This window comes from Campylobacter sp. CFSAN093238, from assembly GCF_012898015.1.
Classification (GTDB): domain Bacteria; phylum Campylobacterota; class Campylobacteria; order Campylobacterales; family Campylobacteraceae; genus Campylobacter_D; species Campylobacter_D jejuni.
This window is the reverse complement of the sequence record NZ_CP040611.1, coordinates 1667630-1721963: the sequence shown is the minus strand read 5'-3', so window position 1 is coordinate 1721963 and position 54334 is coordinate 1667630. Positions and strand designations below refer to the sequence as shown.

At 30.6% G+C, this 54334-nt stretch carries 70 protein-coding genes, 5 tRNA genes and 1 pseudogene (2 of these 76 cut by a window edge); 52 read left to right on the top strand and 24 right to left on the bottom strand.

The window, feature by feature from the left end; genetic code table 11:
- The 14 genes from rpsC to secY all read left to right on the top strand — a co-directional run.
- Positions 1-662: the 3' portion of a 30S ribosomal protein S3 gene (rpsC, locus tag FBF21_RS08895; protein WP_002851138.1), read on the top strand. It extends 40 nt beyond the left edge of the window; the window shows 662 of its 702 coding nt (coding positions 41-702); its start codon lies off the left edge, out of view; its stop codon occupies positions 660-662.
- Between the two features lie 2 nt (positions 663-664).
- Complete coding sequence (gene rplP, locus FBF21_RS08890; RefSeq protein ID WP_002779441.1) at positions 665-1090, top strand: 50S ribosomal protein L16; 426 nt, start codon at positions 665-667, stop codon at positions 1088-1090.
- Positions 1077-1262: a 50S ribosomal protein L29 gene (gene rpmC / locus FBF21_RS08885; RefSeq protein ID WP_002851566.1), complete on the top strand. Its 186-nt coding sequence runs from the start codon at positions 1077-1079 to the stop codon at positions 1260-1262. Before rplP ends, rpmC begins: the two co-directional genes overlap by 14 nt.
- A 9-nt stretch (positions 1263-1271) precedes the next feature.
- Complete coding sequence (gene rpsQ, locus FBF21_RS08880) at positions 1272-1523, top strand: 30S ribosomal protein S17 (protein ID WP_002851549.1); 252 nt, start codon at positions 1272-1274, stop codon at positions 1521-1523.
- Positions 1523-1891, top strand: coding sequence for a 50S ribosomal protein L14 (gene rplN / locus FBF21_RS08875; protein WP_002779438.1), 369 nt, complete (start codon positions 1523-1525; stop codon positions 1889-1891). Before rpsQ ends, rplN begins: the two co-directional genes overlap by 1 nt.
- Entirely contained in the window at positions 1891-2124 is a 234-nt protein-coding gene (rplX, locus tag FBF21_RS08870) for a 50S ribosomal protein L24 (RefSeq protein ID WP_002779437.1), read from the top strand. Before rplN ends, rplX begins: the two co-directional genes overlap by 1 nt.
- Before the next feature lie 3 nt (positions 2125-2127).
- A complete protein-coding gene (gene rplE / locus FBF21_RS08865) occupies positions 2128-2673 on the top strand; it encodes a 50S ribosomal protein L5 (protein ID WP_002851453.1) in 546 nt (181 codons plus the stop codon).
- A 1-nt stretch (position 2674) separates the two neighbouring features.
- Positions 2675-2860, top strand: coding sequence for a type Z 30S ribosomal protein S14 (locus tag FBF21_RS08860; protein WP_002851478.1), 186 nt, complete (start codon positions 2675-2677; stop codon positions 2858-2860).
- 9 nt (positions 2861-2869) lie between these two features.
- Complete coding sequence (rpsH, locus tag FBF21_RS08855; RefSeq protein WP_002851353.1) at positions 2870-3265, top strand: 30S ribosomal protein S8; 396 nt, start codon at positions 2870-2872, stop codon at positions 3263-3265.
- A gap of 78 nt (positions 3266-3343) precedes the next feature.
- Positions 3344-3880, top strand: a complete 537-nt coding sequence (rplF, locus tag FBF21_RS08850) for a 50S ribosomal protein L6 (protein WP_002851302.1) — start codon at positions 3344-3346, stop codon at positions 3878-3880.
- A gap of 9 nt (positions 3881-3889) precedes the next feature.
- Positions 3890-4246 carry a 50S ribosomal protein L18 gene (rplR, locus tag FBF21_RS08845; RefSeq protein WP_002869684.1) on the top strand — a complete coding sequence of 119 codons (357 nt, stop codon included), beginning with the start codon at positions 3890-3892 and terminating at the stop codon, positions 4244-4246.
- An 11-nt stretch (positions 4247-4257) separates the two neighbouring features.
- Complete coding sequence (rpsE, locus tag FBF21_RS08840; RefSeq protein WP_002779428.1) at positions 4258-4701, top strand: 30S ribosomal protein S5; 444 nt, start codon at positions 4258-4260, stop codon at positions 4699-4701.
- 4 nt (positions 4702-4705) lie between these two features.
- Positions 4706-5098, top strand: a complete 393-nt coding sequence (gene rplO / locus FBF21_RS08835; protein WP_002851292.1) for a 50S ribosomal protein L15 — start codon at positions 4706-4708, stop codon at positions 5096-5098.
- Complete coding sequence (gene secY / locus FBF21_RS08830) at positions 5098-6363, top strand: preprotein translocase subunit SecY (RefSeq protein ID WP_002869685.1); 1266 nt, start codon at positions 5098-5100, stop codon at positions 6361-6363. The genes rplO and secY overlap by 1 nt, the downstream gene beginning before the upstream one ends.
- A 27-nt stretch (positions 6364-6390) precedes the next feature.
- On the opposite strand, the gene FBF21_RS08825 is transcribed toward secY, so the two are convergent.
- Entirely contained in the window at positions 6391-7662 is a 1272-nt protein-coding gene (locus FBF21_RS08825; RefSeq protein ID WP_002869686.1) for an MFS transporter, read from the bottom strand.
- 194 nt (positions 7663-7856) lie between these two features.
- Between FBF21_RS08825 and topA the strand changes: the two genes are divergently transcribed.
- The 6 genes from topA (at position 7857) to FBF21_RS08795 (ending at position 14984) form a co-directional block, all read left to right on the top strand.
- On the top strand, positions 7857-9959 hold the full coding sequence (gene topA / locus FBF21_RS08820) for a type I DNA topoisomerase (RefSeq protein ID WP_002867521.1): 2103 nt from the start codon (positions 7857-7859) through the stop codon (positions 9957-9959).
- Position 9960: 1 nt separating this feature from the next.
- A complete protein-coding gene (locus FBF21_RS08815; protein ID WP_002873256.1) occupies positions 9961-10797 on the top strand; it encodes a biotin synthase in 837 nt (278 codons plus the stop codon).
- A complete protein-coding gene (locus FBF21_RS08810) occupies positions 10778-11953 on the top strand; it encodes a cation:proton antiporter (RefSeq protein WP_002876072.1) in 1176 nt (391 codons plus the stop codon). The genes FBF21_RS08815 and FBF21_RS08810 overlap by 20 nt, the downstream gene beginning before the upstream one ends.
- Positions 11954-12067: 114 nt before the next feature.
- Complete coding sequence (locus FBF21_RS08805; RefSeq protein WP_002851494.1) at positions 12068-13336, top strand: citrate synthase; 1269 nt, start codon at positions 12068-12070, stop codon at positions 13334-13336.
- A gap of 79 nt (positions 13337-13415) precedes the next feature.
- Complete coding sequence (locus FBF21_RS08800; protein WP_002868269.1) at positions 13416-14180, top strand: 3'(2'),5'-bisphosphate nucleotidase CysQ; 765 nt, start codon at positions 13416-13418, stop codon at positions 14178-14180.
- Between the two features lie 39 nt (positions 14181-14219).
- Entirely contained in the window at positions 14220-14984 is a 765-nt protein-coding gene (locus tag FBF21_RS08795; RefSeq protein WP_002860119.1) for a hypothetical protein, read from the top strand.
- A gap of 7 nt (positions 14985-14991) precedes the next feature.
- Here the strand turns inward: FBF21_RS08795 and FBF21_RS08790 are convergent, their stop codons facing one another.
- The 3 genes from FBF21_RS08790 to FBF21_RS08780 are packed head-to-tail and all read right to left on the bottom strand — an operon-like array spanning position 14992 to position 16906.
- Positions 14992-15768: a UDP-N-acetylmuramate dehydrogenase gene (locus tag FBF21_RS08790; protein ID WP_002869690.1), complete on the bottom strand. Its 777-nt coding sequence runs from the start codon at positions 15766-15768 to the stop codon at positions 14992-14994.
- Positions 15765-16034 carry a flagellar biosynthesis protein FliQ gene (gene fliQ / locus FBF21_RS08785; protein WP_002851290.1) on the bottom strand — a complete coding sequence of 90 codons (270 nt, stop codon included), beginning with the start codon at positions 16032-16034 and terminating at the stop codon, positions 15765-15767. The genes FBF21_RS08790 and fliQ overlap by 4 nt, the downstream gene beginning before the upstream one ends.
- A gap of 11 nt (positions 16035-16045) precedes the next feature.
- Positions 16046-16906 (bottom strand): menaquinone biosynthesis family protein, encoded by an 861-nt coding sequence (locus FBF21_RS08780; RefSeq protein WP_002869691.1) that lies wholly within the window; start codon positions 16904-16906, stop codon positions 16046-16048.
- 106 nt (positions 16907-17012) lie between these two features.
- On the opposite strand from FBF21_RS08780, the gene recA reads away from it, so the two are divergent.
- The 21 genes from recA to FBF21_RS08680 all read left to right on the top strand — a co-directional run bounded on the left by recA (position 17013) and on the right by FBF21_RS08680 (position 28468).
- Positions 17013-18044, top strand: coding sequence for a recombinase RecA (gene recA, locus FBF21_RS08775; RefSeq protein WP_002851424.1), 1032 nt, complete (start codon positions 17013-17015; stop codon positions 18042-18044).
- Entirely contained in the window at positions 18044-19288 is a 1245-nt protein-coding gene (gene eno / locus FBF21_RS08770) for a phosphopyruvate hydratase (protein ID WP_002856489.1), read from the top strand. The genes recA and eno overlap by 1 nt, the downstream gene beginning before the upstream one ends.
- A gap of 65 nt (positions 19289-19353) precedes the next feature.
- Positions 19354-19557: a hypothetical protein gene (locus FBF21_RS08765; RefSeq protein WP_002839177.1), complete on the top strand. Its 204-nt coding sequence runs from the start codon at positions 19354-19356 to the stop codon at positions 19555-19557.
- Positions 19547-20209: a glycoprotein CgpA gene (gene cgpA / locus FBF21_RS08760; RefSeq protein WP_002851387.1), complete on the top strand. Its 663-nt coding sequence runs from the start codon at positions 19547-19549 to the stop codon at positions 20207-20209. The genes FBF21_RS08765 and cgpA overlap by 11 nt, the downstream gene beginning before the upstream one ends.
- Positions 20209-21057: a DNA ligase gene (locus tag FBF21_RS08755; RefSeq protein WP_002869692.1), complete on the top strand. Its 849-nt coding sequence runs from the start codon at positions 20209-20211 to the stop codon at positions 21055-21057. Before cgpA ends, FBF21_RS08755 begins: the two co-directional genes overlap by 1 nt.
- A gap of 42 nt (positions 21058-21099) precedes the next feature.
- Positions 21100-21177, top strand: a tRNA-Pro gene (locus FBF21_RS08750).
- Between the two features lie 24 nt (positions 21178-21201).
- Positions 21202-21278 (top strand) — tRNA-His (locus tag FBF21_RS08745).
- Positions 21279-21281: 3 nt separating this feature from the next.
- Positions 21282-21358, top strand: a tRNA-Arg gene (locus FBF21_RS08740).
- Between the two features lie 14 nt (positions 21359-21372).
- Positions 21373-21449, top strand: a tRNA-Arg gene (locus FBF21_RS08735).
- A gap of 4 nt (positions 21450-21453) precedes the next feature.
- Positions 21454-21538, top strand: a tRNA-Leu gene (locus FBF21_RS08730).
- A 297-nt stretch (positions 21539-21835) separates the two neighbouring features.
- Positions 21836-22975, top strand: coding sequence for a site-specific integrase (locus FBF21_RS08725; RefSeq protein ID WP_002869693.1), 1140 nt, complete (start codon positions 21836-21838; stop codon positions 22973-22975).
- A 2-nt stretch (positions 22976-22977) separates the two neighbouring features.
- Positions 22978-23190: a hypothetical protein gene (locus tag FBF21_RS09320; protein ID WP_002869694.1), complete on the top strand. Its 213-nt coding sequence runs from the start codon at positions 22978-22980 to the stop codon at positions 23188-23190.
- Entirely contained in the window at positions 23178-23618 is a 441-nt protein-coding gene (locus FBF21_RS08720) for a hypothetical protein (RefSeq protein WP_002876071.1), read from the top strand. Before FBF21_RS09320 ends, FBF21_RS08720 begins: the two co-directional genes overlap by 13 nt.
- Before the next feature lie 118 nt (positions 23619-23736).
- Entirely contained in the window at positions 23737-23964 is a 228-nt protein-coding gene (locus FBF21_RS08715; protein WP_002869696.1) for a type II toxin-antitoxin system HicA family toxin, read from the top strand.
- Entirely contained in the window at positions 23961-24329 is a 369-nt protein-coding gene (locus FBF21_RS08710; protein WP_002860113.1) for a hypothetical protein, read from the top strand. Before FBF21_RS08715 ends, FBF21_RS08710 begins: the two co-directional genes overlap by 4 nt.
- Before the next feature lie 10 nt (positions 24330-24339).
- On the top strand, positions 24340-24477 hold the full coding sequence (locus FBF21_RS08705) for a hypothetical protein (RefSeq protein WP_002869697.1): 138 nt from the start codon (positions 24340-24342) through the stop codon (positions 24475-24477).
- A 37-nt stretch (positions 24478-24514) separates the two neighbouring features.
- The gene (locus FBF21_RS08700; protein ID WP_002782638.1) at positions 24515-25369 is read left to right on the top strand and encodes a hypothetical protein; all 855 of its coding nucleotides are present in this window, start codon (positions 24515-24517) and stop codon (positions 25367-25369) included.
- A 303-nt stretch (positions 25370-25672) separates the two neighbouring features.
- Complete coding sequence (locus FBF21_RS08695; protein WP_002869698.1) at positions 25673-25855, top strand: helix-turn-helix domain-containing protein; 183 nt, start codon at positions 25673-25675, stop codon at positions 25853-25855.
- A 10-nt stretch (positions 25856-25865) separates the two neighbouring features.
- Positions 25866-26111: a hypothetical protein gene (locus FBF21_RS08690; protein WP_002869699.1), complete on the top strand. Its 246-nt coding sequence runs from the start codon at positions 25866-25868 to the stop codon at positions 26109-26111.
- A gap of 51 nt (positions 26112-26162) precedes the next feature.
- On the top strand, positions 26163-27278 hold the full coding sequence (locus tag FBF21_RS08685) for a hypothetical protein (RefSeq protein ID WP_002869700.1): 1116 nt from the start codon (positions 26163-26165) through the stop codon (positions 27276-27278).
- Positions 27275-28468, top strand: a complete 1194-nt coding sequence (locus tag FBF21_RS08680) for an AAA family ATPase (protein ID WP_165433025.1) — start codon at positions 27275-27277, stop codon at positions 28466-28468. The genes FBF21_RS08685 and FBF21_RS08680 overlap by 4 nt, the downstream gene beginning before the upstream one ends.
- A gap of 254 nt (positions 28469-28722) precedes the next feature.
- Here the strand turns inward: FBF21_RS08680 and FBF21_RS08675 are convergent, their stop codons facing one another.
- Positions 28723-28929 carry a hypothetical protein gene (locus tag FBF21_RS08675; protein WP_002870306.1) on the bottom strand — a complete coding sequence of 69 codons (207 nt, stop codon included), beginning with the start codon at positions 28927-28929 and terminating at the stop codon, positions 28723-28725.
- A 249-nt stretch (positions 28930-29178) separates the two neighbouring features.
- Positions 29179-29406 (bottom strand): hypothetical protein, encoded by a 228-nt coding sequence (locus FBF21_RS08670; protein ID WP_002870305.1) that lies wholly within the window; start codon positions 29404-29406, stop codon positions 29179-29181.
- Between the two features lie 138 nt (positions 29407-29544).
- Between FBF21_RS08670 and FBF21_RS08665 the strand changes: the two genes are divergently transcribed.
- The 5 genes and pseudogenes from FBF21_RS08665 (at position 29545) to FBF21_RS08645 (ending at position 32560) form a co-directional block, all read left to right on the top strand.
- A complete protein-coding gene (locus tag FBF21_RS08665) occupies positions 29545-29913 on the top strand; it encodes a hypothetical protein (protein WP_002860109.1) in 369 nt (122 codons plus the stop codon).
- Between the two features lie 441 nt (positions 29914-30354).
- A complete protein-coding gene (locus FBF21_RS08660) occupies positions 30355-30585 on the top strand; it encodes a hypothetical protein (RefSeq protein WP_002876069.1) in 231 nt (76 codons plus the stop codon).
- Positions 30585-30872, top strand: coding sequence for a type II toxin-antitoxin system RelE/ParE family toxin (locus FBF21_RS08655; RefSeq protein WP_002782344.1), 288 nt, complete (start codon positions 30585-30587; stop codon positions 30870-30872). The genes FBF21_RS08660 and FBF21_RS08655 overlap by 1 nt, the downstream gene beginning before the upstream one ends.
- 535 nt (positions 30873-31407) lie before the next feature.
- Positions 31408-31824 carry a hypothetical protein gene (locus FBF21_RS08650; protein ID WP_002860108.1) on the top strand — a complete coding sequence of 139 codons (417 nt, stop codon included), beginning with the start codon at positions 31408-31410 and terminating at the stop codon, positions 31822-31824.
- Between the two features lie 299 nt (positions 31825-32123).
- A pseudogene (locus FBF21_RS08645) lies at positions 32124-32560 on the top strand (DUF411 domain-containing protein).
- A gap of 8 nt (positions 32561-32568) precedes the next feature.
- Here the strand turns inward: FBF21_RS08645 and traF are convergent.
- From traF to FBF21_RS08600, 9 genes are all read right to left on the bottom strand, one after another.
- The gene (gene traF, locus FBF21_RS08640) at positions 32569-33072 is read right to left on the bottom strand and encodes a conjugal transfer protein TraF (RefSeq protein WP_002860105.1); all 504 of its coding nucleotides are present in this window, start codon (positions 33070-33072) and stop codon (positions 32569-32571) included.
- The gene (locus FBF21_RS08635) at positions 33033-33521 is read right to left on the bottom strand and encodes a TlpA disulfide reductase family protein (protein WP_002860104.1); all 489 of its coding nucleotides are present in this window, start codon (positions 33519-33521) and stop codon (positions 33033-33035) included. The genes traF and FBF21_RS08635 overlap by 40 nt, the downstream gene beginning before the upstream one ends.
- Entirely contained in the window at positions 33518-34171 is a 654-nt protein-coding gene (locus tag FBF21_RS08630; RefSeq protein WP_002860103.1) for an ABC transporter ATP-binding protein, read from the bottom strand. The genes FBF21_RS08635 and FBF21_RS08630 overlap by 4 nt, the downstream gene beginning before the upstream one ends.
- Positions 34168-35286, bottom strand: coding sequence for an FtsX-like permease family protein (locus tag FBF21_RS08625; protein WP_002870101.1), 1119 nt, complete (start codon positions 35284-35286; stop codon positions 34168-34170). Before FBF21_RS08625 ends, FBF21_RS08630 begins: the two co-directional genes overlap by 4 nt.
- Positions 35276-36568, bottom strand: a complete 1293-nt coding sequence (locus FBF21_RS08620) for an ABC transporter permease (RefSeq protein ID WP_079263628.1) — start codon at positions 36566-36568, stop codon at positions 35276-35278. The genes FBF21_RS08625 and FBF21_RS08620 overlap by 11 nt, the downstream gene beginning before the upstream one ends.
- Entirely contained in the window at positions 36555-37958 is a 1404-nt protein-coding gene (locus FBF21_RS08615) for a Fe-S-containing protein (protein ID WP_002870103.1), read from the bottom strand. Before FBF21_RS08615 ends, FBF21_RS08620 begins: the two co-directional genes overlap by 14 nt.
- An 82-nt stretch (positions 37959-38040) precedes the next feature.
- Entirely contained in the window at positions 38041-38580 is a 540-nt protein-coding gene (locus tag FBF21_RS08610; RefSeq protein ID WP_002787577.1) for an iron transporter, read from the bottom strand.
- Positions 38577-40667: an FTR1 family protein gene (locus FBF21_RS08605; protein WP_002870104.1), complete on the bottom strand. Its 2091-nt coding sequence runs from the start codon at positions 40665-40667 to the stop codon at positions 38577-38579. Before FBF21_RS08605 ends, FBF21_RS08610 begins: the two co-directional genes overlap by 4 nt.
- Positions 40668-41018: 351 nt before the next feature.
- A complete protein-coding gene (locus FBF21_RS08600; RefSeq protein ID WP_002787581.1) occupies positions 41019-41222 on the bottom strand; it encodes a hypothetical protein in 204 nt (67 codons plus the stop codon).
- A 322-nt stretch (positions 41223-41544) separates the two neighbouring features.
- Between FBF21_RS08600 and FBF21_RS08595 the strand changes: the two genes are divergently transcribed.
- The 6 genes from FBF21_RS08595 to map all read left to right on the top strand — a co-directional run bounded on the left by FBF21_RS08595 (position 41545) and on the right by map (position 46164).
- Positions 41545-41727, top strand: a complete 183-nt coding sequence (locus tag FBF21_RS08595; protein WP_002787583.1) for a YjfB family protein — start codon at positions 41545-41547, stop codon at positions 41725-41727.
- Positions 41728-41869: 142 nt separating this feature from the next.
- The gene (gene nhaA / locus FBF21_RS08590; protein ID WP_002787585.1) at positions 41870-43018 is read left to right on the top strand and encodes a Na+/H+ antiporter NhaA; all 1149 of its coding nucleotides are present in this window, start codon (positions 41870-41872) and stop codon (positions 43016-43018) included.
- Positions 43015-44184 (top strand): Na+/H+ antiporter NhaA, encoded by a 1170-nt coding sequence (gene nhaA / locus FBF21_RS08585; protein ID WP_002870105.1) that lies wholly within the window; start codon positions 43015-43017, stop codon positions 44182-44184. Before nhaA (FBF21_RS08590) ends, nhaA (FBF21_RS08585) begins: the two co-directional genes overlap by 4 nt.
- Positions 44185-44192: 8 nt before the next feature.
- Positions 44193-44651, top strand: a complete 459-nt coding sequence (locus FBF21_RS08580) for a C40 family peptidase (RefSeq protein WP_002826385.1) — start codon at positions 44193-44195, stop codon at positions 44649-44651.
- Between the two features lies 1 nt (position 44652).
- Positions 44653-45396, top strand: coding sequence for a glutamate racemase (murI, locus tag FBF21_RS08575; protein ID WP_002870107.1), 744 nt, complete (start codon positions 44653-44655; stop codon positions 45394-45396).
- Positions 45397-45405: 9 nt separating this feature from the next.
- The gene (gene map, locus FBF21_RS08570; RefSeq protein ID WP_002870108.1) at positions 45406-46164 is read left to right on the top strand and encodes a type I methionyl aminopeptidase; all 759 of its coding nucleotides are present in this window, start codon (positions 45406-45408) and stop codon (positions 46162-46164) included.
- Positions 46165-46532: 368 nt separating this feature from the next.
- Here the strand turns inward: map and FBF21_RS08565 are convergent, their stop codons facing one another.
- The 9 genes in view from FBF21_RS08565 to FBF21_RS08525 are tightly spaced (at most 55 nt apart) and all read right to left on the bottom strand, a layout consistent with a single transcriptional unit that may run on beyond the window.
- Entirely contained in the window at positions 46533-47033 is a 501-nt protein-coding gene (locus tag FBF21_RS08565; RefSeq protein WP_002858979.1) for a flagellar FLiS export co-chaperone, read from the bottom strand.
- Between the two features lie 55 nt (positions 47034-47088).
- Entirely contained in the window at positions 47089-47688 is a 600-nt protein-coding gene (locus FBF21_RS08560; RefSeq protein ID WP_002870109.1) for an ABC-type transport auxiliary lipoprotein family protein, read from the bottom strand.
- Positions 47688-48578: an MlaD family protein gene (locus tag FBF21_RS08555; protein ID WP_002860094.1), complete on the bottom strand. Its 891-nt coding sequence runs from the start codon at positions 48576-48578 to the stop codon at positions 47688-47690. Before FBF21_RS08555 ends, FBF21_RS08560 begins: the two co-directional genes overlap by 1 nt.
- Positions 48579-48580: 2 nt before the next feature.
- Positions 48581-49303: an ATP-binding cassette domain-containing protein gene (locus FBF21_RS08550; protein WP_002860093.1), complete on the bottom strand. Its 723-nt coding sequence runs from the start codon at positions 49301-49303 to the stop codon at positions 48581-48583.
- Positions 49304-50413: an MlaE family lipid ABC transporter permease subunit gene (locus tag FBF21_RS08545; RefSeq protein ID WP_002867544.1), complete on the bottom strand. Its 1110-nt coding sequence runs from the start codon at positions 50411-50413 to the stop codon at positions 49304-49306. It lies immediately after the preceding gene.
- 1 nt (position 50414) lies between these two features.
- Positions 50415-52313, bottom strand: a complete 1899-nt coding sequence (tkt, locus tag FBF21_RS08540) for a transketolase (RefSeq protein ID WP_002870242.1) — start codon at positions 52311-52313, stop codon at positions 50415-50417.
- A 9-nt stretch (positions 52314-52322) separates the two neighbouring features.
- Positions 52323-53168, bottom strand: a complete 846-nt coding sequence (locus FBF21_RS08535) for a polyprenyl synthetase family protein (protein WP_002851379.1) — start codon at positions 53166-53168, stop codon at positions 52323-52325.
- A complete protein-coding gene (locus tag FBF21_RS08530) occupies positions 53165-54259 on the bottom strand; it encodes a PDZ domain-containing protein (protein ID WP_002870243.1) in 1095 nt (364 codons plus the stop codon). The genes FBF21_RS08535 and FBF21_RS08530 overlap by 4 nt, the downstream gene beginning before the upstream one ends.
- Positions 54256-54334: the 3' end of a YbaB/EbfC family nucleoid-associated protein gene (locus FBF21_RS08525; RefSeq protein WP_002870244.1), read on the bottom strand. 233 nt of this gene lie beyond the right edge of the window; the window shows 79 of its 312 coding nt (coding positions 234-312); the start codon falls outside the window, past its right edge; the stop codon is at positions 54256-54258. The genes FBF21_RS08530 and FBF21_RS08525 overlap by 4 nt, the downstream gene beginning before the upstream one ends.

Sequence of the window (54334 nt, the reverse complement as noted above, 5' to 3'; positions counted from 1 at the left end):
TCAATAGAAACTGGGAATCAAGATGGTTTCCAACTAAAGCAAATTTAGTAGAAAATATCGGTGAAGATTACAAAATCAGAGCTTTCTTAAAAAGAAAACTTTATTACGCAGGAATTAGCCAAATTTTAGTAGAAAGAACTGCTAAAAAACTTCGCGTTACTGTAGTTGCTGCAAGACCAGGTATCATCATCGGTAAAAAAGGTAGTGATGTTGATAATTTAAGAAAAGAATTGCAAGATTTAATCGGTAAAGATGTAAATATCAATATCAAAGAAGAAAGAAAAGCAGGAGCTTCAGCTCAACTTGCTGCTGAAAGTGTTGCAACTCAACTTGAAAAAAGAATTGCTTTTAGAAGAGCAATGAAAAAAGTAATCCAAGGTGCGCAAAAAGCAGGTGCTAAAGGAATTAAAGTTTCAGTTTCCGGTCGTTTAGGCGGTGCTGAAATGGCAAGAACAGAATGGTATCTTGAAGGACGCGTTCCACTTCATACTTTAAGAGCAAAAATCGATTATGGTTTTGCAGAAGCTAGAACTACTTATGGAAACATAGGAGTTAAAGTATGGATCTTTAAAGGTGAAGTATTGCACAAAGGTATGCAACCTGAAAAAACTGAAGAAAGTGCTCCAGCTAAAAAGCCAAGACGCACAAGAAGGGGTAAATAATCATGTTAATGCCAAAAAGAACTAAATATCGCAAAATGATGAAAGGGCGTAACAGAGGTTATGCTAATCGTGGAACAGAATTTACTTTTGGTGAATTTGCATTAAAAGCAACTGAAGCAGGACGCATTAACTCACGCCAAATCGAAGCAGCGCGTATCGCTTTAACTCGTTTTGTTAAAAGACAAGGAAAAACTTGGATTAGAGTTTTTCCAGATAAGCCTTTGACAAAAAAACCTTTAGAAACTCGTATGGGTAAAGGTAAAGGTGCTGTTGAGGAATGGGTAATGAATATCAAGCCAGGTCGTATCATTTATGAAATGGCAGGAGTAAGCGAAGAAATGGCAAGAGAAGCATTGACTTTAGCTATGCATAAACTTCCATTTAAAACTAAGTTTGTTACAAGAGAGAGCCAAAATGAAATATACTGAGATTAAAGATAAAACAGCAGCTGAGCTTGCAACAATGCTAAAAGAAAAAAAGGTGCTTTTATTCACTTTAAAACAAAAGCTAAAAACAATGCAACTTACTAATCCAAAAGAGATTAGCCAAGTAAAAAAAGACATTGCTAGAATAAATACAGCAATTAACGCTTTAAGATAAGGATAGAAAATGGCATTTAAAAGAGAAATTCAAGGCGTTGTTGTTAAAATCGCTGGTGAAAAAACCGCAAGTGTTTTGGTTGAAAGAAAAGTGGTTCATCCAAGATATAGAAAAATTGTTAAACGCTTTAAAAAATATCTAATTCATGATGAGAGAAATGAAGTTAAAGTGGGTGATACTGTTGTTGCAGTAGAATGCAGACCACTTTCAAAAAGAAAATCATTTCGCTTAAAATCTGTATTAGCTACAGGAGTTGAGTAATGATTCAAAGTTTTACAAGACTTGCAGTTGCTGATAATAGCGGTGCAAAAGAATTAATGTGTATCAAGGTTTTAGGGGGTAGCAAAAGAAGATACGCTACCGTAGGTGATGTAATCGTTGCATCTGTTAAAAAAGCTTTACCAAATGGAAAAGTTAAAAAAGGTCAAGTGGTAAAAGCGGTTATCGTTAGAACTAAAAAAGAAATTCATAGAGATAATGGTTCTTTGATTCGTTTTGATGAAAATGCTGCGGTTATTCTTGACAACAAAAGAGAGCCTATCGGAACTCGTATCTTTGGGCCAGTGGGCAGAGAAGTTAGATATGGTGGCTTTATGAAAATCGTTTCACTAGCACCGGAGGTATTATAATGGCGGTTAAATTAAAAATCAAAAAAGGTGATAGCGTTAAGGTTATCACAGGTGATGATAAAGGTAAAACAGGTAAAGTTTTAGCGGTATATCCAAAAACACTTAAAGTGGTAGTTGAAGGATGTAAAATCGCTAAAAAAGCTATTAAGCCGAGTGAGAAAAACCCAAATGGTGGTTTTATCAATAAAGAAATGCCAATGGATATTTCCAATGTGGCAAAAGTTCAGGAGTAAGCGATGATGAGATTAAAAGAAAAATATAATCAAAGCATTAAACCTGCATTGGTTAAAGAATTTGATATTAAAAATCCTATGCTTATCCCTGTGATCGAAAAAGTAGTTATCAGCGTAGGTGCTGGTGAGTTGGCTAAAGATCAAAAAGTATTGCAAAATGTTGCAGATACTATTTCTTTAATTGCAGGACAAAAGGCTGTGATTACTAAAGCTAAAAAATCAGTTGCAGGATTTAAAGTTCGCGAAGGTTTTCCTGTGGGTGTAATGGTAACTTTAAGAAAAGAAAATATGTATGCTTTTCTTGATAAATTAATTTCCATTGCTTTGCCAAGGGTGAAAGACTTTAGAGGTTTAAGTAGAGATGGTTTTGATGGACGCGGAAACTATAACTTCGGTCTTGATGAGCAGTTGATGTTCCCAGAAGTGGAGTATGATAAAATTTTAAGAACTCATGGTATGAACATTTCTATAGTTACAACAGCACAAAATGACAAACAGGCACAAAAGTTATTAGAACTTATCGGTGTGCCATTTACAAAAGGAAAGTAAGATGGCTAAAAAATCAATGATTGCAAAAGCGGCACGCAAGCCTAAATTTAAAGTTAGAGCTTATACAAGATGCCAAATTTGTGGACGTCCGCATTCGGTTTATAGAGATTTTGGAATTTGCAGAGTTTGCTTAAGAAAAATGGGCAACGAAGGTTTGATTCCAGGTCTTAAGAAAGCAAGTTGGTAAGGATAAAATATGATAAATGATATTATTTCAGATTCACTCACTCGTATCAGAAATGCAGGAATGAGAAAGCTTGAAACAACCAAGCTTTTACATTCTAAAGTTGTAGAAGCTTTAGTTGGAATTTTTCAAGCTAAGGGCTATATTGAGAGTTTTAATGTTATTGAAGAAGATAAAAAGAAATTTATCAATGTAGTTTTAAAATACGATGAAAAAGGTAAGAGTGTTATCAATGAGCTTAAAAGAATTTCTAAGCCTGGTCGTCGTGTTTATAAAGGTAAAGATGAAATCAAGCGTTTTAAAAATGGTTATGGTACTATCGTAGTTAGCACAAGTCATGGCGTTTTAGCTAATGATGAAGCTTATAAAGCAGGTGTTGGCGGCGAAATTTTATGTACCATTTGGTAAAAAATCTGCTTTTTATGGCATTGGGTATCCATTCTTTTAAAAAAGTAGAAATATCCTAGACAAATAAAAAGGAAAAATATGTCTCGTATAGGTAAACAACCGATTGCTATTCCAGCAGGAGTAGAAGTAAAATTAGAAGGAAATTTGCTTAAATTTAAAAAAGGAAATTTAGCAAAAGAACTTGATACTAAAGCAAATGTAAATGTTGAGATTAAAGATAATAATATTCTTTTTTCTCCAAAAGGTGAAGACAGACAAAGTAGAGCTTATTGGGGAACTTACAGAGCTTTAGCTTACAATATCGTTGTAGGTTTAACTCAAGGTTTTTCAAAAACTCTTGAAATCAATGGAGTTGGTTATAAAGCAGCTTTAAAAGGTAAAGTTTTAGAACTAAGCCTTGGTTTTTCTCATCCTATTAATTATGATATTCCAGAAGGAATTGAAATTGTAGTGGATAAAAATACTATTGCAGTTAAAGGAAGTGATAAACAAGTTGTAGGTCAAGTTGCTGCTCAAATTCGTGAATTTAGACCACCAGAGCCATATAAAGGAAAAGGCGTTAAGTATTCTGATGAACGCATTATCCGCAAAGCTGGTAAGACATCTAAGAAGTAAGGGTAGAATATGAGAGCAAATGTATTAAAAAGAAAACTAACTTTAAGAATCAAAAGAAAAAAAAGAATTAGAGCGAAAATTTCAGGTTGTGAAAATTTTCCAAGAATTTCTGTATTTAAATCGAACAGAACTCTATATATCCAAGCGATTGATGATGTAAAAGCTGTAACTTTAGCAGCAGTTGATGGACGCAAACTTGGCGTTAAAGCAAATAAAGAAGGTGCTAAAAAAATCGCTGCTGAATTTGCTAAAACTTTAAAAGCTAAAAAGATAGAACAAGCTGTTTTTGATAGAAATGGTTATATATATCATGGTGTTATCGCAGCATTGGCTGAATCTTTAAGAGAAAATGGCATTAGGCTATAAGGGGTAAATCGATGGAAAAATATAATAGAGAAGAATTTGAAGAAGTAATCGTCGATATCGGCAGAGTTACTAAGGTTGTTAAAGGTGGTAGAAGATTTAGATTTACTGCTTTAGTTATTGTTGGAAACCGCAAAGGTTTGGTAGGTGTTGGTTATGGTAAGGCTAAGGAAGTTCCAGATGCCATCCGTAAAGCTGTTGACGATGCGTTTAAAAATATCGTTGAAGTTAAAACTAAAGGCTCAACTATCGCTCACGATGTAGAGGTGAAATACAACGCAAGTAGAATTTTACTTAAACCAGCTAGCGAAGGTACAGGAGTTATCGCAGGTGGTTCTACACGCCCTATCGTGGAACTTGCAGGTATTAAAGACATCTTAACCAAGTCTTTGGGTTCAAATAATTCAGCTAATGTGGTTCGTGCTACAATCAAAGCTTTAACAATGTTAAAAGGATAAGAAGATGAATTTAACAAAAGCAGCGGGTTCAACGCATAAAACTAAAAGAATTGGCCGTGGTCAAGGTTCTGGCATGGGTAAGACTGCTACTAAAGGGGGTAAAGGTCAAACTGCTAGAAAAGGTTATAATGAAAAAAGAGGTTTTGAAGGGGGTCAACAACCACTTCAAAGAAGACTACCAAAAGTAGGTTTTACTTCTAAAATTCAAAAACCTTATGTGATCAATGTTGAAAAAATCACAGCTGTAAAAGAGCTTAGTGAAATTACATTTGAGAGCATTAAAAGTGTTCACAAAATTTCAAAATCTGTGAATAAAATCAAATTAATTGGTGCAAGTGCAAAAGACTTAGTATCAAAAATCAAAGACGAGAATATTAGCGTCACCGGATCAAAATAATGAATAGAGCATTGACGAATAAGATTTTAATCACCTTAGCATTTTTATTTGCTTATAGGGTTCTGGCTTATGTGCCAGTTCCTGGCGTCAATGCTGATGTGATTGCGGAATTTTTTAATAACAATCAAAACAATGCTTTGGGTTTATTTAATGTTTTTAGTGGTGGAGCAGCTGAACGCTTTTCTATCATTTCTTTAGGTATTATGCCTTATATTACTGCTTCTATTATTATGGAGCTTCTTGCAGCAACTTTTCCAAATATTGGTAAGATGAAAAAAGAGCGTGATAGTATGCAAAAATATATGCAAATTATCCGTTATGCGACTATTGTGATTACTTTGGTTCAAAGTATAGGCGTTGCTATAGGTTTGCAAAGCTTGCACGGTCGTGGTGGTGCAGGGGCTATAATGGTAGAAGATTTAAATATGTTTATCGCACTTTGTGCTATTTCTATGCTTGCTGGAACTATGCTTTTAATGTGGCTTGGCGAACAAATCACACAAAGAGGTATAGGAAATGGTATTTCTTTAATCATTTTTGCAGGTATTGTTTCAGGTATTCCAAGAGCGATTTCAGGAACTGTAGGACAAATCAATTCAGGCGAGATGAATTTCTTAACCGCTTTTGCAATTTTTGCTTTGATTTTAATCACCATAGGGGTGATTATTTATATAGAACTTGGAGAAAGAAGAATTCCTATTTCTTATTCTCGTAAAGTTGTAATGCAAAATCAAAACAAACGCATTATGAATTATATTCCTATTAAACTCAATCTTAGTGGGGTTATTCCACCGATTTTTGCTAGTGCGATTTTGATGTTTCCAACAACAATTTTACAAACTAGTACAAATCCTTATCTACAAGCCATTAATGACTTTTTAAATCCAAATAGTTATTTGTTTCATGTTCTAACTTTCTTGTTTGTAATTTTCTTTGCTTATTTTTATGCTTCTATCGTATTTAACGCTAAAGACATAGCAGAAAATTTGAAAAAACAAGGCGGTTTTATCCCTGGAATTCGTCCAGGTGAAGGAACTTCAAGTTATCTTAACGAAGTGGCTTCTCGTTTAACTTTATCAGGTTCTATTTATTTAGGGCTTGTTGCAACCTTACCTTGGGTTTTGGTGAAATTTATGGGTGTGCCTTTTCATTTTGGCGGCACTTCTGTACTTATTGTAGTTCAAGTAGCACTTGATACGATGAGAAAAATTGAAGCTCAAATTTATATGAGTAAATACCAAACTTTAAGTGCGGTAGGTTTGTAATAAATAAAATTAGCAAGATTTTTCTTGCTAATTTATTCTAGGTTTTTGCTTTAAAAATAAAAACACAATGCACACTATAAAAATTACTATTGACCATGTTAAAAAAGCATCTACAAGACCCATTTGTCTAACGATAGGTTGAGAGATAATAGGACTTAAAAATTGTCCTAAAAATATACAACTTGCTAAAATTCCATAAGCCCTAGAGCGAGCATTTTCAGGACAGATTGAAAAAAGATAAGCCGTATTATTTACAAGCATAATACCTCCACCCATTCCAAGCAAAGCTAAGGCGATTAAAACTGTGAAAAAGCTATCTACTAAAAAAAGCAGCAAAAAAGAACAAGATACGATAAAAAGAGTTAAAACATAGATAGTTTTAATACTTAAGAATTTTATAATATATCTATAGCTTAGAGAGAAAAAACCATAACATAGTGCAGATACAGACATCGAAATACCTATATATTTAGGATCCAATCCCAAATGTTCTTCTATATAGTAAGGAAGTTGAGTTGGCGAAATATAATAAACTACCATGATAAAAAAACCTATAAAATAGATAGGGAAAAATTGCCAATAATTTGTTTTTGTTTCTATTTTTGTATGATTATAGAATTTAAATTTTCTAGGTTCAAAAAGATAAATGATAGCCATTAAGGTAATTAAAATTCCAAGTCCATATACCAAAAAAGGATAACGCCAAGAATAACTTGAAACAAATCCCGCAATAGAAATAAAAACAGCACCCCCTATCGCACAAAAAAATCCTTGAAGGCTTAAAGCATTTTCTCTGCGATTAAAGCCACCACGACTATAATAATCCCCAAGCAAAGCCGAAGCGCCTGTCATTATAAAAGCAGTTGCCATACCAAAAATAGCTCTTGAAGTCAGTATAGCATAAATATCATTTAAGAAAAAGCCACTTATCCCAGAAATAGTCCAAACCACCATAGCTGGAAGAATGAATTTTAATTTGCCAAATTTATCCATTAAAATACCAGCAAATGGAGATAAAATGACAACAAAAATAGCAGGGATGGTTAAAACTAAGCGAACAAGTATATCAAGATGAGCTAATGTGAAACTTGAAGCAAGAGTAGCGCCACTTTGGGTTAAAAGTTCTTCAAAATGTCTGTTGATAGCAGGCAGAGCAGATGAAATGACCACGCTTCCTAGCATAGTCATAGCAGCCATAGAAAACACAGCTGCTTTAAATCCGGACTTTTCAGTAATTTGAATTATTTTTTTATCCATTTTTGTGTCATTTGGATGAAATTTATAAGTTTTGTCATTCATAATTTTTACCTTTTTTATTTTATTATACTCCAAAAATTATGGTTTGTATTTAAAATTACTTAAAATTATATTTTATTTATTTTGTTATGATAGTTTTGTTTTTAAAATATTTTAGCTTGATTAAAATATATTTTATAAGTAGAATTTTAAATATTTTTAGCTAAATTCAGCTTTTTATTTAACAAGGGTGCAAAATGAAGAAAAATTTAATCATAGTAGAATCTCCTGCAAAAGCTAAAACCATAGGAAATTTTTTGGGAAAAGATTATGAAGTTATCGCTTCTAAAGGACATATTAGAGATTTGCCTAAATCAAGCTTTGGGATTAAAATAGAAGATGATGAATTTATCCCTGAGTATAGAATCACAAGTGATCATAGCGCCTTAGTTAAAGAACTTAAAAGCAAAGCCAAAGATGCCAAAGAAGTCTATCTTGCAACGGATGAAGATAGGGAAGGAGAGGCTATAGCCTATCATATTGCAAAAGCTATAGGAAAAGATGAAAACACCTTACCACGCATTGTTTTTCATGAAATCACTAAAAGCGCTATAGAAAATGCTTTAAAAAATCCAAGAAAATTAAACATGCACTCTGTAAATGCTCAGCAAACCAGACGTCTTTTAGATCGCATTGTAGGGTATAAGCTCAGCCCTTTATTAGGACAAAAAATTCAAAGAGGACTTAGTGCTGGGCGTGTTCAAAGTGCGGCTTTAAAGATCATAGTCGATCGTGAAAAAGAAATTCGTGCCTTTGTACCCCTAGAATACTTTAGTATTGATATGATTTTTCAAAAAGATTTAGATGCAGAACTAGTTGAGTTTGATAAAGCCAAGATAGAAAAACTTACCATTACCAACAAAGATCGTGCTAAACTTATACTAGAAGCTTGTAAAAATGAAGTTTATAGTATAAGTGACATTGAAAGCAAAGAAAGAAAAATCGCTCCGCCGCCTCCTTTTATGACTTCAACTTTACAACAAAGTGCCAGCAATCGCCTTGGTTTTAACCCTAAAAAAACCATGATGATAGCTCAAAAGCTCTATGAAGGAGTAAATACCCATGAAGGCGTGATGGGGGTTATTACTTATATGAGAACCGATAGTTTAAATTTAGCCAAAGAAGCAGTAGAAAATGCAAGAAAATTCATACAAGCAAATTTTGGCAAAGACTATCTTCCAAGCAAAGCAAATGTATATACTACAAAGACTAAAGGCGCTCAAGAAGCTCATGAAGCTATACGCCCTACAAATTTAAGTTTTACTCCAGAAATTGCGGCTAAATTTTTAGACAAAGATGAGTTAAAACTTTACACACTTATTTACAATCGCTTTTTAGCCTGTCAGATGAGTCCTGCTATCTCTCAAACTCAAAATGTATTTGTAAAAAATGATAGAGCAGTTTTTAAAATAAGCGGTAGAAAAATCCTTTTTGATGGATATTATAAAGTTTATGGTGATATGGATAAGGATAAAATTTTGCCAAATTTTAAAATAGGCCAAAATTTAAAAGTGCAAAATTTAGAAATGAACTCACATTTTACCGAACCACCTTCAAGGTATTCAGAAGCAGGACTTGTAAAAAAACTTGAAAGTTTAGGCATAGGTCGCCCTTCTACTTATGCACCAACCATTTCTATACTTACAAGCCGTGATTATGTAACAATAGATAAAAAACAACTCATTCCTAGCGATGTTGCTTTTAATGTAACCGAAGTGCTTGAGAAAAATTTTAGCGATATAGTAGATAGTAAATTTACTTCAAACCTTGAAAATACCCTAGATGAAATCGCAGAAGATAAGGCAGATTGGCAAGAAACTTTAAAAGAATTTTACTATCCTTTTATGAGAAAAATCGAAGAAGGAAAAACAAAAATAGCTAGTCAAAAAACTGTCACAAAACTAGGCGAAAGTTGTCCTGATTGTGGCGGAGAGCTTGCTATTAGAAAAGGGCGTTTTGGAGAATTTGTAGCGTGTTTAAATTTCCCAAAATGCAAGTATTCAAGAAATTTAAAAAGTGAAAGCAAAAACGAAAGCGAAAATACAGCCGCAAAAGCTAAAGCTAATGGTACAGGCATTACTTGTCCAAGTTGTCAAAAAGGTGAAATCGTAGAACGCTTTTCAAAACGCGGTAAATTTTATGGTTGTAGTGCTTATCCAAAATGCAATTTTATAAGCAAATACAAACCAAGTGAAGAAAAATGCGAAGAGTGTGGCGAAACTTTAGTGATAAAAGAGCTTAAAAAAGGTACATTCTTAGAATGCTTAAAGTGCAAAATCAAAAAAGAAATGAAGGATTAGAATGCAAATCATGCTTTGTGCTATTTCAAATATAGCGAGTGGAAATTGTTCAGAAGACTGTAAATACTGCACCCAAAGTGCCCATGTAAAAACAGATATTCAAAAATATCGTCGTAAAGAACTTTCACAAATCGTTTTAGAAGCGAAAATGGCAAAGAAAAATGAAGCCTTGGGTTTTTGTTTGGTTACAGCAGGACTTGGGCTTGATGATGAAAAGCTTGAGTATGTTTGTGAGGCTGCTAAGGCTGTGCAAAAAGAAGTGCCTAATTTGCTTTTAATTGCCTGTAATGGTATGGCAAGCGTGGAACAACTCAAAGAACTTAAAAAAGCAGGAATTTTTTCTTATAATCACAATCTTGAAAGTTCTAAGGAATTTTTTCCACAAATTTGCACCACTCATACTTGGGAAAGTAGATTTCAAACCAATTTAAACGCTAAAGAAGCAGGACTTATGCTTTGTTGTGGTGGAATTTATGGTATGGGTGAGAGTGAAGAAGATAGACTAAGTTTTAGAAAATCTTTGCAAGAATTACAGCCTTTTTCAACGCCTATTAATTTTTTTATAGCAAATGAAAATTTAAAACTACAAGTTCCAAGACTTAATGCTGATGAAGCCTTAAAAATTGTTCGTGATACCAAAGAGGCTTTACCGCAAAGCGTGGTAATGGTAGCAGGTGGGCGTGAAGTGGTGTTGCGAGAAAGGCAGTATGAAATTTTTCAAGCAGGTGCTGGGGCTATTGTTATAGGGGATTATTTAACCACTAAAGGTGAAGAACCAAGTCAAGATATAATAAAATTAAAAGAAATGGGATTTACTTTTGCATCAGAGTGTCATTGATCCACAAGGTTTAATTGATCTAAAAATTCTTATTGTTATAGCTTTATGCTTACTTTTTTCTCCGCATATTGCAAAAATTTTACGCTTGCCTCTTTCAGCTACTGAAATTATTTTAGGGGCAATAATAGCATATTTTGGTTTCATAGGAAAAAGTGAAAATTTTGCACTTTTAGCAAATGTAGGTTTTTATTATCTAATGTTTATAGCAGGTATGGAAGTAAATTTAAGAGCCTTTTTTAATATGGATAAAGAAGTCGCCAAAAAAAGTTTTTTTTATATTTTTTTACTTTACGCTTTATCTTCTCTTATAGTATGGATTTTTGGACTTTCTTTAGTATTTGTTATCATTATACCTGTGATGAGTGTAGGGCTTTTATCTTTGCTTTTTAAGGATTTTGGAAAAGAGTGTTATTGGCTAAATATTGCTATGATAGTGGCTACTTTAGCTGAGGTGATTTCTATTGTGCTTTTGACTATAGCGGGAGCTTTTTTGCGCGAAGGAACAGGTATTATTGATGTAGCGCAAAGTATTTTATATCTTAATATCTTTTTGGGACTTTGTTTGCTCGGATTTAAAATGCTTGGTGTGCTTTTTTGGTGGTATCCTCAGCTTAAAGTTGTGCTTATGCCATGGGAGGATAAAAATGAAAAAGATATAAGATTTTGTATGGCCATTTTTATACTGATCATTGTTGCTATGGTTATTACAAAACTTGAAATCGTTCTTGGTTCTTTTATAGCAGGCTCATTTATAGCTACTTTTTTTGATCATAAAAAAGATCTTGAGCATAAGCTTTCTACTTTTGGACATGGGTTTTTGATCCCTATTTTTTTTATCCATATAGGTTCAACCTTTGATCTTAAAATGATTTTAGATTATAAAATCGTTTTACAAGCATTTTTACTTATGTTTGTTATGGTGGGTTTAAGAATTTTATGTGCAAGTGTTTTTTTAAAAAGAATTGGTTTTAAAAATATGATTTTATTTGGTCTTAGTCATTCTATGCCTTTAACCTTGCTTATAGCAACAGCTACTCTGGGTTATTCGGGCAAGGTTATTGATGAGAAACTTTATTCAGCGCTTATTTTAACAGCGTTATTTGAGGCTGTTATTGTTATGAGTATGATTAAATTTCTTTCTAATTCTAAAAAATGAAAGTTACTTTTTTACTCAAAAAAGCAAACAAAATCTTAAAAATTTAATAATAAAAAAACTCATAATCGTCCTTTTTTGTTAGAATTAATAAAAGTAACAATAAAAGGAGCGAAAATGTCAAATTCCGTTACTATAACCGATAATAGAAATGGAAAAAGCTATGAATTTCCTATATATGACGGTACAACTGGGCCAAGCGTTGTAGATATGTCAAGTTTTTATAAACAAACAGGAATGTTTTCTTATGATGAGGGCTTGACTTCTACAGCTACTTGTAAATCAAAAATCACTTATATTGATGGAGAAAATGGAATTTTAATGCACCGTGGCTATCCTATAGAGTGGCTTGCTGAAAACAAACTTTATTTAGATGTGGTTCATCTTTTACTTTATAAAGAACTACCTGATGCTACGCGTCTTGAAGCGTTTCGTTATGAAATGAAAAAACGTTCTTTTATCCATGAAGGTATGCACCGTCTTTTTGATTCTTTCCCTGATAATGCTCATCCTATGGCAGTTTTACAAGGTGCTGTTTCATCGCTTAGTGCTTTTTATCCTGATCATTTAAACATGAATGTAAAAGAAGAATATATGGAAATGGCAGCTAGAATAGTAGCTAAAATCCCTACTATAGTGGCCACCGCTTATAGATATAAACACGGCTTTCCTATGGCTTATCCAAATTTAGATCGTGGTTTTACAGAAAATTTCTTATATATGTTAAGAACCTATCCTTACGATCATGTAGAGCTTAAACCTATAGAAGTAAAAGCACTTGATACAGTTTTTATGCTTCATGCAGATCATGAGCAAAATGCTTCAACTTCAACAGTTCGTGCTGTGGGTTCAACTCATGCTCATCCTTATGCCTGTATAGCAGCAGGTATTGGTGCGCTTTGGGGTCATGCACATGGTGGAGCTAATGAAGGTGTTATTAGAATGCTTGAGCAAATAGGTAGTGTTGATAGGGTAGATGAATTCATCAAAAGAGCTAAGGATAAAAACGATCCTTTCCGCTTGATGGGCTTTGGGCATAGGGTTTATAAAAATTTTGATCCTAGAGCAAAAGTACTGAAAAAGCTTCGTGATCAACTTATTGATGAGTTGGGTATTGATACCAATCTTATTAAAGTAGCAACGCGTATAGAAGAGATTGCTTTAAGCGATGATTATTTTGTTCAAAGAGGGTTATATCCGAATGTTGATTTTCATAGTGGACTTATTTTAAAAGCCTTAGGTATTCCAAATGAAATGTTTGCTACTTTATTTGTTATAGGGCGCACCCCAGGATGGATAGCTCAGTGGATAGAACAAAAAGAGCAAGAAAGTCTTAAAATAGTCCGTCCAAGACAACTTTATTTGGGTGAAACTAGTAAAATTTAATTAAAATTTTTGTGGAAATTAAAAATTCCACAAAATCTTCTTGTATAATTTTAAAAAATCTTATAGAAAGTTTATAATCATGCTTAATCTTGATAAATTTTTAGAAATTGCTATAAATGCTAGCAATCAAGCTTCTAAAGCTATTTTAGAAGAGAGAAAAAATTTCAAAACTTGGGAAAAAGAAGATAAAAGCCCGCTTACATCAGCAGATCTTGCTTCTAATAAAATTCTAAATGATATTTTGGGTTCTACGGATATTAAAATTCTATCAGAAGAAAAATTACTCAGCAAAGAAGAGTGTGAAGAATTAAAAACTTTTTGGCTTATCGATCCTCTTGATGGAACAAGTGGTTTTTTAAAAGGCAGTGATGAATTTTGCGTTATGATAAGTTTGGTTCATGACAATCGCCCTGTTTTATCACTCATACAAAATCCATCAAAAGGTGATATATTCTATGCTCATGCAAAAACCAAGGTTTATAAAAACGATAAACCTTTGCAAATTGACCAGCAAGAATACGAGAAAAATAAATATAAAGCCTTATTGAGTGTTAATCATCTTAGCAAAGAAGATGAAGACTTTGCAAAAGAGCATCAATTAGAAGCTATTAATATAGGCTCTGGATTGAAATTTTGTGCTATTTTAGAGGCTAGGGCAGGAGTTTATAAAAGATTTGAAAAGCTTAATATTTGGGATATTGTAGCAGGAGATTTTTTGATTAATCAAAATGGAGGATTTATGGGCGATTTTTCTAAAAAATACATTTTATATAACCCTTTAAGTTATAAATCCAATCCTTTTATTTGTGTTTCATCTAGGAATTTTTTACAAGATTTTTTATAAAATAAAGAGTATAATTTTATATTTAAATAGTTTATAAGGATGAAGATGAGGTATTGTTTCATTTTGTTTTTAAGTTTAGTTTTAAGTTCTAATCTTTTAGCGAATAATTTTTCTCAGAAAAAAGTTATTAAAATTGAAAAAAGCGCAGATAGTTTTGAAGTAATAGATCTAAATCAAAATGTTGCAAATCCAAATCTAAATCAACAAAAAGCATTGTTTGATAGTTCTACTTTAATTGAAAAAAAATCGCAAATCACCAAAGATAAGGATATTGATTTTGCTATTGTATTAACTTCTAGGAAAAATTTTGGTTATTTTTTAGATGGTTTTAGGGTGAGTGATAAGGAATTTTCTACATTATTTGCTAAAAATTTGATTCAAAGTTTAAGGCTTGATTGGGTTAATTCTGCTGCAAATGGTATTTATCAAAGTCCTAAAACTTTGTCATATTTTAGCCCTAAGGATGCAAAACTTATAAATGTAAGTCCTTTTTTAACACAAGAAAAAGATAAGGCTAAAATGTATGCCAAATTTACAGATTATGTTGTGGTGGTAAATTTGCAAGATTTTTATGTAAATATTACAAATTATTTTATCACAACTAGTAAAGAGGGTGTGGCTAGTGTTAATTTTAAAATTATTTCTACAAGCAATGGAAAAATTCTTGCAGCAAAAAATGCAAAATTAAATTTGATATTAAAAGATCAAGATACAAAACAAAATTATCAAGATATTGTAAATCAAATGCCAAAAATGTTAGCTAGTGTTATAGATAATGAAATAAAAAAATTAAAGATATATTGAAAAATTTTTAGATAATAATCACTTCATTTTCTAAGTTTATGCCAAATTCTTCAAAGACTTTTTTTCTAGCCAATTCGATAAGAAAAAACGCATCTTCAAAACTTGCATTTTTTTTATTAATTAAAAAATTTGCGTGTTTATCGCTTAACATAGCATCTCCCTTGCTAAATCCTTTAAGTCCTACAGCTTCGATTAAACGTCCTGCAAAGTCGTTTTTCGGATTTTTAAAGATAGAGCCAAAGCTTGCTCCACTAGGTTGGTTGCTTCTTGCATTTTTTAAAGCTTCATCTTTAAGGGTATCAAAGCCAAAGTTTAGTTTAAATTCAGCCCAAAAAAAATGCGTATTTAAAGGACAAAAACGATAATCAAAATTTATATTTGCTCTTAGAATTTCGCCTTGAGAAGTAGCAATTTTGATTAAATTTTGACTGATACACTCTCCTTTAAGTCCTGCATTCATTTTCAAAAGCCCGCCAAGTGTACCAGGAATTTTGCTTAAATACTCAAAACCCTTAAGATTGTTTTCTTTGGCAAAGCGATACATTTTGCTTGATTTTGTTTTGCAGCCTATGCGAAGATGTATAAAATCTTTATTCCGATCTAAAATTTGTATAAAATCAAAACTATCTCCTAAAATTCCTATATTTTTAGGTTTTGGGCTAACTAAAAGGTTATTTGCGCCGCCTATTAAAAAACCATCAAAATCATAAATTTGATCCAAAACTAAAACTTCAAATTCATTTCCTATACGCACAGAAGAGTATTTTTTAAAATCAATGATCATTTGATAAAAGTTGGAATTTGATTTAGTATATTCTCAGTAAAATCAATCATAGTTGTAGTCATCCAAGGCATTAAAAAGATTAAAATAACCACAACCAAGATGATTTTAGGAACAAAAGAAAGTGTCATTTCATTAATCTGTGTAGTTGCTTGAAAAATACTGATCACAAGCCCTGCAATAAGTCCTGCTAAAAGCATAGGCAAGGAAAGTAAAAGTGTGATTTTAAAGGTTTGCACTCCAAGAGCAACTAAGGTACTTTCGTCCATTTTTATCCTTTTTAAGAATTTCTAGCTTCTTCGTATTCGCTAGGGATAAGATAATCATTTACATGTATGATTTTATCATAAAATTTATAATCATATCCTAATTTAAAAAGCGTATCTACAGCTAAAAGTTGAGTTTGATTCATGCTAATAGAGTTTTTATTGGCATATAAATTAAGATAAGTATCAAGTTTTTCTTCATCAACACGGATAAGTTTTCTTTCCATAAGCATAGGGGCTAAAATTTTACGATTTGCATCGGCAATTTTTACAGCATTGGTTAAATCTCTTTCGATCTTAATCACGTCGCTTAAAGGTAAAGAACGACGCAAAGCCATTCCACCTAAAGGCAAAGGCAAATTTTCTTTAGCAAATTCAAGCCATATATCCCAAAGTTCTGCTTCCACGTAAAGACTTTGATCAAAATCTAAAATGCTTTCATGGATCAAAACTCCCGCATCTACTTCGCCACTTAAAACCGCATTTTCAATGTCTAAAAAATTCTTATAAATAATTCTTGCTTCAGGATATTTCATGCGAAAAATCAAAGCATTGGTGGTATTTGCTCCACTCAAAGCGACTTTAAAATTTCTTTTTAAATGCGTGTCTTTTTTCTTGATGAGTTTTGGCCCATAACCTTCACCAAAACTCACTGCTGTGCGTAAAAGTGCATACTCAGAAGCGATTAAAGGATAAAGCCCAAAAGAAATAGCCGTAGCATCAAATTCATTTTTCAAGGCAAATTCATTTAAAGTTTGTATATCTAAAGCTGTATTTTCATAAGCAAAATCATTCCCTATCCACCCAAATTTAATTGCCATATACATAAAAATATCATCAGCATCAGGAGAATGTGCAATAGTAATTTTTTTCATCTATGCTTCCTTGTAAATCTTTGCTTTAATTCTAGCAAAATAAATCATTATTTAATTTTATTTTGTTAGAATTCTAACTAAAAATTTAGAATTTTTAAGGAAAGTTATGGATGATAATAAAAGAAAATCTCTAGACGCTGCCCTAAAAAGTTTAGATAAAACCTTTGGAAAAGGCACTATTTTAAGACTAGGGGATAAAGAAGTCGAGCAAATCGATAGCATAGGCACAGGTTCAGTTGGGCTTGATCTTGCTTTAGGTATAGGCGGTGTTCCAAAAGGAAGAATTATAGAAATTTATGGACCTGAAAGTTCAGGTAAAACCACTCTAACTTTACATATTATCGCAGAATGCCAAAAAGCAGGTGGAGTTTGTGCTTTTATCGATGCAGAACATGCGCTTGATGTAAAATATGCTAAAAATTTGGGTGTAAATACAGATGATTTGTATGTTTCTCAGCCTGATTTTGGAGAACAAGCCTTAGAAATTGTAGAAACTATAGCAAGAAGTGGCGCAGTAGATCTTATCGTAGTAGATAGCGTTGCAGCACTTACTCCAAAAGCAGAAATTGAAGGCGATATGGGCGATCAACATGTAGGACTTCAAGCAAGACTTATGTCTCAAGCTCTAAGAAAACTTACAGGTATAGTTCATAAAATGAATACCACAGTAATTTTCATCAACCAAATTCGTATGAAAATTGGTGCTATGGGTTATGGTACTCCTGAAACTACAACAGGTGGAAATGCATTAAAATTCTATGCTTCTGTGCGTTTAGATGTTAGAAAAGTAGCAACCTTAAAACAAAACGAAGAACCTATAGGAAACCGCGTTAAAGTAAAAGTAGTTAAAAATAAAGTTGCTCCTCCATTCAGACAAGCTGAATTTGATGTGATGTTTGGAGAGGGTTTAAGCCGTGAAGGTGAATTGATCGATTATGGTGTAAAACTTGATATCGTAGATAAAAGTGGTGCGTGGTTTTCTTATAAAGATAAAAAACTTGGACAAGGTAGAGAAAATTCAAAAGCTTTCTTAAAAGAAAACCCTGAAATTGCAGATGAAATCACAAAAGCAATTCAAAATTCTATGGGAATAGAAGGTATGATCAGCGGTAGCGAAGATGACGAAGGAGAAGAATAATGTTAGTAATTGAAGATGTTAGAGCCTATGAAGTTCTTGATAGTAGAGGAAATCCAACCGTAAAAGCCGAAGTTACGCTAAGCGATGGAAGTGTAGGTGCGGCCATAGTTCCAAGTGGTGCAAGTACAGGTTCAAAAGAAGCCTTAGAATTGCGTGATAATGATGAAAGATTTGGCGGAAAAGGCGTTTTAAAAGCTGTTGCAAATGTCAATGAGACCATTGCAGATGAAATTTTAGGACTAGATGCTTTTAATCAAACTCAACTTGATGATACTTTGCGTGAGCTTGATGGAACAAATAATTACTCAAATTTAGGTGCAAATGCGACTTTAGGCGTATCTATGGCAACAGCTCGTGCGGCTGCAGCTGCTTTGGGAATGCCTTTATATCGCTACTTAGGTGGTGCAAATGCGAGCATTTTACCCGTGCCAATGTGTAATATCATAAATGGCGGTGCTCATGCAAACAACAATGTAGATTTTCAAGAATTTATGATCATGCCTTTTGGTTTTACTAGCTTTAAAGAAGCTTTGCGTTCAGTTTGTGAAATTTATGCGATATTAAAAAAAGAACTCGCAAATTCTGGACATTCTACGGCTTTAGGTGATGAAGGCGGTTTTGCTCCAAATTTAGCTAACAACACAGAACCTATCGATCTTTTAATGACTTGTATCAAAAAAGCAGGTTATGAAAATCGTGTAAAAATCGCTCTTGATGTGGCAAGTACAGAATTTTTCAAAGATGGCAAATATCACATGGAAGGCAAGGCTTTTTCAAGCGAGGATTTGATCGAACGCTATGTAGAACTTTGTGCAAAATATCCAATTTGCAGTATCGAAGATGGCTTAGCTGAAAATGACTTTGAAGGTTGGATTAAGCTTACTGAAAAATTGGGCAATAAAATTCAGCTTGTAGGCGATGATTTGTTTGTAACTAATGAAGATATTTTAAGAGAAGGCATCATCAAAAAAATGGCAAATGCTGTGCTTATTAAACCAAATCAAATCGGAACTATTACCCAAACTATGAGAACTGTGCGTTTAGCGCAAAGAAATAACTATAAATGTGTGATGAGTCATAGAAGCGGCGAAAGTGAAGATGCTTTTATAGCGGATTTTGCTGTGGCTTTAAATACAGGACAAATCAAAACAGGAGCCCTAGCAAGAGGTGAAAGAACCGCAAAATACAATCGCTTGCTTGAAATTGAACTTGAAAGCGATGAATACTTAGGAGAAAAGCTCTGAGCGATTTACTTAAAGAATACGACGAAAGCACAAGAAAAAAAAGTTTTTATACCCATGTTATAAAAATGATTTTTTGGGCTTTTCTTGTTGTAATTGGAGCGATTTATTTTGGCAATATGTTTTTTGGGCAGTATTCTTTAGATACTTTATTAAGCTTAGAAAATACCAAAGAAGAGCTTAATAAAAAGATTATTTTGCTCAAAGAACAAAATGCTAAAGCACAAAAAGATTATTTTGAATTAAAAGGATTATACCCAAATGAAAACTAGAATTTTGGCAATATTTTTTATTTTTACCTCTCTTTTATATGCTGATGAAAATCCTTTTAAGACAGATCAAAATATAACCTTGGTTGCTCCACCTGAATTTCAAAAAGAGGAAGTTAAATTTAATTCTAGTGCAAGAATTTTAAAAAGCATCACTTTTAATTATATCAATTTAGACGGAAGTGAAGATAAGATCGATTTAGATGTCAATAAAAGTATTGATTGGCACGATACTTATACTATATCAAGATTTAAAAGTCCTGATCCTTCAAAAGTACTCGATGTTTCAGTTACTATACCTGAAAAAAATAGCTCCAAACAAGAATCAAACTCAACAGCCAATGTTGAAATACCTTTACAGGTTGCAAAGATTTATGATTTTATTTCTTATGCGGTTTATAAAAATAAAATAAAACTTAACACTAGTGATGAAATGATTACAGATTTTTCAGTAGGAAATCCAAGTAAAATCGTTATAGATTTTAGATCTAAAATGATTAGCCCTACAAAAAACATACGCCTTAGCAATTCTATTTTTAAACGCATAGACTTTGGATCTCATAAAGGATATTATCGACTTGTAATATATCTTGATGGAACTTATAATTATAATATTCAAAAAGATGCAACTGGATATATGATTAATCTGCTTTGATGAGGTTTGTTTTTTTAATATGTTGTGCTTGTTTAGTTTTTGCTAATGAAATTTTACTTCTTAGCAAATTCGATAAGCAAGATTTTAACTCTAAAGATTTTAATGCTTATTTGATGAGCGAAAAACTTGATGGAGTGCGTGGAATTTGGGATGGGAAATATCTAAAAACTCGCCAAAATTACAAAATAAAAACTCCTGACTTTTTTACAAAAAATTTCCCTCCTTTTGCTATTGATGGTGAGCTTTGGATAGCAAGAAATAAATTTGATGAAATTTCAGCTTTAATTCGTAGTGGCGATAGTAATTTGACCTTATGGAAGGAAGTAACTTATAATATTTTTGATGTGCCAAATGCTTGCGAAGAATTTCAAATTTCTACTTGTACTCTTAAAAATCGTTTGGCTGTTTTAGAAGAGTATTTGCAAAAATATCCTAGTGCCTATATAAAAATTATTCCTCAAATTCCAGTTGAAAATCAAAATAATTTAAATCAATTTTACGAAAGCATTATAAAAAATCAAGGTGAAGGTATTGTCATACGCAAAAATTTAAGTCCTTATGAAAAAGGCAGAAGTAAAAATGCTATGAAATTAAAACCCTATGATGATGCAGAGTGTGAGTTAGTAGGATTTCGCAAGGGCAAGGGTAAATTTGAAAATCAAGTAGGTGCCTTACTTTGTAAAATGCCTAATGGACAAATCATTAAAATAGGCAGTGGTTTAAAAGATGAAGATAGAAAAAATCCTCCAAAAATTGGTAGCATTGTGACTTATAAATTTAATGGATTGACCAAAAATTCCTTACCTCGCTTTCCGGTTTTTTTAAGAATAAGAGATGAAAATCCTTGACTTTAAAATTATTTTGTGATAAAATATTTCCTTTTATTTATTCGGGGTGTAGCGCAGTCTGGTTAGCGCACTTGGTTTGGGACCAAGGGGCCGAAGGTTCGAATCCTTTCACCCCGACCATTTTTTATAAATTTATACAAAATGGTGAGTGTAGCTCAGTCGGTTAGAGCATCAGATTGTGGTCCTGAGGGTCGTGGGTTCAATTCCCATCACTCACCCCACTAGCGCTCGTAGCTCAACTGGATAGAGCAACAGACTTCGGATCTGTAGGTTATGGGTTCGATTCCTATCGGGCGCACCACCAAGATTTTATATGCGTTCATAGCTCAGCTGGATAGAGCAACGGCCTTCTAAGCCGTAGGTCAGAGGTTCGAATCCTCTTGGGCGTACCACTTTGCGGATGTGGTGAAATTGGCAGACACGCCAGACTTAGGATCTGGTGCAGCAATGCGTGAAGGTTCAAGTCCTTTCGTCCGCACCACTCTAAACCCCCATTTTACCATACTTTTAGAGATTTTGCTTAAATTACGCTGAAGCCTTTGAAGTCCCATTGTATCATTTCGAATTATTTCAAAAAGGCAACCTTTTAGCAGGTAACTTTTAATAGTAACCGGATGAAAGGATAGCTATAAAATAGTCCTTTTCATCCATTTAAGTTTAGCGGTAAAAAAGGTAAAAATAAGTCCTAACCCTAAAGTAAAGGTAACCTAAGATAATTTTATTAAGTTTATAAGGCTTTGAAATACGCTATAATATAGCAAAAATAATAAGGTTAAAAATGGCGATTGATAGGAAGGATTATAATATACCCATAGGAAAAGGAACACATTTAAAAAGACACAAAGATAAAATTAACTCCTTTTTATTTAGAATGCAAAATGGGGGTAAAGAAAAGCAACACGCTTTTACTATTCCTTTACGCCCTGCGTGGAATGAAAACGAATATATAAGAATAGCACTTGCAAGAGCTAAAGAATATGAAAACGAGTTTAAAAAGCTTTTTAGCGTTGGATATGCTTTAAATTCTAGCATTTTGATAAAAAATATTTTTGAGATATTTATAAAAACCAATTACAACATAAAAGATTTAAACGAACAACACAAAGGACACATAAGAAATCTAATAAGCATTTTTAATAATCATATCTTAGAGCCATTAGGAAATATACACTTAGATGAGCTTACGCTTTACAAGGTACAAGAATTTTATAATGGAATGAAAAACAAAGGACTAGAGCCAAAAACATATAATCGAGCCATTAAAGAAGTGCTAAGCCCTATGATTAGATATGCAGTAAAAAATAAATGGATTAATGAAAATGTTACATTAGGTTTAAAGCTTGATAGAGTGCAAAATAAAAAGCTTGTTACTAATCCTAAAGGTAAATATGAAGCTATTTTAAATGCTATTTTAGAGCTATACAAAGATAATTTACTTTATAAAGCTTTATTCTTGCTTATACATAGTGGTAGGCGTAGGGATGAGGTTTTAAGTTTGCTTTGGCAAAATGTAGATTTAGAAAGAAAAACTATATTTTTGCCAAAGACAAAAAATGGTGAAGCACAAGAACACGCCTTAGATGATGAATGCTATAATGCACTAAAGGCTTTAAAAGATGAGGTTAAACAAGACAAAGGATTAGTTTTTGTTTCTAGTGTTAGCGGTAAAAAAATATCAAATTTGGCAAGACAAGAAGCCAAAATAAGAGAACTTAGCGGAGTAAAAGAATGGACGCCCCATTTTTCAAGGCACATAAAGGCTAGTTTTTTAATGCAAAATGGAGTTAATCCCGCAGTTATTAGTGGAGCTTTAGGGCATAGGGATTTAAGTACTATAAATATTTATGCGACTAATGATACACTTAAAGCAAGTCAAAGAGCTAATGAAGCTTTAAAAAAGCTACAAGAAAAAGATTAAAAATGTTAGGTTTAGAATTTATCTTTTCAAAGCAAAGATTAGAGCATTATAAAGATATAAACGAACATTTTGAGAACTTGAAATTAATATCTAAGATAATGCCTAAAATAGCAATACTTGAAATTTATCTAAGAAATGCCCTAGATTATGAATTAAATAGTAATTGCAAAGAATGGATAAAAATTAGCGATAATCCTTTTTATTGGCTAAAATAAATGAGTTTAAAGATAAAGATAGTTTAAAGCCTCATCAAATCTTATCACGCCTTAGCTTAGGTGTAGTGGCTAAATTAATCATATCTTACAAGGTGCAAAATAAGATTTTAGATTTAAGGGCTTTTGATTTTAGGAAGTATAGCAGTAGTAATAGAAACTTTTTTATTTACGAAAATACAAAACAAGGCTTTGATAATATAGATAAAGTTAATATAGTTTTAAACTTGCTACATACTTTAAGGAATAGAGCCTGTCATTTTGAAAATCTTTTAAAAATTAGAGAAAATGATAATAAATTATATCCACGCATAAGCACAAAAGAAAAAGGGACTAATATAGGTTTAATGCCTGATAAGATAGAAAACTTTTTAAATGATTTGATTTGTTTAATAAATAAAGATTTGTTAGATTATCTTAATAGGGGTTGAGCCTCCCTTTGAATGTAAAAGAATTATAAAATACAAATACTTAATAAAATATAAAATACTTTGCAAGGCTTTGAATGCATTTAAAATATTTTAAGATAATTATATATATAATACATATATGAACAACAAAGAAAAGTTAATCAAAGAATTAGAAAATAACCCCAAAAATGCAAGTTTTGCTAACATAGAAAAGCTTTTAAGTTGGTATGGTTATAAACTAGTTAGCATTAGGGGAAGTCATCATAAATTTAAAAAAGATAATAAAAGCATTATTGTGCCTTTGCATAAACCTATAAAAGAATTTTATGTAAAGCAAATATTAAAACTTTTAAAGGATGAAAAATGAAAAAAGATATAAATTATTATTTGAATTTGCCTTATAAGATTAATTTAGTAAAACTTGATGATGGCGATTATTTCGCACAATTTGATGATAAAGAACTTAATAAACTTGTCTTAATGGCAGGAGATGGTAAAACACCAAACGAAGCAATAGAAGATTTAAAAAATGCCTTTGCTTGTTATTTAGAAGAAGCTTTGGCTAAAAATGAGTTTATCCCAGAGCCCATACAAAAAGACAAAAGTAAAAATCTAGCTATTACCTTAAAAAATAGTCTTGTAGATGAGATAGATTTTTATTCTAAAAAAATGGGCTTATCAAGAAGTGCATTTCTAGCGGTATCGGCTAAAGCATATATTAAAACACTTTAAGGGGTTAAAAATGAACTTGATTTTAGAAAATGTAAGCGATGATTTGGCAAAAGTCATTAAAGCAATGGCAAAAATAGAAAATACAAAAGTAAAGTTAAAAAAAGAAAAGAAACTTACTATTAATGGCTTTAATTTAAGTTTATTTTAATAAGTGGTTAAATGGGAAAAAGAGAGTAAAATAAGCGATGTTACCAAGTTTTAAAGCTGATTTTGAAGTGGCGATAAAATGGGAAAAAGAAAGAGAATGTCAAGAAGCCATTAATGATAAAATAGAGCCATATTATAATATAGAAATAGAAAAAGCAAAAGATGAAAACTATTTATATGATTATTTATGTAATAGTTGGCTTGAAAATCCTTTATATTTTATCTTTCAAAGTGAAGAATGCACAATTTTAAATAATAAGATAGAAGAACAAAAAATAGCCTTATGTGATTTTTTACTTAATAATGATATTCTTTTTAATAGCTTTAAGATTTTTAACAAATTATCCCCAAGAGAAAGAGTAAAAGAAAGAGAAAATATAATACATAATTTATCACATTTTGTAAAATTTTCAATGGAAAAGTTTTTATATAATACTATATTTAAAAGCGAAATAAAAAAAACTTCAACACAAATAAAAAAAGATAATGAAATATTAGTCAAAGCTTTAAAAATATTAGATGAAAATTTGAAAGATGAAAATATACTAAAAAATACAAAAATAGTCCAATATCATTTTTATAAATTTTGTAATGCTTGTAGAAAAATACCAGCAGCAGAAGAATTGAAAAATTATATATTTACCAATAGACTGCTAAGTAGAAATATAAAAGAATATATCAATTTTTACATAAAGCTAGCTATTAATAAAAATATTTTATTTTCTATAGATTTTAACAATAACAAAAATTACATCAATGCTTGTAATAATAATTTCGATGATTTTATGTTTAAAATGCAAGAAAAATATAAACTGAATAAAAGAGAAGTTAAAAGAAAAGAGCTTAAAAATGCTATTATAAAAGCTTTTGATAATTATTTAAGATATAATTAATATATAATACAATTAATTAAAATATTTTAATTTTAATTTTGTCTTGTCTTTTATTTTAAAAACTGCTAAAATACTTCTTAAATATTTCAAATAATATTTTTTAATTTAATGAAATTTGAAAAGCTTTAAACTTTTTAATCTAGTGCGTTTCAATCAAGTCGCCAAACAAAGAATTAAAACGCACAATTTCATTATAAGAGCCATAGTTTAAGCCCTTAAAAGAAATTGTAATAAATTTAAACTTACTAATTCCTTTTTAATGGCTTTATTAATTGCATTAATAAAATTTAGAAAGGACACAAAATGCAAGACACAAACAAAGACTTTTTAACTATACAAGAAGTAATTACACTTTACAGCTTAAGCAAAGATACTCAAAATAAATACAGAATGCAAAAGAAAATACCTTATATTAAAATAGGTAAAAAAATCTTTTATGAAAAAGTTAAGCTTGATGAGTGGTTTAAAAACCATACTATCAATTAAGGCGGTAGTTATGAATAATAAACAAGCCTTAGAATATTTAAAAAGCGAATTATGTTTTATATTTAATACTAGATTTAGATACTTTGACTTTGAAATTTTTAATTTACTTGAGAAAAAAATACAAATTTTGCAAAAATTACCAGACTTTGAAAGAGAAATAAAAGAGCTTTTAGCAATTTTAGAAAGTAATAAAAAACTTTTTCTTAAAAAGAATACTTTCATTAAAAAAGAACAAAAAAGGCAAATTCTTTTATAAATGCTTGTAAGGCAACTTATGAAGCTTTAAAACACAAATTAAAGGCTTAAAATGAGCATAAGCCTTTTTAATGATGAAATAAAGGCGTATATAAAAAATTATTATTCTATAGTTGATTTTTTATATTTACGCTATGGTTTGGAGTTTGACAAAGCAGGAAATGAAAGACACAATAAAAGCCTTAAAATAAAAACTAACACTTGCTTGATTACTGATTTTAATGGAAGTTTTAGTGGGGATATAATCGATTTTATAGCCTTTAAAGAAAATGTAGAGTTAAAAGAAGCTTTGATTATATTTAGTGATTTTAACAGGTTACCCACGCAAAAGGTGGGTAGCTTTAAACCACAAAAAGAGCCTTTAAAAGATAATAGCTATTTAAAAAATATAGCTTATTCTTTACAGGCTAATTTTAATTTAGCTAATAGCGATTTTATAGAATGTAAGGCTTTAGAAAAAGCTTTTTTTAATGATTTTAGACTTTTTATGCACTTATGTAAATTAAATTTTTTAAAAGATGATGAGTTTGAAAGTATTTTAAAAGACTATTTTGCTTTTTCAAAAGATGATAAAAGTTTGGCTTTTATCTTGAAAGATAAAAACGAAATTAAAAGCGTGGCTATTAGAGAAAAGCTTTTTAAAAATGAATTAGTCAAATGGTTTAAAGTTAAAGGTAGTAGCAATAAATTTATAAAACTTATAAAAGCCAAAGAAAAAGGCTTATTAAAAGATTATTGTTTTATCTTTAGTGGCATCAAAGAAATTATAGTAAGTGAATTGCTAGGATTAAACGCTGTTTGTTTTCAAAGTGATAGCATGATGAAAAATATACACTCACACGAGCAAATAAATGAGCTTTTAAACCTCATCGATAATAAAAGAATAGTTTTTATAGTTGAAAACGATGAGAGCAGTTTTAAAGCTAATTTAGAGCTTTTAAAAGAATTAATACAAATAAATCCTTTGGAAAAAGGCTATTGTGTTTTTAATTATGATGAGGTAAAAAACGCTGATTTTATAGATTTTTTAGCTTATTTAATGAAAGAGTTAAGACAAGACTACCAAAGAGATAAAAAAGGCTTAAATAGTTTTTTTTCTTATATGGAAAAATACTTTAAGAATTATTTTAATAAAAAAATGAATTTATTTTTAAAGGTAATAAAATGAAAGATTATAGTAAAGAAATTAATGATTTAAAAAAAATAAAAAGCCAAGTTATAGATAAACTTGACTTTAAAGAATTTGAAAATATTAAAAGTCAAATAAATGAAACAAGTTGCAACCCTAGTAAAATTATATCACAAAAAAATGCAAATATAAAAAATAATTCTTTTGTAGATTTAACACAATGGGCTATAAGAAGCGTTGATTTAGAAAAAATAGAATTTACATCTTTAATCGATGATTTTTTGGATAAAGGAAGTATTAGTTTTTTAACAAGTGAAGCTAATAAGGGTAAAACTTTTTTAAGTTTTGCTATTTGCAAGCATTTATTAGAATTTAACAAGATTAGAAAAATTATTTATTTTGATGGTGATAATAGCAAAATAACCATTAAAAGCAGGATTAAAAAAAGTATGCAAATAGGGGGATATTATTTTTTAGATTATCCTGCTTTTAATTATATACAAACAAGCAATGTTTTAGAGTGTGGAACTGATGAGATAGAAGTTGATTTTAACTTTATTGTTGAAAAATATCTAGAACCTTTAATGCAAAGCGGTGGTTTGGTTAATGTTTTTATCGTATTTGATAGCCTTTTTAACTTTTTTAATGGTGATATGAATGATAATAAAAAAGTAGCTGAATTTATGAAAATAATTAAAAAAATAAGTCATAAAGGCGAAGCTACTTTTTTATTTATACATCACAAGGGAAAGAGTGCTGAAAATGAGTTCATGGGTGGGGTTAATTTCTTAAATGCGACCGATAACCTTTTTAAAATACAAACAAGTAATAACGATGGAGAAATTTTAAATATAGAATTAAATACAAAAAAGGCAAGAAATTTTTTACCTTATAATTTAAAGGTAGATATAGACTTAAATACGCTTGATTTAAAAATAGAAAGAGCAATAAATGAAAACGATACAAACTTTCTTACAAAAGCTAAAGAAATCATAGAACAAAAAGGCGAGATTTTGCAAGGGGAGTTATTAGAGCTTTTAGAAAAATCAAAAACCGATACACATGCCATTAAAAAGCTAGAAAGTGGAAAAGGGTTATATTTTAATATAATAGAAAAATCAAGAGCAACGGGTGGAAAAGCTTTAAAATATTATGTGCCTTTAAAAGAGAATAAAACCATCATTAACGGCATAGAAATAAATGTCGAGCAAACTTTATTTAGCGAATAAGTAAAAAGCTATGTGAGTTTAATTCATATAGCTTTTTACTTAATTATTATCTTATAGCCATAGCTTAATAAAAACACTCCTAAAATCAAAAAAGTATTTTTACCGATAAAACACCTTAGACAAAAAATAAAAACGCTTAAAATCGCTTATTTTAATTTAGTATTTTTTATAAAAAGTGGTTGAAGGGGGTGTCTTCAAATTTGAAGACACCTAGCAATTAGCACTGCTCAATTTTGAGCACACATCATCAAAACTTACAAATCATCTTTTATTAAGTCTTTAATCTTATTGTATTTTTGAGCTTTGATATAGTTTTCAAGCCAAGATTTAACCCAGTTAGGCGTTTTATCGGCTTTAACCCAATTCATCAAAGTAGGATAGGGCAAGTCGCAAAGAGTAGCAAACTCTTTTTTAGATAGGTTGCATTTTTTTAAAATGCTTTCAAAATCGTTATTAGTCATAATTAAGCCTTTATATTAATTTAATAGCTATATTGTAGCATATAGCATTAAAATAATACTTTAATACTTGACTTATAGATTAAAACAATATATAATTGTGATTTTTAATTATTAAATCAATACAAAAGGATAAAAAAATGGAAAAGTAAGATTTTTTGTTTTTCCATAGATGGAAAAACATAGTATGGAAAAAGAAAAGATTTTAAAAAAATGTAAGAACTTTAAGAGTGAAAATAAACTTTTAAAGGCTTATTCTAACTTCTCTTTGTTTTTGTATTTTTCTAGTATTTTTAATAACTCATCTAAGGCTAAACCTTTTTCATAATAATATAAAAAAGGCTCCACCCACGATGGAATTTCTTTGTCATCTTTCCAATTTGTAGAAATTCCGCTATAACTTACTTTTGCTATATCTGCAAATATTTTTCTTGTTAATCCTAATTGCTTAATTTTTTCATCAAATTCTAATCTTGTCATTTTATAACCTTTTTAGTTAATTATAAAATAATTATAACATTTTTTTATTAAATAACATAAAAATATATTGACTTTTTTAGTAAAAAAATATAAAATTACACTTTATTTTTAGTTAAATACATAAAAAAAGGAGAAAAAATGGAAAAGGTAGATTATTGTAGAATGAGTTGCCTAGATGGCAAAATAAACGCTTTTAAATATCTTTTAGATTTATTTTTAAGTGATTTGGAAAACGAAAACGATGTTAAAACTTGTAATATGTTTGAGAATGATACAAGTATAGAGTATGTAAAAGATATGCTTATGATGATGCTTGATAAGATAAAAGAAATTGTTATCGACCAAGATAATTGTCATCACAATATAGATATGTACGCAAGTGTTTATCATGAAATTATAAAAGATGAGTTAGGTAAAGAATTTACCCCTAAAGAGCTTAAAGAACTGCATAAGAAACAAGAAGAGAGATTATTAAAAGAATTACTTGAAGGGAGTAAAAAGAAATAAAACAAGGTAGTAAGTTTAACTTGCTACCCTTACCTTTAAGGGCAAAAATCTATTTTTAATCTTCTAAATTCAAATACAAATAAACCACGCAATAAAATCCTTATAAAAAGTATATAAAAAAGATGATGTAAATAAAATTTACTCCATATAAAACAAACTTTGAAATATACAAAAATTAATTTAATATTTAAGATAATTTTAAGAAAGGTTGAAACGATAAAAGAAGCTAATTTTAGGGCTTTTGTATAAAACACCACTTAAAAAGATGAGCTAATTAGTGGGGGGGGGCTAATGGGTAGATTAAACCTAGGGCTTAAAAGCTACCTAACTTTAACTTATATAGATTTGTCAAAGTATTTTAATTAAATAGCTTTTCTTTTAAAGGCTTATAAAATAAAATAAGTTATAATAACTAAACTTTGAATCAGTAAAGGAAAAGCTATGCAAACCATAACAATAAAAGCAAAAGAACAAGAAATAAACAAGCTTTTAGATATTTTAAAAGAGTTAAATATCAGTTATGAACTAGAAAGCAACAACTATAAAAAGGCTTTAAATGATTATGAAAGCGGCAAAAGTTGGCAAGAAACAAAACAAGAACTACATAAGGCTTTAAATGATTATGAAAGCGGTAAGGCTAAATTAACGCCATTAGGCAGTGAGTGGCTGTAATGCAAATCCTAGAAAGCGATTTATTTACAAATGAATTAAATATTATTTTATCCTTTATTGTGAGAAAGGAAAGTATAAAAGTTAAAAACACTTTTAAAAATGATTTATACAAGGCTTTAAAAAAGCTTGATTTTATGCCTTATAAGTTTAGAAAGTCTTTAGCCTTTGATGATGAGAATGTAAGAGATTTTATATTTAAAGGTTATGTAATACCTTACAAAATAGACAAAGAAAAAGATTTAATTATTATCTTAGGTATTTATAAAGAAAACCTACCAAACTTTTAAAAAATTACTTTTTAAGCTTTTGAAAAAATGAGTTTAAGTTTCAAGCTAAAAAAGCTTAAAAAAATGAGAAAACTTAAATAAAAAAAGCGTGAAACATTCTATTTAAGCTAAATAAACTTAAATGGCTTTAAAAATACCTTAATATAATTTTTAATAACCCTATAAAATAGGGCTTTAATGATGATATAAATAAATAAAGCTTGAAAAGTGTAGTTTTCAAATTTGATTTAAGTTTTCAAAGGATATTCTTTAAATTTCTATACAAATAAAAAGGTAACTTAATAAAGGTAACTATTATAAAAATACTATAAAATAGGTATTTATTTTTAGTTATATATTTCAAGTCCTTTCATCTGCACCACTTACTTTTATCATTTTCAAACAAGAGTTGATTTCTCATAAATTTTTATTTCATTTTAAAATTTCTTATGATTGTTAAATAAAATGCAAATTTAATTTAGATAAATTTAAAAATTATCTTGCAAAAGATTTGAAAAATAATTCAAATATACAAAATTCAATTCAAGGAGATAAAATGAAAAAATTAGGTTTAGTTTTAGCAGCTTTGGTTGCTTTGAATGTGTCAGCATTTGCAGATTTGATAGTTATCAATAAAAAAGATTTAGTTCCAGTTTCAGCAAGCGAAATGCAAAACAAATATTTCCAAGAGAGTATAAAATCAACTTTAACTGAGCCACTTTTTAAAAAGGCAACTTTTTATGAAGCAGATATTGTTGCAAAAGTTGGTCCAAGAACTTATAATTCAACTCAAGCTATAATACAAAAAGAATATTCAGATAAAAGCAATTATGTTTATTATAAACAAGTTCTTATATTAACTAGTAATGGTAAAAGAGCTAGATTATCTACTCTTTCTTGCGAAATTGCAAGTTTTGATAAGAAGGGGTATTTATGTGGAGGCACAGCTGATCATAATTATTCTATTAAGTAAATATTGCAAATAAAAATCCGCCTTGAGTTTTCACTCTTGGCGGAAATCCACCATTAGAACATACTATGAAAAAACATAGTAAGTATAAAGTATATCTAAATTTTAAGCTTTTTAAGTTAAAAATTTCTAGTTTTTTAAATCGTTTTATCTTTTATATCTTTGCTGTAAAGACAAAATCAGCACTCATTAAAAATCTTTTTCTTGATTAAATTTTTGTAAATTCATTTTTAGTGTTAAAAATGTGATGATATTAACTTTATAAAAGTATTATTATATATTTTTTACTTAGGATAGCAATTATGAAAAAAACAATTTTAACCATTCTTTTTTTACTCACTCTTACGCAAGCTAAGGAAATACAAGTTTATGAAAGTCCTACTTGTGGCTGTTGTGATCTTTGGGCTGATTATATGAAAGCTAAGGGTTATGGGGTTAGTGTTCATAAAACCAATGATTTTCTTAAAATCAAAGAAAAATGGGTATAAAAGATGAGTATCAAAGTTGCCATACGGGTGTGATCGAAGGCTATGCTATTGAAGGGCATGTTCCTGAAAGTGCCATAGTATGGTTGCTTGAAAACAAACCTAAAGATGTTATAGGAATTTCAGCTCCTGACATGCCACAAGGAAGCCCAGGAATGGAACAAGGTTATAGTGAAAAATATCCTGTAATTTTGATGAAAAAAGATGGAAGCTATGAGCTTTATGGATATTTTATAGGAGATAAAAAGCTTTAAAGTAAATTTTAGCTTTTTACTTTTTTGATTTCTTTTTCAAGTATGCTATAAGGAGTTAAGCCTATGAATTTTTCATCCATTTTTCCTTCTTTGAAAAAACTAAGCACAGGTACTCCATATATTTCCCCAATGGCACTTGAAAGGTATTTAGCTGCTCTTTTTTCATAAAACATTGCTAAATTAGATAAACCTTTTTCATCAGCCCAAGCTTTTGCATCGTTTGCATCATTTGCATCGCCTAAAACCACAAAGATATTAAAATCATAATTTTTAGCCAAATTCTGTAAAATAGGAATTTGTTCTTTACAAACTCCGCAATCTTTTGTGAAGAATACGAAGGCAAAATTTTGTGCTTTATCATTTAGTTTTAGGCTTTTTTCAAAACCATTGTAGGCAAAATTATAGGTTTTATCACTATTTAAAGCTTTAAAATTTTCTCCACTATCACAAGCTACAAAAAATAAAGCTATAATTAAAGCAAAGAAGTAAGCTTGGATTCGAAAAATTCCCATGGTTTTTCTCCTAAAATTCTATCTTTTATCATTCCATCTTTAATGATGATGGTAGTAGGGGTTGCAAACACAGCGTAACGATCATTGGTGATTTTAAGATCGTCTTTTAAAACTTTTACATTTTTAAAGTCAAATTGTTCGGCTAAAACCTTAACCACATTGGCATTATCGATGGAATTTATAGCATAAACGCTGATTTTATTGGGGTGATTTTGTATGAATTCATCTAAAGAAGGGAGTTCTTTTAAGCAAGAAGGGCAGCCATTTTGAAAAAAGACTAAGACTTTTAAACTTGTATTATCATCAGCAAGTTTTACAGCTTTTCCTAAGGTATCTTTAGCTGAAATTTCAGCGCTTTTTTCTCCAACTTTTCCAGTATCTTTTGAATTTTCAAAAGAACAAGCATTGAGCAAGAACAAAATGCTTAAGATTAAAAGGCTTTTTTTCATTTTAACACCCCATGTTGTAAGATAAGGGTTCGATCTGCGAATTTGGCTAAATCAGGATTGTGTGTGATTAAAACTATGGTTTTGCCTTCATTTTTTAATTTTTGCAAGGTTTGAAGAACGATTTGTTCATTAGCTTCATCTAAATTTCCTGTGGGTTCATCTGCGAGCAAAAGCTCTGGGTTGTTGATCAAAGCTCTTGCTATGCAAACTCTTTGTTGTTCTCCGCCACTTAATTGGCTAGGTAAATGAGTGAGTCTATGTGAAAGTCCTACTTTTTCAAGAACCATTTTGGCATCTTCTTCATCTACACTTGAGTGATAGTACTGAGAGAGCATAACATTTTCTAAAGCGTTAAGATAGGGGATAAGATGAAATTGTTGAAAGACAAGTCCTATTTTTTCACGACGCAAGGTGATTTTTTGCTCTTCATCCATTTGCTCTAGGTTTTCATTATCCAAGATATACTCTCCAGAGCTTGGAGTATCCATGAGTGATAGTATGTTTAAAAGCGTTGATTTTCCACTTCCCGATGGACCCATGATGGCAAGCCATTCTCCTTCATAGACGCTTAAGTTGATATTGTTTAAGGCTTTAACTTTGCCAAATTCTTTATTTAAATTGTTTATTTTAATAAGTTCTTTTTTCATCATTCACCTTTCAAATTTTCACACACATTGATTTTTAATGCTCTTTTTATAGGAAAAAATGCAGCCAAAAAGGCAAAAATCAAAGAAATGATTAAGGCTATAAAAACAGCTATAAATCTAAAATCAATACTAGAATTAAAAATCAAATAACCAAAGACATTGGCTAAAAATATTCCACAAAAAGCTCCGATTAAACTAGCAAAAAAACTTACTATAAAGCATTCACTAGCAAAAAGTTTAAAAATTTCACTTTTTTTCGCACCCAAGGCTAAACGCAGTGCGATTTCTTTTTTGCGAGAAAATATAATAGAGCTTAAAGTTGTATTAACGCTAGTAGTAACTATGATCAATACTACAAGTATGATTAAAAACATTAAAGCTTTGATTTTTCTAAGCACTAAACCTTCACTTAAGGATACTGAAGATATAGGTTTTGCATCGATGAATTCATTGCTGATTGCTTGTGTTTTGACTTTAACTTCATCAAAATTTCCATAAACTACAGCATTAGCATAGTTAATACCGGCTCTATCGCTTAAATTTTGCACCACGCTTAAAGGAGCTAAAACAATGCTATCAAATTCATCATTGCTTGAAAGTATGCCTTTTATGGTAAGTTTTGTGTTTTTTCCGTTGCTTGGATTATAAATTTGAAGTTCATTGCCTGCTTTTAGGCCTAGTTGCTTGGCTAAATTAACTCCTAAAAAGGCTGAATTTTCATCAAAATCATTTAGAGAAAAGCTTCCTTCTTTAACTTCTAAAAAAGGTTTAGTGATTTTTAAAGCCCTAAAATCAGTGCCTAAAACCACCCCGCTTGTACTGCCTAAATTTAAAAAATCATACAAAAAAGGAGTTAAAGCTCTAGCCTTTAAATTTTCTTTTATTTTTTCATACTCAATATTGGAGATAAAATTTTCATCCTGCTTGGGACTTATCATTACATTTGCTCCATAAGCTTTTAATTCTTTAGAAAGTTTGATGTCGATATCAAAATAAATATTTAAAAAAGCTGAGCAAGTAAGTGCTCCTATAAAAACACTTAAAACTATAATAAAAAGTCTTTGATAAGAAAAGCTAATGCTTTTAAAAAGCTCATTGAGGAAAAACTTATCTACCATAAAGCACTCCTGCAGCTGAAAGTTGTGTGATATTTTTTATAGGAAGCAAGCAACCAAGTAAGGCAATAAGTCCTGCAAAAATAAAGCTTAAAGGTAAAGCTATAAAGGCTATATCAATAAAATATCCAAAAATACTAAGACTGATGATTTGAGAAAGTGCTGTGCCAAAAATAAAGCCAAATAAAGCAGCAAATAAAGCTACGATTAAATTTTCACTAGCAAAGATGAGATAAATTTGAAAAGTATTAGCACCAAGTACTTTTAAAAGTCCTATTTCTTTCTTTCTGCGATGAATTTCAGAACTCATTAGACTTGAAATCGCAATGCTTGCAACAATAAGACAAATAATGCAAGTAATGCCCATTAAGGATTGGATCTTTTTAACCACCAAGCTTTGAGCATCGCTTATAGCATTTAGAGCTTTTGCACCAGCACCTGGTAAGCCATCGCTAATTTGACTAGCGATTGAGCCTACATAAGCTGAGCAATACCATTTGTCATATTCTAACTGATCTAATTTTTCTTCTCCCATGCGACGTACTTTTTCAGAAAGGGCTGATTCAGGTATGGTAAAAGCTCTTACTTCTGCACTTGAGTAAAGCCCTTGTTTGTTGAGTAAATCTTGAGCTAAATTTAAAGGAGCGATGATTTTATTTGACATTTTAGGATTGGCATGAAGTAAAATGCCTACGATTTTTGCTTCTTTGCTTTGATTGTTTTCTCCTATGAGTTTGATAGTATCTCCTAATTTTAATTTATTGTTTTTAGCAAAGTCTTCGCCTAGCATGATTTCATTGCTATCATCTTTTGCCCATTCTCCTTGCACTGCTAAATAAGGATAAAGACTTTTTATACCTGTGATAAAATCATCATCATCTTTAATTTTTATGGCTTTTTGAAAATAAGTACCATAAATAAGTGCTTTTTGTTGGGAGTTTTCAATTGTGATTTTACCTTCCAAAAAAGGAGCAAGTGCGGTGATGTTGTTACGCCAATAAATGTCTTTAATCATATATAAATTTTTTTCTTCTAGGTAGTTTTTGTTTTTTAAGGGTTCATAAAGTTCATTACCTATTTCTATACTAAGGCTTGAGCCTTTGGGTAAAACAAGGATATTAGAGCCATAGCTTTTGAGTTGTTTAGTTACTTCATCACCTATACTTAGGGTAATATTTAGCATAGTAGAGAGCAAAAGCGTGGCTAAAAAACAAGTAAGAAAGGCTAAAAATTTTTGAATTTTGTTTTTAAATATAGAGTTAAAAATCATTTTAGCCAACATCATTTCTCCTTTGGATTAAAAATTGGGCTTCGTTTTCTTCTACATATTTTGTAGGATCTTTTTTAAATTCTTCATAGTTGTTTTGATTTGAAAAATAATAAGTAATCCCTTTATAGCTATAAGAAAAAGGAGCTTGGGTGTTTATAACCTTTGTTTTTGATACAGGATCTTGCACTTCAATTTCTTTGATTTGACTAAAATAATTAGATCCCGCTATTACATCTTTAACATCTATGGTGATTTTTTTACCATCGTATTCGTATTTGAGTGGGATAGGATTGCAACCCCCGCTTTTACCTACACTTGGCAAGAAAATACGCACATTGCAAGAAATGCAAATGAGTTGTCCATCTTTTTTGATATAGCCCATATCTCCACAAATCATACAAGCATCAAAAACAGCTACAGGAGAATCCTTATCTTCTCTTTTGTTGATAAGAAAAAACCTTATCACTTTGCCTTCAGCACTGATATAAGCAAAGCGGTGGAGTTTGTTGTCCCTTAAAAGAGCTATATCAAAGATAAATTTGCCATTCTTATCGGGTAAAATTTCTTTAGGCTCATCTATGGTTAAAGGCTTAGAGCTTACCATAAAAAAGTATAAAACAATGCAAAAACTTATAACACAGGAGATAAAAACACTGGAAAAATAGCGATTAATAAGACTTGTTTTAGCTTCGTTTTTGCGATAATTTATATCTAAAATTTGTTTTTTGCTTATATTTTTTTTGCGAATTTTTAAGCTTAAGAATGCTAAAAAAGTGATGAAAATTAAATAAACATAAATTCCAAAAACACCAAAATAATTACTTTTTCCTACAAAACTCACCAAAAAAGCATGAGTTTCTATGATGGAATTTCGCATTAAAGTAAGCAAGATATTGGCTAGAGCTTTATCGCTTTCTATAAGGATAAGCAGTAAAAACAGCATAAAGCTTGTTTTTTGATTAAAATTTTTTTGCCATTTTAAAAAGAAGAAAATCAAAATACAAACAAGCAAGGCTAAAGCAATAAAACCTAAAGAACTTATACCTTCGCTATCGATTAAAGAGCTAGTAAAAATAGGGAAATCTTGACTTAAAAAATAATAATGCAAAGCGGTGCAAAAACTTAAAATTCCCAATAAAATAAAATTTAAAATTTCAATTTTTTTCCAAAAATAAAATATAAAGCTTACTAGCAATAAACCTATAAAAACAAAATCAAAATTAAAGATTAAATTTTCGGTTTTTAAAAATTGTGCTGCGATAAAAAAAGCAAAATATCCAAATAAAAAGCCCAAAAAAACTACTAAAAAACTTTTAAAAATATATTTTTTATTAGGAGTGATAAAGGCCATTAAAATACTTAGCGGTAAAACACTGATAAGAAAATGCATAAAATATATACTCATAATTTACTCTTTAAACATTGTTATTTTAATTTTTCAAATAAAAATAAAAATATTCAAACACTCGGAAAATCCGAGCGTAAAATTATTTTGGCGTGCCTGTGTATTTGAATTTATAATCTACTTTAAAAGGTTCAAACCACTTACCCACACCTGTTTCTTCATCAACATGGCGTCCAAAACCTTGTTTTTCTGGATTTGAGATATAAAAAGTAAGTTCATAATTTCCTACGCCAAAGCCACCTTTTTTATCTTTTTCCATAGCAATATTTGCACCATAGTGAGGACCATCATCAGCCACCATAGGCATCAAAGTTCCACGTTTAATTGCACCTGTGTCGGTATTTTTAAGTTCATAAGCTATAGTTAAATAAGGCATCCAAAAACCTTCTGGAAAACCATTTGGATTGTTTTTAAGTGCGTGAATGTCAGCTTCTAGGTGAATATCTGCTAAAGATGCAGCTAAGTCAATACCTCTTGGCTCCATTTCAATAGGTTGTAAATAAACAGCGGCTATTTCCATGCCATTAAGTTCTTTTGGATAGCCGATCGGCACTTCGCCTGCAAATAAATTTGTACTAATAACCGCAGCTGCAGCAACTACTGATAAAACTTTTTTTATCATGATTTTACTCCTTTTTTTGAAATTTGTTTTGTTATTAAAATGCCAATAATTAGCATGATCAAAACTATAAATTGAGGGATTAAAGTTTCATAGTAAGGATAAATTCCAAGCCATAAAATCGGTTCAAAATTCATAGGTATAAGACTAGGAATGATGACTTTTCCTTCTATGAGTTCGGCTATGCCTTTGCCTGTAAAAACAAAAACCATGTAAAAAATAATGTAAGAAGTGATATAGAAAAATTGTTTTACAGGTATGCGAATGGCTCCTGCTTTTAAAAGAAAATATAAAACAATAAGTATTAAAATTCCAAGTCCAAGTCCGCCAAAAACAGCACCAAAATCAGTGCTTGTTTTAGTATCAAAAAGCAAGGCTTGATAAAAAAGCACAGTTTCTGCACCTTCTCTATAAACAGCTAAAAATACGGTAATCCAAAGGGTTTTTGCGCTATTATTTGATATAGCATCTATAGCACCTTGTTTGATAAAGCTTGTCCATTTTTTATTTTGTGCGTTTGAAAGTAGCCAAAAGCCCACATAAAAGAGTAGTAATACGGCTATAAGCATGGTAATACCTTCTATAAGCTCTCTACTTTGACCTGCATTTTCTTTAAATAGCCAAGAAACTCCAAAAGCGGTAATAAAACTTAAAATCACTCCTGTAAAAAGAGCACTATAGGCGATATTTAGACGATTTTTGTTGCCACTTTGCACAAGATAAGAAACAATGGCTACAATGATAATCAAAGCTTCCAAGCCTTCACGCAAAATAATACCTAAAGCCCATATAAACAGCGAATAAGGAGTAGAATCTTGAATTTTATCCACGCTGCTGGCTATGAGTTGTTCTAAGTCATTAAAAGTAGCTTCAAGCTCTTTTTTATCTGCACTTGCTTTAATCAGTGCCATGCCTTTGGAAAATAAACTTTCTATTTTAAGTTTTAAGCCACTATCTACAGCACCGATTTTATTTTCCATACCGCTTGATTCAAAAATATCTAGATAAATTCCTTGTAAATCATCTACCATAGAAGTGCTAAAGCCATCATAATTTTTTAAAATTTCATCTAAAGCAAGTTTGATATCATTAGAAACTTTGGCATAATCTTTGCCTTTTGTTTCATCATTAAAGCCTGAAATTTGCAAACTTGAAAGTTCTGAATTTGGAATTTGTAAGAAAACATCAAAAATTTGTTCTTCTATGTTATCTAAGCCATCTCTTAAGCCTTTTTCATCTATTTTTGCATCGTTGATTTGGCGTATAAGGGTGCGTATGGCTTGTTGAATTTTTTGATCGTTTCCTGCTTTGGTAAATTTATTTACTAAAATTTCTACTTTGGTATTGCGATAATCACTAAATAAGGCATCATTTAAAAAATCTTTACTAGTTTGGTAGTTTTTTTCTTTAAAAGCATTAGCTGCCTGTGAAAATTTGGTAGAGATATTATCTAGTATAAATTGCAATCTTACGTCCATTGCAGCGGCAGCTTGTAAATCGGTGCTTGCATTATCATCTATAAGTTTGCTTGTATCATTATTTACAGGTATAGGAGCTTGGGTGGTTAAAGAGCTTTGTGCTAAATCTTTTTTATCTACACCCATCATTTGTGCGATTAAAGCTTCTGCATCAGCTTCGCGTTTGGCATTGGCTTCTAGGCTTGATTTTTCAGCTCTAGCCTTATCATAGTTTATATCGCTTGCTTCTGCTTTTAAACGATATCCATTTTGTAAAATCGGAGCTACTTCATCAAGATCATAATAAAGACTATCAATTAAAGCATTAATTTGTGTCAAAGGAGCTTCATCTTTATACATGCGACGCAAATTTACAAATTTACGCTCCATAGTGATAGCTTTTCTTCCTATGTTTCTTCCTATTGAGCCTTCCATATTTTCAAAATGTTGAAAATACGCATCTTCGCTAAGCTTTTTGGCGCCTAGATTATCGCCCTTTTTATAAGTTTCTATGCTTTGTTTTAGCATATCTTTGATAAGATTTGCTTCATTAATATAATCATCTACCCTAGCAAAAGCTGAGCTTGATAAAAAAATACTTATAATTAAAAATATAATTTTAAAAATTTTCATTATCATTATCCTTGATTTTTGATAAAAATAATATTTATTATCAAAATAAATAATGGCTAGTATAATACTAAAAATCTTAAATAGAACTAAAAAATAAGCTTTTATGTTGATAATATTTTTTTATTAAATTATAAAATGTATTTTAATAAATATTTAAATATATTTTATTTTTGTGATTTAATATGGGTTGTTTTTAAGTATCGCAAGGTCTTCTTCTAAGCTATGGACTTTGGGATATTGTTTTTGTGTTTTTTAATTTTTCCTTTTTTCGATGTTTTAAAAGCTTAATAAAAATCAAAAAATCATTTATTGCGTATTCTTTAAGGAGATATAGCTATAGTATATTTTAGACTAAGCAGATATATCCAAAAGTTTATCTTTTTTATTGGTATTTGTGTTTGTAGAATTGCTATTGTCTTTATTTGCTTCTTCTTTCTCAGCCTTAGCTTCTACTTTTTCTTTTTTTTCTTGAAATTTTAAAGTTGAAGTTATGCTAATTCTTTTGCTTTCAAAATTTGTATCTATTATCCCCCTGCAAGGCGTGTTAAGTAACATTAGCAAGCTCCTGATTTCTCATTTAAAATTATAATTTTAGATTATATTAAAAATTGTATAAAATAAGATAAAACTTAAATTTATTGAAATAAATTTTTATCCATTTAATTCGCTTTTAAAAGCATCAATTATTTATATTTTGCTTATTGTTTCATAGTGTAAAAATTTTTAAAATAGGATTTTATCTTAAAAAATTTATGATTTTTAATTTCAGATATTAGTTCCCTTGAAAAATTTTAAAAAGTTTAGTAAAAAATATTAAGTTTTAAAAATATCATCCGATTTAAATAAAGTCTTAAGACTCAATCTAAAAGGAGGATGTATGGTTTCAGATGTTTCTATGGGTAATGTTAATTTAATGACTGCTGTTAATACTTCAGTTTTGAAAAAATCTATGGACACAAACGAGGCATTGATGAATGAACTCATCGAAGGTATGGAAGGTGTCTCTCAAGCCTCCGCTCCACAAGCTTCTAGCTCTAGTGGTTTGGATATTTACGCTTAAATATCTTAAGAACAAGCTTAAGAACTTTTTGGTATCTTGGGCTTGTTTTTTTAAATAATTATTTCTTTAGTATTTTTTCGTTATAATTTTACCATTTTATTTATCGTATTAAATTTTTACAAATATTTACTTAGGAGCAAGGATGCAAATGATAAAGAAGATGGTTTTAAGTGAAACTTTCCCTGGTATTTTGCTTATATTTTTTACATTTTTAGCTTTATTATGTAAAAATTCTTCTTTAAGTGCTATTTATACAGATTTTTTTCATGCTAATTTTACAGTAGGATTTGATCATTTTCAAATTTCAAAGTCGTTGGATTTATGGATAAATGATGGTTTGATAGCTATATTTTTTCTATGTATAGGGCTTGAGTTAAAATATGAAATTTTACGTGGGCAACTTAAAAATATAAGAGCTGTATCTTTACCTATATTCGGAGCTTTAGGGGGTATGATTACTCCGGCTTTAATTTTTATTGCTATTAATTATTCTCATGATTTTGCTATGAAAGGTTGGGCAATACCTACAGCAACTGATATAGCTTTTGCAGTGGGTATTTTAATGCTTTTGGGAAATAAAATTCCTACAAGTTTAAAACTTTTTTTACTCTCTTTAGCTATTTTTGATGATTTGGGTGCTATTGTTATTATTGCTTTGTTTTATACAGATCAGCTTTCAGCTTTAGCAATTATTATTTGTTTGTTTTGTATATTTGCTCTGCTTTTGTTAAATTATTATCACATCACCCATCTTTCTTTGTACGTGTTGGTAGGTGTTGTGTTGTGGATAGCTATGCTTAAAAGTGGAGTACATGCAACTTTGGCTGGTGTGATCATTTCTTTGTTTATACCTCTTGATACAAAAAATAAAAAACCTTATTTACATGAAGTTCTTAAGGATTTAAATCCTTGGGTAGTTTATTTTATTTTACCTTTATTTGCTTTTGCCAATGCTGGAATTGATATTAGAGATATGCATCTTGGTTCAGTATTTTCTCCTGTAAGTCTTGGGATTATTTTAGGACTATTTTTAGGAAAACAATTAGGTGTTTTCACTTTTTGTTTTATTGCTATCAAACTTAAACTTGCAAAATTACCTGAAAATATTAAATATGGAAAATTTTATGGTATATGTATTTTAACAGGCATCGGTTTTACGATGAGCTTGTTTATTGATGGTTTGGCTTATAAAAATAGTGATATTTTTGAATATGCGGATAAACTTGCTATTTTAGTAGCTAGTTTTTTAAGTGCCATTGTTGGTTTTATTTATCTTAAGATTGTTAAATGAATAATATAGTACATAAATTAAAAACTTTAGTTTTAAATGAGGCTTTTGGCGGCGTTTTACTTATAGTTTGTACTTTGCTTGCTTTGCTTGTGCAAAACGGGTCTTTTAGCGAACATTATCGAGAATTTCTAAATTTAAAAGTCGGATTTAGTGTAGGTGAATTTGAGCTTAACAAGCCTTTTTTACTTTGGATAAATGATGGGCTTATATCTATATTTTTCTTTGCTATAGGGCTTGAGCTTAAGAAGGAATTTTTGCATGGGGATTTTAAAAATCCTAAAAATATTGTTTTACCTTTTATGGCTGCTTTAGGGGGTATACTTATACCTGCGATGTTGTTTGCTTTGGTAAATATAGGAGATGCTTATACTTTAAAAGGTTGGGCTATACCTACAGCTACAGATACAGCGTTTGCCTTAGCGATTTTAATGATGTGTGGCAAGCATATTCCATCAAGTTTAAAAATTTTCTTACTTTCTTTGGCTATTTTTGATGATGTGGGTGCTATTTTAATTATAGCTATTTTTTATACGACAAAATTATCAATAGCTGCTTTTGTCGTTGCAGGAATTGCTATTTTGGCAATGCTTGTTTTAAATATTTTAGGAATAACAAGAAAGTCTTTTTATTTTATTTGCTCAGTTATTCTTTGGATTAGTGTTTTAAAAAGTGGTGTGCATGCAACTTTAGCTGGAATCATAACAGCATTTTTTATACCGATGCAAACTAAAAATGGAGAAGCATTTTTAGAAGAAATCTATGAAAGTCTAAAATTTTGGCTCGCTTTTGTTATCTTGCCTTTATTTGCTTTTGCTAACGCTGGGGTAAATTTATCCAATATCGATATAGGAGCAATTTTTTCAGGTGTAAGTATAGGTATTTTCTTGGGGCTTTTTGTGGGTAAACAAGTGGGTGTATTTTTGTTTTCTTATTTGGCAATCCGCTTTAAATTTGCAGCTTTGCCCCAAGGTTCAAATTTGAAACAACTTTATGGGGTTTGCATACTTACAGGAATTGGTTTTACAATGAGTTTGTTTATTGATGGATTGGCGTATGAAGTTAGTGATATTTTTAATTATGCAGATAACTTAGCTATTCTTATAGCCTCATTTTGTTCTGGGATTTGGGGTTTTATTTATCTTAAATTCTTTACTACTCGATCTTAAGGGGATTGATGAGGCATATTTTTTTTATTATTACGATTATATTTTTTATAAGTGGATGTAGTTTTTATCAGAATCTAAACTATCGTCCTAGTTACAACACAAATAAAGAAGCAAGGCTCAAGGTTATTGCAAATGAATGGAAAAAAACCCCTTATGTTTTAGGTGGAACTAGTAAAAAAGGTGCTGATTGTTCAGGATTTACACAGAGCGCATTAGCTCAGCTTAATATACGCATACCTCGCACTACAAAAACTCAATTAGGTTCTGGAAGAAAAGTTTCTAAATCAAAATTGCAAACAGGAGATTTGGTATTTTTTAAGACAGGTAGAGGGCCAAATGGTATGCATGTTGGTATTTATATGAGCAAGGGAAAATTTATACATTTATCTACTAAAGGTGGAGTAAAAGAAGTCGAGCTAAATAGTTCTTATTGGAAGGCTCGTTATATAGGAGCAAGAAGGTATTAAAGTGAAAATAGGTGTATTTGATAGCGGGGTAGGGGGGCTTAGCGTTTTAAAATCTCTTTATGAAGCTAGACTTTTTGATGAAATTATCTATTATGGAGATACCGCAAGAGTTCCTTATGGAGTAAAAGATAAAGATACTATTATAAAGTTCTGTCTTGAAGCATTGGAATTTTTTGAACAATTTCAAATTGATATGCTTATCATTGCATGTAATACTGCTAGTGCTTATGCTTTAGATGCTTTAAGGACAAAAGCACATTTTCCAGTATATGGTGTAATTGATGCAGGGGTTGAAGCAACGATAAAAGCTTTGCATGATAAAAATAAAGAAATTTTAGTCATTGCAACAAAAGCAACCATTAAATCAGAAGAATACCAAAAGCGTTTATTATCCCAAGGATATACAAATATAAATGCTTTAGCTACAGGACTTTTTGTGCCTATGGTTGAAGAAGGTATTTTTGAAGGAGATTTTTTGCAAAGTGCTATGGAGTATTATTTTAAAAATATCACAACTCCAGATGCTTTGATACTCGCTTGCACTCATTTCCCTTTACTAGGTCGTTCTTTAAGTAAGTATTTTGGTGATAAAACAAAATTAATTCATTCAGGAGATGCTATAGTTGAATTTCTTAAAGAAAGAGAAAATATAGATTTGAAAAATCATAAAGCAAAATTACATTTTTATGCTTCAAGCGATGTTGAATCTTTAAAAAATACTGCTAACATTTGGCTAAATTTATAAGGAAATAAAATGATAGAATTGAAAAAACCAGATGAAATAGAAAAATTAAGAATAGCAAATCAAATTGTAGCAAAAACTTTAAATTTTTTAGAGAATGAAATTAAAATAGGAATGAGCTTAAAACAAATCGATAAAATGGCAGAAGATTATATTTTAAGCCTTGGCGCCAAGCCATCATTTAAGGGACTTTATAGTTTTCCAGGTGCCATTTGCACATCTTTAAATCAAGTTTGTATCCATGGAATTCCAGATGATAAAATTATCAAAGAGGGTGATATTTTAGGTCTTGATGTGGGAAGTTTGATTGATGGGTATTATGGGGATGCAGCAAGAACTATTGCTATAGGAGAAGTTTCACCCGCTGATAAAGCTTTAATCTCTTGTGCTAAAGACGCGTTATATCATGCTATAGATATTATTCGTGATGGAATGCGTTTTAAGGAACTTTCAGCTGCTTTAGGCGAATTTATCCATGCAAGAGGTTTTGTCCCGCTTCGTGGATATTGCGGGCATGGTATAGGACGAAAGCCCCATGGAGAGCCTGAAATTTTAAACTATTTAGAAAAAGGTGCGAGTGCAAAAAGTGGCCCTAAAATTAAAAATGGAATGGTGTTTTGCATAGAGCCTATGATATGCCAAAAAGATGGAACACCAAAGCATTATAATGGAAAATGGGATGCTGGAAGTATTGATGGGCTGAATGCGGCTCATTATGAACATTGTGTTGCCGTGATTAATGGGCGTGCTGAAATTCTTTCTATGATATGATATTAAATTATAAAAATAATATTTTTTTCTTAAAATCCTAAAAATTTAAAATTTTTTAATAATATTGTAGTAATATTCTTTAATAAGTTAAGTTACTAAATGATATTTTTATAGCAGATTAAGTGTTTTTAGAATAAAATGTCACATCGTATTAAACTAAAACATAAATATGGTTTAGATAATTTAATAAAAATTGTTAAATTATCTAAATATGTATTTTGGTTTAAAGAGATCTTTTAAGATCTCTTTTGGGTTAGGCTATTTCCCTCCCCTTTTTATTCGTAGCCTAACTCTCTTTTAGAGTTTGGAAAATCTCTTTAAGCTAAAATATATTATATTTGCTTAAAGAGAACAAACGATTACTATTCTTATTTAAATAAATTTTTAAAATCCATTGTAGAGTTATAAATTCCAGCATTATCCATAGTTTCGCCCATGGTAATTGCGGTTGCTAATTCTGATAGAATGATTTTTATTTCATCTCTTTTATCTTGTATATAGGCCAATACACCTCCGTAATTACTTGTTTGAAGAATTAAAAGTGGATTAGCAATTTCAAATTCAAAAAGTTTTTTACCAACATAAACATTGAAAATATTTCCAAAAAGAGCTGTTCCCATGAAAGAGCAGTTTTGTATAAGTTGTGACGCTGTGGCATCAAGAGTTCTTTTTTGCATATCATCTGAATTTTCATCTATTCTTTCTAGAATGCTTTTTTCTATTTTTTTTAAAGACATATCAAGCACTTGAAGTGCTCCTATAAAATCATTTGCATCATTGATTTGAGAGCAAATTTGATTTGCTTTAAATTCATTCACGCCCTGAATTTCACCTAAGTGTTTTTTAAATATATCTAAATCACTTTTCATTGTTTACCTTTCAAAAATATTGCTAAATATTTAAAAAGCAAAAAGTGTTCCTAAATTAGGATAAGTTAGAATTTACCCAAAAAATAATCTCATTGCCAATTTTATTCAAGGCTTTTTGAAAAGCATTATAAGTAGAGCGGATATCTTTTTTTTCTATTTTTTCTTTGGTATTGAAAATTTTATGAGCTATTATTTGATTGTTTTCAAGATTTATGAAATTTACGCTTATAGAAATTTGAGCGTAGTTTTCATTGTTATTAAGAATTTGCTCAAAAGAGTTAATCCTGCTTTCAAGAGCATAATCCGCACTTAAAGAGCTTGTTGAAGAAAGTAAGGTTGTAAAAATATTGCTTTGTTCAAATTTTGATAAAATTAAAAAAGAATAAAGATTGCTTGGCAAATCTCCCCAGAAATAATGTGCGTATTTGTTGCTAAAACCATTATCTATATAAACAATAGCTCGCGAGTTTAAATACAAAGGTGCATTTGCATTGCGAATTTTAAGAATTTTACCGGTTTTTTTAAAAAAAATATTTGAGTCTATTCCTTCGTCTTTTAATATGATATTTTCATTTTTATTGATGGTTTCGTGTCTTAAAGAGCATCCGCATAATATAAAAATAAAAGTCAAAATATAGAATAATTGCTTTAGCATTATTTTTCTCCTGGTCCTAGTTTAGGTTTGGTTTCTTTAAAAATCAAATCAGCAGGGCTGTTTTGTAAATTTTCTATTAGAATATTGCTTTCAATTAAAACTCGTTTAAAAAGCTCTAAATTTTGAATTAAAGATGCTTTAATATCATCATAAGTGTTTAATTTTTCATCAGCTTTTTTTATGAAATTTTTTAAAATCATTGTGCTTTCTTTTATGTCTTTAAGACTGGAGTTGAAATTTTGCGCACTAAGGCTTATATTATCAGCCATTTTTCCTATTTTTAAACTTGCGTTTGAAAGATTAAGGCTTAAATTTTTAGAATTAGCGTTTAAATTTGCACTTAGTTCTGCTAGATTTTGCAAAAGGATTTCTAGATTTTTAAGATTTTTTTCGCTTAAAAGTTCTTTTGATTTATCATCGGCCGTTTTAACCAAAGAAAAAATATGTTCACTTTGTCTGTCTATGGTCGCTAAAAAACTTTCTTTAAAAGGAATGACCGGAAGTTTTCCGTGGATAGATACTAGATCTTTGCTATTTTTACTTCCGCCTTGAAGTTGGACAAATTTAAGTCCTGTAATACCTTGAAGTTGCAAAGTAGCAAAAGTATCTTCTTTTATAGGGGTGTTATTTTTAACCTTAATGCGTATGTTAACGCCGAGTTCATCTTGATTATAAATGCCAATTTCTTCTACACTACCTACTTCCACGCCCAAAAGCCTTACGGGTGCTTTTACGCCAAGTCCTGCAACGGATTCTTGTGTGTGAATTTCATAATACTTAAAACTTTCTTCTTTAGAGTATCCACCAAGCCAAAGTATGAAACCAAGGCTTGCAAAAAATACTCCAAAAACAAAAAGTCCTACAAAAAAATAATTTGCTCTATTTTCCACTTTTACTCCATAAATCTTTTAAAAAGTCGTTCATTTTGCAAGCGTAATTCTTCATAAGTGCCGCAAAATCCAACTTTTTTATTTTCTAAAATGATAAAGCGATCGAGTAAATTTTTCATACTTTCTTTATCATGTGTAACCAAAATGATATTTAGATCAAAACTTTTTTTTAACTCTAAAACCAAATCGTCAAATTCACGACTACTATGAGGGTCAAGTCCTGAAGTAGGTTCATCTAAAAAAAGCAATTTACTATCAAGTGCTAAAGCTCTAGCAATTGCCACTCTTTTTTGCATACCGCCACTAAGTTCGCTTGGAAATTGTTTTAAAACACTTTCGTTTAAGCCTACCATTTTTAGCTTCATTAAAACCAGTTCTTGTATGCTATTTTCATCTAAATGAGTGTATTCTTTTAAAGGAATGGCGATATTTTCATAAACATTAAAAAAGCTAAAAAGTGCAGCAAACTGAAAAACCACACCCCATTTTTTACGCAAAGCAAGTGCATCTTTTTCGTTGATATTTTTAAGTTTATAGCCTAAAATTTCATATTCTCCACCATCAAAATGTTCAAGCATAAGCATTTGTTTTAAAAGGACGGATTTTCCACTTCCACTACCTCCTAAAATACCAAAAATTTCGTTTTTTTTGATTTCAAAACTTACGCCATCATGGACAATTTTTTCTCCAAATTTTGTAATGATATTTTGCGCTTTAATAACCATTTAAATTCCTGCAGAAGTTAAAACAACAGAGAATAAAGCATCAAAAGCTATCACCCAAAAAATAGCATTTACAACGCTTTTTGTTGTATAAATTCCTATGCTTTGTGTAGTGTTTTTTACCTCAAAACCACGAAAACAAGCAATAAGTCCTATTAAAAATCCAAAAATAGGTGCTTTTGCAAGTCCTATAAAGATATGTTTTATATCTACAGCCTCTCTAAAACGTCTTAAAAATTCGGCAAAAGAAATATCAAGATTTAATTTTGCAACCATCATTCCACCTATAATACTGATCGCATCACTAATGGCAACGATTAAAGGCATAGCCACTATCAAAGCCATGACACGTGGAATAATAATAAATTCAAAAGAACGAAAACCCATAGTATTCATAGCTGCAATTTCATCAGTAATTTTCATCACTCCAATTTGTGCGGTATAAGAACTTGCACTTCTTCCTGCGATTACTATGGCAGCGATTAAAGGTGCAAGTTCTCTAGTGGCTGAAATTCCCATCAAATCCACTATGAAAATATTGGCTCCAAATTGTGCGAGTTGATAAGCAGCCTGATAGGCTAAAACCACTCCTACTAAAAGAGCGGTTAAAATAACTATAGGCAAAGCTTTAAAAGCAGAATTTTCTATATGATATAAAAAAGCAATAAAGCGAAAATTTTTAGGATTTTTAAGGCATAAAAAAAGACTTGTGAAAAAAGCTCCTGTGAAATTGATGAATTTTCTTAAAATTTTTAAAAGTTCTAAACTTAATTTTCCAAGATCGATAAAGTATTCACTGAAATTTTTATGTGATTTTTTTGTTTTGCTTAGTCTTTGGTAGTTTTTTTCACAAAGTTCAAAAAGGGTTTGAAAGCGTGAATTTAAGCCTTCTTTGGTGATTTTAATATTTTTATCTTTAAGATCATTTTCCAAAGCAAGGAAAAATCTCACTCCAGCGGTATCGATTGCTTTTAGATCTTTAAAATCAAAAATCACTTCCTTGCTTTGGATCAAAGCTAAAAAATCTTTTATTTTTAACTTATAAATGCTTGTTTTATCCCAAATTCCAAAGATAAAAAGAGTGTTATTTTGAAATTTGAAATTTGTATTCATTTTATTTGCTAAGGATAAAATTTACAAGCTTTGAAACGCTAAATCCAAAGTGTTCAAACACATCTTTGTCTTTGCCACTTTCTCCAAAACTTTCTATGCCATACACTTTATGGCAAAATTTATAAAGTTCATTAGAATGTGCTGCTTCAACACCTATAACTTCACCTTTTAACAATCTTTCTTGATAAGCTTTATCTTGTTTTTCAAAAAGTTCAAAACAAGGCATGGAAACAACATTACAAGCAAAACCTTGTTTTTCAAGTTCGTTTGCACTTTCTAAACAAAGCCAAACTTCACTTCCACTTGCTAAAAGTGTAAATTTAGCCTCTTTGCTTTCTTTGAGTAAATACGCTCCATTTTTTACATCTCCAAAAACAGGTTCATTTAGAGCTTTGAGTTTTTGGCGTGAAAGCAGAAAAGCACTCGGAATATCAGCATTTAGGGCTATTTGCCAAGCTTTGACATTTTCCACCCCATCAGCAGGTCTAAAGGTTAAAAAATTTGGCATAGCTCTAAAAGTGCTAAGTTGTTCTATAGGTTGGTGTGTTGGTCCATCTTCGCCCACGCCTATGCTATCGTGTGTGAAAATGAAAAAATGTTTGATTTTCATTAGAGCTGCTATTCTTGCGGCAGGTTTTAAGTACTCGCTAAAGATGAAAAAAGTTGCCGAAAATGGTAAGAAAATTCCATATCTTGCAAAAGCATTGTTAATCGCTGCCATAGCGTGTTCTCTGATACCAAAATGGATATTTTTACCTTCTACAAAGTCTCCCATACTGTGAAGTTCTGTTTTATTCGAAGGGCCTAAGTCTGCACTTCCACCTAAAAATCCTTCTAAATTTTTAGCTAAAACATTTAAAATTTCACCATTACTATCTCTTGTAGCAAGATCTTTTCCTTTAAAATCAGGATAAGCTATCTTGTTAAAATCAGGATTTAATAGCCTTTCTAAAAGTTCTTTTTTAGCACTTTTTTCAAGCTTATCTTTCCATTTTGCTTCTTCTAAATCCCCAAGTTCTACAGCACTTTCAAAGCAGATTTTGCTTGCTTGTGGGATATGAAAACTGATATTTGGATCAAAACCTGCTTGTTCTTTGGCTTTTTTAATCACTTCTTCACCCAAAGGTGCGCCATGGCTTTTATGACTGCCTTCAAGCTCTCCTGCACCCTTTGCTATAGTTGTTTTTGCGATGATAAGACAAGGTTTTGTGGATTTTTTAGCTTGTTCTAAGGCTTTATTGATTTCTTCATAATCGTGTCCATTTATACTTAAAACTTCAAATCCTTGTGCTTCAAAACGCATTTTTACATTTTCGTTAAAGGCTAAACCTACATCGCCTTCTATGGAGATATTGTTGCTATCATAAATAAGTATGAAGTTATCAAGTTTGTGAAGTCCTGCTAAAGAACAAGCTTCATAAGAAATGCCTTCTTGTAAATCCCCATCTCCGCAAAGACAATAAATTTTATGATCGATTAAATCACTGCCTAGCAAATTTTGTGCTTTTTTTGCTGCCATAGCAAAGCCTACAGCATTGGCAACGCCTTGTCCTAAAGGGCCTGTAGCGATTTCTACTCCAAGAGTTGAAATTTCAGGGTGTCCAGGGGTTTTAGAATGAAGTTGGCGGAAATTTTTAAGATCTTCTAAGCTTAAGTCATAGCCGCTTAAATGTAAAAAACTATAAAGCAAAGCACTTGCATGTCCGCCTGAAAATACAAGTCTATCGCGGTTTAGCCAAGTGGGATTTTTAGGATTGTGTTTTAAATGATAACTTAAAACACTTAAAATATCTGCTAAACCCAAAGGTGCACCTGGGTGTCCTGAGTTTGCTTTTTGCACCATATCAGCACTTAAAAATCTTAGAGTATTTGCCTGTTCTTGTAAAATTTGAATGTCCATTTTTTGCCTTTATAAGTATTGAATTATTAAATTTTGTATCATTTGTGCGAGTTTTTCATTAAGTTTTTCTAAGTCTTGTTCGCATTCACTAAGAAGATTTTCTTTTGTTTTTATGGCTTGTTCAAGTCCAAGTAAATTGACAAAAGAATTTTTATGAATATCGTTGTTAGTAGGCTTTCCGCTTTGTTCTTGACTTGTGGTTACATCGATAATATCATCATTGATTTGAAAAATCAGTCCTAGTTTTAAACCAAGTTTGTAAATTTGATTGCTTTCTTCGTTGTTAAGTTCGCAAATTTCACAACCCATTTTTAAAGCTGCAGCGATTAATCTTGCGGTTTTATGTGTGTGTAAAAACTCAAGTTCATTTAAACTCAGTCTTTTGTCTTCAAAAAAACAATCAATAGCTTGTCCTATGACCATTCCATTAAGTCCTGCATTAAAGGCAAGGGTTTTGATGAGTTTGATTTTGATTTCATCTTTTAAATGAGCATGACTTAGAACTAAAAAAGCTTCAGTATTTAAAGCATCACCCACTAAGATGGCTGTAGTTTCATCGTAGCTTTTGTGTAAGGTTGGAATTCCTCGTCTAAAGTCTGCATTATCCATAGCGGGTAAATCATCGTGTATGAGTGAATAAGTATGGATAAACTCTAAAGCTAAAGCCACATCTAAAGCTTGATTTAAAAGTTCAGGTTTATTGCTTTGTACTACGCTTAAAAGCAATTGTGCGCGAAAATGCTTTCCCCCCGCTTTTAACATAAGTGCTAAAGCTTCATTAAAAAAAGGATGAAAGCTTTCAACTTTAGGTAGATTTTTTTCTAAGTGATGGATAAAAAGTTCTTTTAAATTCACTTAGTAAGCCTTATGAAAAATTGAAATTTACCATCGCCACCTGAGTTGGCATTTCCGCCTAGTTCATTGTTGAAATTTGATAAAGGTAATTTAGTACTTTTGCGTTCAATTAAGATGCTAAAGTCATTACCAGCACTTAAAATATTTTGTAATTCTTTAAAATTATTTAAAATAATATTATTAACGCGTAAAATTTTATCTCCTACCATAAATCCTGCATTTGATGCTTTTGATTTTGGATCTATTTTGGTTACAACAAGACTAGTATTAACCGTTAAACCAAGATTGCTTGTGAAATTTGTAATTTTTGGTTTTGGTTTAGAATCAGGAAGGTTAAATTTGCTCAAATCTTTTGCAAAAACTTCAGTAGAAATATTTAAATCCATATTATCACGCAACACTTGAAAATAAAGAGTGCTTCCGCGATCTGCAAAAAGAATTTTTTCATTGAGTTTTCTTAAATCATTGGCGGGCAAGCCATCAACACTTATAACTTGATCGTTGATTAAAAATTGTGGATTTTTTCTTACATTGTTAACATAAATTTTATTTTCTCGAACAACAAAATCAACGCCAATATCCCCCCAATAAACATCGTTATATTTCATAAAATGTTTTAAATAGCGATTGCCTATAAAAGAGCTATTATTTAAAGCAATCCCCATCATTTCACAGCATGGAGTCCCTAAAAGTCCTATTTTAGAATTAAAATCAAGTTGATCTTTTTCATCAATATTTTGAGCTAAATACTTAATATGCCCTATATAAGGTTTATTAGGATCCCAAATTCCAACCCAATCATTACGAGTAAGTTTTTCTTCATCACCCATAGGAGTAGGGATTAGGCTAAAGTCAGTTCTTACAAGATATAAATTTAAAAATGGATCGTATTTTACATATTTGTTAAGCTTAGCATTAGGCTGTTTTAACACAGCAAGTAAATTTTCACTGAGTGCAAAAGCTGGCATTCCTTCATAGTTGAGCATGCTTGCCTTATTTCTTTCATAACCTGCTAAAAAATCTTCAAATTTAGGTCTTTCTATACCAAAAGACAAAGTAAAAAGCATGCAAATAATTAAAATTTTTTTCATAATTTCATACCTCCAAAACCGCCTAAAACATCATTCGCCATACTTGAACGATTTTGTGCAACCATAGCCAAAACA

Bases quoted from the DNA above. Each gene is read 5' to 3' on its own strand.
- FBF21_RS08815 (WP_002873256.1), top strand. From the start codon at position 9,961: ATGCAAATCATGCTTTGTGCTATTTCAAATATAGCGAGTGGAAATTGT.
- FBF21_RS08610 (WP_002787577.1), bottom strand. From the start codon at position 38,580: ATGATAAAAAAAGTTTTATCAGTAGTTGCTGCAGCTGCGGTTATTAGT.
- rplE (WP_002851453.1), top strand. From the start codon at position 2,128: ATGATGAGATTAAAAGAAAAATATAATCAAAGCATTAAACCTGCATTG.
- FBF21_RS08560 (WP_002870109.1), bottom strand. From the start codon at position 47,688: ATGCTAAAGCAATTATTCTATATTTTGACTTTTATTTTTATATTATGC.
- FBF21_RS09320 (WP_002869694.1), top strand. From the start codon at position 22,978: ATGTTAGGTTTAGAATTTATCTTTTCAAAGCAAAGATTAGAGCATTAT.
- FBF21_RS08765 (WP_002839177.1), top strand. From the start codon at position 19,354: ATGATTTTTTGGGCTTTTCTTGTTGTAATTGGAGCGATTTATTTTGGC.
- eno (WP_002856489.1), top strand. From the start codon at position 18,044: ATGTTAGTAATTGAAGATGTTAGAGCCTATGAAGTTCTTGATAGTAGA.
- FBF21_RS08635 (WP_002860104.1), bottom strand. From the start codon at position 33,521: ATGAAAAAAAGCCTTTTAATCTTAAGCATTTTGTTCTTGCTCAATGCT.
- FBF21_RS08715 (WP_002869696.1), top strand. From the start codon at position 23,737: ATGAACAACAAAGAAAAGTTAATCAAAGAATTAGAAAATAACCCCAAA.
- FBF21_RS08550 (WP_002860093.1), bottom strand. From the start codon at position 49,303: ATGGTTATTAAAGCGCAAAATATCATTACAAAATTTGGAGAAAAAATT.
- rplN (WP_002779438.1), top strand. From the start codon at position 1,523: ATGATTCAAAGTTTTACAAGACTTGCAGTTGCTGATAATAGCGGTGCA.
- FBF21_RS08565 (WP_002858979.1), bottom strand. From the start codon at position 47,033: ATGAAAAGTGATTTAGATATATTTAAAAAACACTTAGGTGAAATTCAG.
- traF (WP_002860105.1), bottom strand. From the start codon at position 33,072: ATGGGAATTTTTCGAATCCAAGCTTACTTCTTTGCTTTAATTATAGCT.
- FBF21_RS08755 (WP_002869692.1), top strand. From the start codon at position 20,209: ATGAGGTTTGTTTTTTTAATATGTTGTGCTTGTTTAGTTTTTGCTAAT.
- FBF21_RS08630 (WP_002860103.1), bottom strand. From the start codon at position 34,171: ATGATGAAAAAAGAACTTATTAAAATAAACAATTTAAATAAAGAATTT.
- cgpA (WP_002851387.1), top strand. From the start codon at position 19,547: ATGAAAACTAGAATTTTGGCAATATTTTTTATTTTTACCTCTCTTTTA.
- rpsQ (WP_002851549.1), top strand. From the start codon at position 1,272: ATGGCATTTAAAAGAGAAATTCAAGGCGTTGTTGTTAAAATCGCTGGT.
- map (WP_002870108.1), top strand. From the start codon at position 45,406: ATGATAGAATTGAAAAAACCAGATGAAATAGAAAAATTAAGAATAGCA.
- FBF21_RS08710 (WP_002860113.1), top strand. From the start codon at position 23,961: ATGAAAAAAGATATAAATTATTATTTGAATTTGCCTTATAAGATTAAT.
- FBF21_RS08695 (WP_002869698.1), top strand. From the start codon at position 25,673: ATGCAAGACACAAACAAAGACTTTTTAACTATACAAGAAGTAATTACA.
- FBF21_RS08790 (WP_002869690.1), bottom strand. From the start codon at position 15,768: ATGATCATTGATTTTAAAAAATACTCTTCTGTGCGTATAGGAAATGAA.
- FBF21_RS08665 (WP_002860109.1), top strand. From the start codon at position 29,545: ATGGAAAAGGTAGATTATTGTAGAATGAGTTGCCTAGATGGCAAAATA.
- topA (WP_002867521.1), top strand. From the start codon at position 7,857: ATGAAGAAAAATTTAATCATAGTAGAATCTCCTGCAAAAGCTAAAACC.
- rplR (WP_002869684.1), top strand. From the start codon at position 3,890: ATGAGAGCAAATGTATTAAAAAGAAAACTAACTTTAAGAATCAAAAGA.
- FBF21_RS08795 (WP_002860119.1), top strand. From the start codon at position 14,220: ATGAAGATGAGGTATTGTTTCATTTTGTTTTTAAGTTTAGTTTTAAGT.
- FBF21_RS08580 (WP_002826385.1), top strand. From the start codon at position 44,193: ATGAGGCATATTTTTTTTATTATTACGATTATATTTTTTATAAGTGGA.
- FBF21_RS08600 (WP_002787581.1), bottom strand. From the start codon at position 41,222: ATGTTACTTAACACGCCTTGCAGGGGGATAATAGATACAAATTTTGAA.
- FBF21_RS08800 (WP_002868269.1), top strand. From the start codon at position 13,416: ATGCTTAATCTTGATAAATTTTTAGAAATTGCTATAAATGCTAGCAAT.
- rplO (WP_002851292.1), top strand. From the start codon at position 4,706: ATGAATTTAACAAAAGCAGCGGGTTCAACGCATAAAACTAAAAGAATT.
- recA (WP_002851424.1), top strand. From the start codon at position 17,013: ATGGATGATAATAAAAGAAAATCTCTAGACGCTGCCCTAAAAAGTTTA.
- FBF21_RS08780 (WP_002869691.1), bottom strand. From the start codon at position 16,906: ATGAAAAAAATTACTATTGCACATTCTCCTGATGCTGATGATATTTTT.
- rplX (WP_002779437.1), top strand. From the start codon at position 1,891: ATGGCGGTTAAATTAAAAATCAAAAAAGGTGATAGCGTTAAGGTTATC.
- FBF21_RS08615 (WP_002870103.1), bottom strand. From the start codon at position 37,958: ATGAGTATATATTTTATGCATTTTCTTATCAGTGTTTTACCGCTAAGT.
- FBF21_RS08545 (WP_002867544.1), bottom strand. From the start codon at position 50,413: ATGAATACAAATTTCAAATTTCAAAATAACACTCTTTTTATCTTTGGA.
- FBF21_RS08605 (WP_002870104.1), bottom strand. From the start codon at position 40,667: ATGAAAATTTTTAAAATTATATTTTTAATTATAAGTATTTTTTTATCA.
- FBF21_RS08650 (WP_002860108.1), top strand. From the start codon at position 31,408: ATGAAAAAATTAGGTTTAGTTTTAGCAGCTTTGGTTGCTTTGAATGTG.
- FBF21_RS08675 (WP_002870306.1), bottom strand. From the start codon at position 28,929: ATGACTAATAACGATTTTGAAAGCATTTTAAAAAAATGCAACCTATCT.
- FBF21_RS08690 (WP_002869699.1), top strand. From the start codon at position 25,866: ATGAATAATAAACAAGCCTTAGAATATTTAAAAAGCGAATTATGTTTT.
- FBF21_RS08805 (WP_002851494.1), top strand. From the start codon at position 12,068: ATGTCAAATTCCGTTACTATAACCGATAATAGAAATGGAAAAAGCTAT.
- FBF21_RS08530 (WP_002870243.1), bottom strand. From the start codon at position 54,259: ATGAAAAAAATTTTAATTATTTGCATGCTTTTTACTTTGTCTTTTGGT.
- FBF21_RS08620 (WP_079263628.1), bottom strand. From the start codon at position 36,568: ATGATGTTGGCTAAAATGATTTTTAACTCTATATTTAAAAACAAAATT.
- FBF21_RS08860 (WP_002851478.1), top strand. From the start codon at position 2,675: ATGGCTAAAAAATCAATGATTGCAAAAGCGGCACGCAAGCCTAAATTT.
- FBF21_RS08680 (WP_165433025.1), top strand. From the start codon at position 27,275: ATGAAAGATTATAGTAAAGAAATTAATGATTTAAAAAAAATAAAAAGC.
- FBF21_RS08660 (WP_002876069.1), top strand. From the start codon at position 30,355: ATGCAAACCATAACAATAAAAGCAAAAGAACAAGAAATAAACAAGCTT.
- tkt (WP_002870242.1), bottom strand. From the start codon at position 52,313: ATGGACATTCAAATTTTACAAGAACAGGCAAATACTCTAAGATTTTTA.
- FBF21_RS08655 (WP_002782344.1), top strand. From the start codon at position 30,585: ATGCAAATCCTAGAAAGCGATTTATTTACAAATGAATTAAATATTATT.
- FBF21_RS08700 (WP_002782638.1), top strand. From the start codon at position 24,515: ATGTTACCAAGTTTTAAAGCTGATTTTGAAGTGGCGATAAAATGGGAA.
- FBF21_RS08595 (WP_002787583.1), top strand. From the start codon at position 41,545: ATGGTTTCAGATGTTTCTATGGGTAATGTTAATTTAATGACTGCTGTT.
- secY (WP_002869685.1), top strand. From the start codon at position 5,098: ATGAATAGAGCATTGACGAATAAGATTTTAATCACCTTAGCATTTTTA.
- rpmC (WP_002851566.1), top strand. From the start codon at position 1,077: ATGAAATATACTGAGATTAAAGATAAAACAGCAGCTGAGCTTGCAACA.
- rplF (WP_002851302.1), top strand. From the start codon at position 3,344: ATGTCTCGTATAGGTAAACAACCGATTGCTATTCCAGCAGGAGTAGAA.
- FBF21_RS08825 (WP_002869686.1), bottom strand. From the start codon at position 7,662: ATGAATGACAAAACTTATAAATTTCATCCAAATGACACAAAAATGGAT.
- nhaA (WP_002870105.1), top strand. From the start codon at position 43,015: ATGAATAATATAGTACATAAATTAAAAACTTTAGTTTTAAATGAGGCT.
- nhaA (WP_002787585.1), top strand. From the start codon at position 41,870: ATGCAAATGATAAAGAAGATGGTTTTAAGTGAAACTTTCCCTGGTATT.
- FBF21_RS08725 (WP_002869693.1), top strand. From the start codon at position 21,836: ATGGCGATTGATAGGAAGGATTATAATATACCCATAGGAAAAGGAACA.
- rpsH (WP_002851353.1), top strand. From the start codon at position 2,870: ATGATAAATGATATTATTTCAGATTCACTCACTCGTATCAGAAATGCA.
- FBF21_RS08705 (WP_002869697.1), top strand. From the start codon at position 24,340: ATGAACTTGATTTTAGAAAATGTAAGCGATGATTTGGCAAAAGTCATT.
- FBF21_RS08685 (WP_002869700.1), top strand. From the start codon at position 26,163: ATGAGCATAAGCCTTTTTAATGATGAAATAAAGGCGTATATAAAAAAT.
- FBF21_RS08625 (WP_002870101.1), bottom strand. From the start codon at position 35,286: ATGGTAGATAAGTTTTTCCTCAATGAGCTTTTTAAAAGCATTAGCTTT.
- rplP (WP_002779441.1), top strand. From the start codon at position 665: ATGTTAATGCCAAAAAGAACTAAATATCGCAAAATGATGAAAGGGCGT.
- FBF21_RS08670 (WP_002870305.1), bottom strand. From the start codon at position 29,406: ATGACAAGATTAGAATTTGATGAAAAAATTAAGCAATTAGGATTAACA.
- rpsE (WP_002779428.1), top strand. From the start codon at position 4,258: ATGGAAAAATATAATAGAGAAGAATTTGAAGAAGTAATCGTCGATATC.
- fliQ (WP_002851290.1), bottom strand. From the start codon at position 16,034: ATGGACGAAAGTACCTTAGTTGCTCTTGGAGTGCAAACCTTTAAAATC.